The organism is Streptomyces sp. NPDC051976 (genome assembly GCF_040680795.1).
Taxonomy (GTDB): Bacteria; Actinomycetota; Actinomycetes; order Streptomycetales; family Streptomycetaceae; genus Actinacidiphila.
The window spans coordinates 57146-114816 of the sequence record NZ_JBFAXL010000020.1; the positions used below are offsets into that span (position 1 = coordinate 57146).

Below are 57671 nucleotides of genomic sequence, written 5' to 3' on the forward strand. Positions count from 1 at the left end.
GACCAGGGCGGCGGCGTACGCGCCGACGCCGAGGAAGGCGACGTAACCGAGGTCGAGCAGGCCGGTGAGGCCGACGACGATGTTGAGGCCGAGGGCGACGGTGCCGACGATGAGGATGCTGACGCCGAGGTTGGCCCAGTGCTCGTTGTTCTGCGCGAAGGGGTACGCGACGGCGGCGACGATGCCGACGCAGGACGCGAAGCTGCGGTTGTTGTGGGTGAGCTGCTGGAACTGGCGGGTGAGGCCCGCGGCGCCGAGTCCCAGGAAGCTGAAGGAGATGATGATCAGGAAGCCGAGGAAGATGTCGCTGTAGGTGGTGGCCAGGCCGAAGGTGAGGATGCGCAGGCCGATCGCGAAGACCACGACGATGGCGAGCCGCTGGAGCCACACGTTGAGCTTGCGGGCGTCGCCGACGGGCATGTCGCTGTGGTTGAGGCGGGCTTCGCGCAGCCACCGGTAGCAGGCGACGACGGGGGCGACGTTCTCGAACCGGCCGAGCTGGTAGTACTCGGCGTCGGCGGGCTCCTTCAGGTGCCGGTCGATGGGCAGGGACACGGCGCCGACGAAGAGCAGCAGGCTGCCGACGGCGGCGACGAAGCCGCCGGGGTCGAGGTTGGCCAGGCCGCCGAGCTTGGCCGCGATGTCGATGACCGTGTACCAGGTGGTGCCCAGGGTGCCCAGGGCGAGCAGCAGCACGGAGTTGTTGCTGCGGCTGGGGTTGAGCCAGGCCAGGCCCTTGACGCCGAAGGCGCCGAGGGCGATGACGGCGGTGAGGATGCCGCCGATGAGGGTGAGGACCTGGAGGCCGCCGGGGTATCCGTTGACAGTGAGGTCACCGGGGAACGCGGTGGTGTAGGTCCACGACATGAAGGTGGAGGCGATGGTGACGACCGCGCCGGCGAGGGTGGCGATACGGGCGCTGCCGCCGGGCAGGTTCACGAAGGGTGCGGTCCTGCGGTTGCCGCCGGCCGATTCGGCGACGACGGCTTCCGCGGTGGCGAGGGGGATGTCGGTCATCGAGATCACGCCCTGTCCGCGACGCGCTCGCCGAGCAGGCCCTGGGGCCGGACGAGCAGCACGACGATGAGGAGCACGAACGCCCATACGTTGGCCCAGCCGCCACCGCCGAGTTGCTGCATCCCGGGGATGTTGGAGATGTAGGCGGAGGCACAGGATTCGGCGACGCCGAGGACGAGTCCGCCGAGCATGGCGCCGTAGATGTTGCCGATGCCGCCGAGGACGGCCGCGGTGAACGCCTTGAGGCCGGCCTGGAAGCCGATGTCGTACTTGATCTGGCCGTACTTCAGACCGGAGGCGAGGCCGGCGACGGCGGCGAAGAGGCCGCCGATGGCGAACGCGATGATGATGATCCGGTTGGTGTCGACACCCATGAGCTGTGCGGTGTCGGGGTCCTGCGCGGTGGCCTGCATGGCGCGGCCGGTGCGGCTGGTGCGGACGAACGCGGCGAGCGCCACCATGCAGACGACGGCGGAGGTGACGAGGAATATGTCACCGCTCTGGATGTCGACCGAGCCGATGTGGAAGGGGCCGCCAGGGAGCTGGGGGAACTTCTTTCCGCTGGTGGCGTTGGGGTACCAGAGGAAGACCGCCTGCTGCAGAGCGAGGGAGAGGCCGATGGCGGTGATGAGCGGCGCGAGGCGTGGCGCGTTGCGCAGTGGCCGGTAGGCGAGCCGTTCGGCACCCACGGCGATGAGGACGGACACGATGATGCCGCCCGCCAGCATGAGCGGCAGCGCCGCCCAGATGGACATCCCGTCGGGGAGATTGGTGTAGACCGCGAGGGCGCCGAAGGCGCCGGTCATGTAGATCTCGCCGTGGGCGAAGTTGATGAGCTGGACGATGCCGTACACCATCGTGTAGCCGATGGCGATGAGCCCGTACATCGAGCCGAGGAACAGCCCGTTGGCCAGCTGTTGCGGCAGGGTGTGCACCGCATGGCCTCCATGTCGCTGGGGAGCAGGGGGGGTGGGAGGTTACGCCCGGGTAGGCGGGGGGCCGCGCGGTTGGTGGTGGCCAGCCGCGCGGCCCGGGGTACTGCGAGGTGCTGATCAGCCGCTGTAGGTGCCGCTCTTGACGGCCGCCCACGCGCCGCTCTTCACCTGGTAGACGGTGAGCTGCTTGTTGGTGGTGTCGCCGTACTGGTCGAAGGAGACGTGGCCGGCGATGCCGTCGAAGTCGCTCTTCTGGACACCGTCCACGACCTTGCCGCGCAGGTCGGTGCTGGCGGGGAGCTTGCCGCCGTTGGCGGAGACGACGGAGCCGACGGCCTTGATGATGGCGGTGGCGGCGTCGTACGAGTAACCGCCGTAGGTGCCGTAGTCGCCGGGGTAGCCCTTCGCCTTGTAGGCCGCGATGAAGTCCTTGGCCGCCGGGAGGGTGGTGACCGGGACGCCGACCGAGGTGGCCAGGTCGCCTTCGGCGGCCTTGCCCGCGGTCTTGATGTAGGTGTCGGAGAACATGCCGTCGCCGCCCATGAGCGGGATGTTGACGCCGGCCGCCTTGAGCTGCTTGGTGATCAGCTCCGACTCGTCGTACTGGCCGCCGTAGTACACCATGTCGGCGTGCGAGTTCTTGATCTTGGTGACGAGGGTGGAGTAGTCGGTGTCACCGGTGTTGACGTGGTCGGTGCCGGCGTTCTTGCCGCCGAGCGTGCCGAACTTGTCCTTGAAGATGCCCGCGAGGCCGGCACCGTAGGTCTGCTTGTCGTCGACGACGAAGGCGTTCTTCTTCTTCAGCGTGTTGTACGCGTAGTCGGCGGCGAAGCCACCCTGCAGGGCGTCGGTGGTGGCGGTACGGAAGTACGTCTTGAACGGACGGACCTTGTTGCCGGTGTTCCAGTCCTTGCCCTGGGTCAGGGTGGGGTTGGTGTTGGACGGCGAGATCTCGACCATGTTGGCGGAGTTGAAGACCTGCTGCATCGACTGGGCGACGCCGGAGTTCAGCGGGCCCACGACGCCGACGACATCGCTCTCCTGAACAAGAGCGGTGGCGTTCTGCTGGCCGGTGCCCGGCTGGGCCTTGTCGTCGAGCGCCTTGATCTTGAAGGTCACGCCCGGCACGAGGTGCTTCGCGTTGGCGTCGTCCACCGCGATCTGCACGCCGTACTGGATGCCGAGGCCGGTGGCCGAGTTCTGTCCGGTAAGCGGAGCGTCGACGCCGATGACGACCGTGGTGTTGGAGCCGGAGCTGTCTCCACCCTTCTTGCTGTCATCGTTGCTGCGCGAGCCGCAGGCAGTGAGGGAGAGCGCCCCGGTGGTGACCACGGCGGTAAGAATCAGCAAGGAACGGTGTCGCACGATCAGTCCTTTCCCCTGGCGCGGCTGTCTCTGATGAGAAGCCGAGTCGTGCGCTGGAACCCGAACTGACTAATCCGGTGGCGCGGTGACTGGCCGTGACTCTAGGCGTGTCGAGGTGAGTCAGGCAGAGGTGAGAGCAAGAGTGTGACCTGCTTGTTATCCCGGAAGGAAACTCTTGAGGTTCCACTGAGGTTACCCGTGGGGTTTGTGAGGATTTGTCCGATGTCCGCATGGTGAGAACGTGCACTTCCGCCCCGGGGTGGGGTACCTGCGGACCTTCTGCTAGGACGGCTCGGGTCAACCCGAATGGCGGATGGCACGGGTGCCGGGGACCGCTCCGGGGGCCGCTTTGAATGGGCAATCCCCGTGCGTTACATAGGGTTAATTTCTTTGGAATGACCGCGCCCCGCCCGGCGAATGCCGAACGGGGCGCGGTGCGGTTTCCCCGCCCGTACACCTCAGGATTTCGGCGAGTCGTCCTCACCGATGTGGTGCACCCTGACCATGTTGGTGGTGCCGGAGACACCGGGGGGCGAACCGGCCGTGATCACCACGACGTCGCCCTTCTTGCAGCGGCCGATGCGGAGCAGCTCCTCGTCCACCTGCTGGACCATCTCGTCGGTGGTCTGCACCATCGGGCCGAGGAAGGTCTCGACGCCCCAGGTGAGGTTGAGCTGGGAGCGGGTGGCCTGCTCGGGGGTGAAGGCGAGCACCGGGATCGGCGAGCGGTAGCGGGACAGCCGCCGGGCGGTGTCGCCGGACTGGGTGAAGGCGACCAGGAAGCGGGCGCCGAGGAAGTCGCCCATCTCGGCGGCGGCGCGAGCGACCGCGCCGCCCTGGGTACGGGGCTTGTTCCGCTCGGTGAGCGGCGGCAGGCCGGCGGCCAGCACGTCCTCCTCCGCGGCTTCGACGATCCTGGACATCGTCTTGACGGTCTCGATGGGGTACTTGCCGACGCTGGTCTCGCCGGAGAGCATCACCGCGTCGGTGCCGTCCATCACCGCGTTGGCCACGTCGCTGGCCTCGGCGCGGGTCGGGCGGGAGTTGTCGATCATCGAGTCCAGCATCTGGGTGGCGACGATGACCGGCTTGGCGTTGCGCTTGGCCAGCTTGATCGCGCGCTTCTGGACGATCGGCACCGCCTCCAGCGGCATCTCGACGCCGAGGTCCCCGCGGGCGACCATGATGCCGTCGAAGGCGTCGACGATGTCGGCGAGGTTGTCGACCGCCTGCGGCTTCTCGATCTTGGCGATGACCGGGACACGGCGGTCCTCCTCCGCCATCACCCGCAGCACGTCCTCGACGTCGCGGCCGGTACGGACGAAGGACAGGGCGATGACGTCGGCCCCGATCCGCAGGCCCCAGCGCAGGTCGCGCACGTCCTTCTCGGACAGCGCGGGCACGGAGACGGCGACGCCGGGGAGGTTGAGCCCCTTGTTGTCGGAGATCATGCCGCCCTCGATGCACATGGTGTGCACCCGGGGGCCCTCCACGTCGGTGACTTCGAGGGTGACCCGGCCGTCGTCCACGAGGATGCGCTCACCGCGGGCGACGTCGGCGGTCAGCCCCTTGTGGGTGGTGCCGCAGATCTGCTGGTCACCCTCGATCTCGTCGACGGTGATGGTGAACTCGTCCCCGCGTTCAAGGAGTACGGGCCCTTCGGCGAATCGGCCGAGCCTGATCTTCGGACCCTGAAGGTCGACGAGGATGCCCACGCTGCGGCCGAGTTCGTCGGAGGCCTTGCGGACCCGCCGGTAACGGTCCTCGTGCTCTGCGTACGATCCATGGCTCAGGTTGAGGCGCGCCACGTCCATTCCGGCCTCGACCAGTGCTTTGATCTGGTCGTAGGAGTCGGTGGCGGGGCCCAGGGTGCAGACAATTTTTGCTCGGCGCATGTACCGAGCGTATGACTTACTCGTTGGTAGAGAACTCGCTACCGGCAACTGCTCAACGACGGCTGGATTAACGCTTGTTGACAAGTGTCGAAGTGTGCGGGGGCCCGCTCTGATGAGCACTTCGGTAAGTCCCGGCGGCCCATGGCGTGACGTACGGCGACACAAGGCCGTTCATCCGCAGGACATCCACAGGTTACGTTCGGGGGGTGTCGCGGAGCGGTCCCTCTGGTCCAGAATCTACGCGCGTTGTTCCGACACCACAGTGGCTCGGGAACGCCAGGGATCAGGAGACGAGATGCCGCTCAACCGCAGGGACTTCATCAACCGCTCGGCCGCCACCGGCGCCGGCGTGGCGCTGGCAGGCACCGCCGGAGCGGTGGCGGCGGCCGGACCGGCGCAGGCCGCCGAGGCCGACCACGGCCATCGGCACCCGAAGACCTTCTCCTTGCGGGTGCTGGGCACCACCGACCTGCACGGCCACGCACTGAACTGGGACTACTTCACCAACGCCGAGTACGACGACGCCACCCACAACGACGTCGGCCTGGCCAAGGTCGCCACCCTCGTCGCGCAGGCCCGCGCCGAGAAGGGCCACGACCGCACCCTGCTGATCGACGCGGGCGACATCATCCAGGGCACCCAGCTGTCGTACTACTACGCCCGGGTCGAGCCGATCACCGGCGCCCGCTGCGGGCCGCGGCACCCGATGGCACTGGCCATGAACCACATGAAGTACGACGCGGCGGCGCTCGGCAACCACGAGTTCAACTACGGCATCCCGCTGCTGCGCGCCTTCCAGGACCAGTGCGACTTCCCGCTGCTCGCGGCCAACGCGGTGGACGCCAAGACCCTCAAGCCCGCCTTCCCGCCCTACCTGGTGAAGCGGATCTGCGTCGAGGACGGCCCGGACATCAAGGTCGGCATCCTCGGCCTGACCAACCCGGGCATCGCCATCTGGGACAAGGCCAACGTGCAGGGCAAGATGGCCTTCCCCGGTCTGGTGGAGCAGGCGAAGATCTACGTGCCCAAGCTGCGGGCGCTCGGCTGCGACGTGGTGGTCTGCACCGACCACTCCGGTCTCGACGGCAGCACCTCGTACGGCGACGCGCTCCCCTACCCCGAGAACGCCTCGTCGCTGGTGGCCCAGCAGGTGCCCGGCATCGACGCGATCCTGGTCGGCCACACCCACGTCGAGCGGCCGCAGACGCTGGTGACCAACACCGAGACCGGCAAGACGGTGGTGCTGTCCGAGCCGCTGATGTGGGGCATGCGGCTGAGCGTGTTCGACATCGACCTGGAGTTCGCCCACGGCCGCTGGCAGGTCACCTCGGTCACCGCCGAGGTCCGCAACGCCAACACCGTGGACGAGGACCCGGTGGTGGCCAAGCTGGTCAGGGACGAGCACGACAAGGTCGTCACCTATGTGAACCAGGTGATCGGCACCTGCGCGCAGGCGATGTCGGCGAAGGAGTCCACGTACAAGGACGCGCCGATCATCGACTTCATCAACCTGGTGCAGGCCGACACCGTCAAGGCGGCGCTCGCGGGCACCTCGTACGCCTCACTGCCGGTGCTCTCCGAGGCGTCCTGCTTCTCCCGGGCGGCGGCGATCCCGGCCGGCCAGGTGTCGCTGCGGGACGTGGCGGGCCTGTACATCTACGAGAACACCCTGGACGCCAAGATCCTCACCGGCGCCCAGATCAAGGACTACCTGGAGTGGTCCGCGCGGTACTACGTCCAGACCGCGCCCGACGCGCCGGTGGACGTCACCAAGCTGACCAACGCCAACAACACCCCCGACTACAGCTACGACATCCTCAGCGGCGTCAGCTACGAGATCGACATCGCGCAGCCGGCCGGCTCGCGGATCTCCAAGCTGACCTTCGGCGGCGCGCCGATCGACCCGGCCGCGCAGTTCGTGCTGGCGGTCAACAACTACCGCTCCAGCGGCGGCAGCAACTACCCTCATGTCGCCGCCGCCACGTCCGTGTGGTCCAGCTCCGACGAGATCAGGAACACCATCATCGCCTGGGTGAAGGCCCACGGGACGATCGACCCGGCGGCCTTCGGCGGCGACTCGTGGCTGCTCACCCGCGGCGGAGTGCCGCTGTTCGGGTAGGGACGTCGCTCGCGGCGGCGCCGTCGAGCCCGAAGGTGGTGAAGGCCGTCCTGGCCGGCAGCGGGTAGTGCTCGGCGCCGGTCAGGACCGCGGTCAGGTCGTTGAGGATGACGGCCGACCGCCAGGCGGCGAGACCCAGGTCCGGGGCGCCGACGCCGTGCGAGTGGCGTTCGGCGTTCTGGACGTAGACCCGGCCGGTCACCGACCGGTCGAGGACGACGCGGTGCTGCGGGCCGACACGGGGGCGGCCCGCGGCATCGCGCCGGATGTACGGGTCCAGCGGCTCCAGGAGCTGGTCGAGCGGCCGCTCCCGGTAGCCGGTGGCCAGCACCACGGCGTCGGTCATCAGCCGGGTGCGGGTGCCCTGTTCGCCGTGTTCAAGGTGCAACTCGATGCCGTGGGTGCCGATCCGGCCCGCGGTGCGGACGGTGACCCCGGGGGTGAGGGCGGCGTCCGGCCAGCCGCCGTCGAGGGTGCGCCGGTACAGCTCGTCGTGGATGGCCGTCAGGGTGTCGTGGTCGATGCCCTTGTGGAGCTGCCACTGCTGCGGCACCAGCCGGTCGCGTACCGGCTCGGCGAGGCCGTGGAAGTAGCGCGTGTAGTCCGGGGTGAAGTGCTCCAGACCCAGCTTGCTGTACTCCATGGGCGCGAAGGCGGGGGTACGCGCCAGCCAGGTCAGCCGCTCGCGGCCCACCGGACGGGCCCGCAGCAGGTCGAGGAAGACCTCGGCGCCGGACTGTCCCGAGCCGACCACGGTGATGTGGTCGGCGCCCAGCAGCCGGTCGCGCTGCTGCATGTAGTGCGCGGAGTGCACGACGGGGACGGTCGGCGTCTCGGCCAGCAGCCGCAGCGGCTCCGGCACATGGGGCGCGGTGCCGACGCCCAGCACCAGGTTGCGGGCGCAGGTACGGGCCAGCGCCTCGGCCTCGCCGTGCGCGTCGAGCTGGGTGTGGTCGACCTCGAAGTGGCCGCGCTCGGGGTCCCAGCGCACCGCGTCGACCTGCTGGCCGAAGTGGGTGGTGGGCAGCGATTCGGCCACCCACCGGCAGTAGGCGTCGTATTCGGCGCGGTGCACGTGGAAGCGCTCGGCGAAGTAGAAGGGGAACAGCCGCTCGCGGGTCTTCAGCCAGTTCAGGAAGGTCCAGCGGCTGGCGGGGTCGGCCAGCGTCACCAGGTCGGCGAGGAAGGGGACCTGGAGGGTGGCGCCGTCGATGAGCAGTCCCGGATGCCACTCGAACGAGGGACGCTGCTCGTAGAAGGCGGCGGTCAGCCCGGGGACGCCGTCGGCGAGGGCGGCCAGCGACAGGTTGAACGGGCCGACGCCGACACCGAGCAGGTCGACGGGGGCGGTGGGGCCGGTGGCCGGGGGCTGCTCGGGCAGCGGGGTGGTGCGGGCGTTCATCGGGTGGTGCTGCCTTCCGTCGTGAGCTGCACGAGTGCGTCGAGGTCTGCCGGGCGGGCGTGCGGGTTGAGCAGGGTGGCCTTGAGCCAGAGCCGGCCACCGGCGCGGGCCCGGCCCAGGACCGCGCGGCCGTCGCGCAGCAGCGCCCGGCGCACCTCGGCGACCTGCTCGTCGGTGGCGCCGGTGGGGCGGAACAGCACGGTGCTGAGAGTGGGCGGCGCGTACAGGGTGAGGTCCGGGTGCCGCTCGATCCGGGCGGCGAGGGCGCGGGCGTGGTCGCAGACGGCGTCGACGAGCGCGCCGAGGCCGTCGCGGCCCAGTGCCCGCAGGGTGACGGCAATCTTGAGGATGTCGGGGCGGCGGGTGGTGCGCAGCGAGCGGCCGAGCAGGTCGGGCAGGCCGGCCTCGGTGTCGTCGGTGGGGTTGAGGTAGTCGGCCTGGTGGTCCAGGGGGCGCAGCAGGGCGCTGTCGGGGACCGCGAGCAGGCCGGCGGCGACCGGCTGCCAGCCGAGCTTGTGCAGGTCCAGGGTGACGGAGACGGCGGAGCCGAGTCCGGCCAGGGTGGGAGCGGCGCGGTCGCTGAACAGCAGCGGGCCACCGTAGGCGGCGTCCACGTGGAGCGCGGCGCCGTGCCGGGCGGCGCTCGCGGCGAGGTCGGGCAGCGGGTCGACGGCGCCGGTGTCGGTGGTGCCGGCGGTGGCCACCAGCAGGGTGTGGGGGCCGAGTTCGCGCAAGGTCACGTCCACGGCGGCCGGGTCGAGCACTCCGGCGGGGGTGTCGACGACGACCGGGCGGGGCAGGCCGAGCAGCCACGCCGCGCGGTGCAGGCTGTGGTGGGCGTTGGCGCCGACGACCACCCGCAGGGCGCTCCCGGCGCGCTCGCGGGCCAGCAGCAGGGCCAGGTGGTTGGACTCGGTGCCGCCGGTGGTGACCAGGGCGTCGGGGCTGGGCAGGCCGGGGTAGACGACGGCGGCCAGCGCGGCGGTGACCAGTGCCTCGAGCGCGGTGGCGGCCGGTGCCTGGTCCCAGGAGTCCAGTGACGGGTTGAGCGCGGCGGCCGCCAGGTCGGCGGCGGCGGCCACCGCCAGCGGTGGGCAGTGCAGATGGGCGGCGCAGAGCGGGTCCGCGGGGTCGGCGGCGCCCTCGGCGAGGGCCCGTACCAGGGTGTGCAGGGCCTCGCGTTCGCCGGTTCCGGTCGCGGGCAGCACCTCGCCGACGGCGCTCGCCACGCGGGCGGCGGTGCGCTCCGGGCCGCCCGGCGGCAGGGGTCCGCCGCGGTCCGCGGCGCCCTCGGTGAGTGCGTTCAGGACGACGTCGAGCAGGGGCCGCAGCGCCCGCGCGCCGTCCGCGCCGCCGGCAAGTCCGGGCATCGCCATGACGGTTCCTCACCCCACCCGCTCGTCCGACGGTCGGTCCCCTCCCCCAGCACAACGACGATCGTGCCGAAGAGGCACCGCCCGGATGGATTAGTCGTATGCTTTGAGCGCTCGCTCAAATGCTCTGCCCATGCTCGTCGACGACAGGGGAAGGCGGTCGGCGCGGTGCCGAAGCCAGGGGTTCCGAGTAAGACGGGGGAGGCGGCCACGGCCGCTTCGGAGACCACCAGGAAGGCGCTGGTGGACGCGGCGATCGACGTCCTGCGGACGGACGGCTACCACGGGGCGAGCGCCCGGCGGATAGCGACCCGCGCCGGATGCAACCAGGGGCTGGTCTTCTACCACTTCGGCTCGGTCGCCAATCTGCTGCTCGCCGCGCTGGACGCGGTCAGCGCAGACCGGATGGAGCGGTACTCCGCGGCCGTCTCGCACGCCGCCTCGCTGGTGGAACTGACCGATGTGGCGGCGGCCGTCTTCGAGGAGGACCTCGACAGCGGCTACGCGAAGGTGCTGGTGGAGCTGATCGCGGGCGGGTCGGGCGATCCGGCGTTCGGCGCGGGGGTCGCGGCGCGGATGGAGACCTGGACGGCCTTCGCGCAGTCCGCCGTCACCGGCGCGGTGGACCCGATGATGCTCGCCGCGACCGCGCCCGCCTCGGAGGTCGCGTACGCGATCGTCGCGCTGTACCTGGGCCTGGAGATGCTCAGCCACCTCGACGGCGACCGCGACAAGGCGCTCGCCCTGTTCGGACGGGCGCGCACCATGGCCGCACTGGCCGGCGCGCTCGGCATCATCCCCACCACGAGAGGCGATGAGTGACGTATGAGCGGTAGGAAAGCCCCGGACGACACCGGCGTCGACACGGTCACCGGCGCCTTCAGCTACTCCGGCGCCGCCATCGCCCGCGAACTGCTGGCGGCGGGCCGCGGTGTCCGCACCCTCACCGGGCACCCCGGGCGGGCCCCGGCCGGGTCGCCGGTGGACGCCAGGCCGCTGGACTTCACCGACCACGACGGGCTGGTCGAGGCGCTGACGGGGACGACCACGCTCTACAACACCTACTGGGTACGGTTCGCGCACGGCGCCACCGACCACGCCACGGCCGTGGCCAACTCCCAGCGGCTGTTCGCCGCCGCGGCCGACGCAAAGGTGCGGCGCGTGGTGCATGTCAGCATCACCCACCCCAGCGAGGACTCGCCGTTCCCGTACTTCCGCGGAAAGGCCGTGGTGGAGCGGGAGTTGGCGGCCACCGGCATCCCGCACGCGGTGCTGCGGCCCGCGGTGCTGTTCGGCGGCGACGACGTGCTGGTCAACAACATCGCGTGGCTGCTGCGGCGGCTGCCGCTGTTCGCCGTCGGCGGCCGGGGCGACTACCGGGTGCGGGCGATCCATGTCGACGACCTCGCCCGGCTGTGCGTCGCCCGCGGACGCGACACGGCGACCACCACCGAGGACGCGGTCGGCCCGGAGAGACCGACCTTCACCGAACTCGTCACGTCCGTACGGCGGGCGGTCGGCAGCCGGGCGCGGATCGTCCGGGTGCCGGGCCCCGCGGTGCCCGCCATCGCCCAACTGCTCGGCTTCGTGCTGCGCGACGTGCTGCTGACCGCCGACGAGTACGGCGCCATGGCCAGCGGCCTGGCCGACTCCGACGGCCCGGCGACCGGCTCGACCCGGATCTCGGAGTGGCTCACGGAGCACGGCGACACCCTGGGTCGCACCTACGCCAACGAGTTGCGCCGCCACTTCTGAGACGGGCGTCGCTGTGTGCGGGGGCGGGGCGGCGCCCCACCCCCGCGGGGCCGGTCAGCCGCCGTGGACGGTGCGGACCCGCAGGGTGCGGGCCAGGTCGTCGAGGCGGTCGGTGAAGGCGCGGTGCAGCGCCGTGGTGAGGGCCGGGTCGGTGAGGGCCTTGCGGCCGTGCTGGAGCGAGATGTCGCTGACGACCGGCAGCGGGAAGGCGTACCGGCCGATGGCGTCGGCGATGGCCGGGCCGCGGCGGTCGGCCAGCGCGATGGCGGCCGGGTAGAACAGCGGCACGAACTCGTCCAGCAGGCCGAGCTGTTCGGGCTGCCAGAAGCCCTGGGCGGTGGCCGCGAACAGGTAGTTGGACAGGGTGTCGTCCTGGAACATCGACTCCCAGGCGGCGGTCTTCGCCGCCTGGTCCGGCAGTGCGGCGCGGCAGCGGGCGGCGCCCTGGAGGCCGGTGGCGCTGGGGTCGCGGGCCACCTCGGCGTCGATGTCCGCGGCGGTGGCGGCGCCCAGGACGGTCAGCCGCAGCAGGATCTTCCAGCGCAGCTCGGGGTCGACCGGCGCCGCGCCGGGGATCTCGCCGTCCGCGTACCACTGGCGCAGTACGGCCGCGTCGCCCGCGCTGATCGCGGAGTCGATCAGGCCGCGGGTGGCCACCAGGCGGGTGGCGTCGGAGCCGTCGGCGAGCAGCGCGCGGCTGGTGGCGGCCAGTTTGCCCAGCGCGTCGGGCCGCAGCGCCGGGTCGAGGAACCGGTCGGTGACCACGGTGCGGGCGAAGCCGAGGACCGCCTCGACCACGGCCGGGTCGCGCTCGGCGGGCAGATGGCGCTGGACCAGCGCGAGGTAGTCGCGCGGCGGGATCCGCGCGTCGCGCACCAGGTCGCGCGCCGCGTTCCAGACCACCGCCCGGCTGAGCGGGTCGGGCAGACCGCTGAGGGACTCGCCCAGCGACTCCCAGGAGTGCTCGTCGAAGCGGACCTTGGCGAAGGTCAGGTCGCCGTCGTTGAGCAGGATGACGTCCGGGCGCGGCCCCGGCAGGTCGACGCGCTCGACCACGGCGGTGGCGGCGATGTCGAGGGTGAGCCGGTCGCGCAGCACCAGCTGGCCGGGGTCGGCGACGGCCCGGTCGTACAGTCCGACCGCGATCCGGTGCGGGCGCTCGCCGCTGTGGCTGACCTCCAGCCGCCAGCCGGAGGGCGCGGGGGACGCGGCGGGGGTGAGGGTGTCGACGCCGGTCGTGCGCAGCCAGGCGGCGGCCCAGGCGTGCACGTCGCGTTCGGTGGCCCCGGCCAGCGAGTCGATGAAGTCGGCGAGGGTGGCGTTGCCGAAGCGGTGCCGGGCGAAGTGCTCGTTGATCCCGGCGAGGAAGTCCTTGCGGCCCAGCCAGGTGACCAGTTGGCGCAGCGCCGCGGCGCCCTTGGAGTACGAGATGCCGTCGAAGTTGTTGAGCGCGGAGGCGGTGTCGGGCACCGCCTCCGGGTCAGGGGCCACCGCGTGCGTGGACGGGCGCTGGTCGGCGTCCGAGCCGAACGCCTTGCGGGCGGCGGCGAAGTCGGTCCAGGTGGACGTGAAGCCGGTGGCCTCGGCCAGCACCTGGAAGCCCATGTACTCGGCGAAGGACTCGTTCAGCCAGATGTCGTCCCACCAGCGCAGGGTGACGAGGTCGCCGAACCACATGTGCGCCATCTCGTGGGCGATGACGACGGCCCGGAACTGCGCCTCGGTGGGCGTGACGGCCGACCGGTACACGTACTCGTCGCGGAAGGTGATCAGGCCCGGGTTCTCCATCGCCCCGGCGTTGAACTCGGGCACGAACGCCTGGTCGTAGGAGTCGAACGGGTACGGTTCGTCGAACAGCTCGTGGTAGCGGTCGAAGCAGCGCCGGGTGATGTCGAACAGCTCCGCGGCGTCCCGGTCGAGGTGGTCGGCCAGCGAGCGGCGGCAGTGCAGGCCGAACGGCAGCCCGGCGTGCTCGCTGCGTACCGAGTGAAAGGGTCCGGCGGCGACCGCCAGCAGATACGAGGCGATCGGCGGGGTGGCCGCCATCGTCCAGCGGCCGGGCGCGGTACGGGTGGCGATCGCGTTGCCGAGGACGGTCCACTCCTCGGGCGCGGTCACCGCCACCTCGAACACGGCCTTGAGGTCGGGCTGGTCGAAGGCGGCGATCAACCGCTGGACGTCTTCGAGGAAGAGCTGCGCGTAGACGTAGGTCTCGCCGTCGGCGGGGTCGGTGAAGCGGTGCATGCCCTCGCCGGTACGGGAGTAGCGCATGTCGGCGACCACCCGCAGCTCGTGCTCGCCCGCGGTCAGCGCGGTCAGCGGCAGCCGGTTGTCGTCGAGGAGCGCCGGGTCGAGCGGCGCGCCGTCGAGAGTGGCCTCGTGCAGGACGGCGGGCTTGACCTCGGCGAAGGAGTCGCAGTCGCGGGCGGCGGTGAAGCGGATCGTCACCGTCGAGCCGAAGACCTCGTCGCCCCGGGTCAGGTCGAGGTCGATCGCGTAGTGGTGGACGGTCAGATCACGGGCGCGGGTCTCGGCCTCGGCGCGGCTCAGAGCAGGCATGCCGCACATGCTGCCGCACGGGCGCGCCGCGGGGTACCGAAATCCCGCAGAGATGGATCATCGCCCGGCGCCGGGCCCGCCCGTGGCGAACACGCCGGGTGCGGACGTGCCGACTGCGGACGTGCCGGGGCGTCGGCGCGTACGCTCGATGGTCACGGGGAGGTGTTCATGGCCGAGCACGTCGGATCCGGCGCGACGGACGCCACGGGCGGGGCCATCGTGCACGGCTTCCCGCACCTCGGCACGGTGCAGGCGGCGCTGACCGCGCTGTACCGGCGGATCTCCGCGGACGGGGTGGCGCGGTTCGCCGCGAGCGTGCATCCGGAGCTGGTGGAGTTCCCGGCCGACGAGGACCTGTACCTGGGCGCCCAGCGGGTGGCCCGGGTCATGGTGCAGCACTTCCGGCTGCCGGACGCCCGGATGGTCGTCGGCTTCCGCGACATGGTGCACGCGGGGAACGTGGAACTGGCCGCGGGCCCCGAGTACTTCATCGAGCTGCACTCGCGGTTCAGGACCGACCGGCGCGATGTGGGCGCGGCGCTGGCCCATGAGGTCATGCACGTCCATCTGCACCGCCTGGGCCTGGAGTTCCCCGGCACCCGCGACAACGAGATCCTCACCGACACCGCGACGACGTTTCTCGGGGCGGGGTGGCTGCTGCTCGACGCGTACCGCGAGGAGGCCGCGATCCGCGGGGAGCGGCTGATGATGTCCGCGTACAAGCTGGGGTATCTCACCCCGGAGGAGTTCGGCTACGTCCTCGCCAAGCGGGAGCGGGTGTTCGGCGACGACATCGAGCCGTGGTTCCGCAGCGCGCAGGCCCGCGAGGCGTACCGGGCCGGGGCGGCCCGGGCTTCCCAGGACCTTCGCCGTGCCCCGCTCGCCGCCGCCGGGTGGGCCGCGCGGCGGCGCTACGCCAAGGATCGCCGGGCCCTCGCCTCGGGCCCCGACTACGCCTTCGACGGCCCCCCGTCCGCCCCCCGCGTCTCCTTCCCCTGCCCCACCTGCTTTCAGCGGCTCCGCCTCCCCTGCCGAGGGCGCCTCCGCGCCCGGTGCACCCTGTGCAAGTCGGAACTCGACGTCGAGACCTAGCGCCCCGTAGGGGCGCGGGGAACTGCGCGACCAGCCGTCGACGACCTGCACGTCACCACCGGCCCCAATGGGGCAGACGCGTTGTCTTCGGACCACCGGTCGGTGGGGGCTGAGCGCGCAGTTCCCCGCGCCCCTGAAAAGCAGGCCCTCCGCAAGCGCAGCGCGCTTCCCCGCGCCCCTGACGGGGCACCCAGGAATGCCGAGACGCCCGCCTCCTTGGTCGGGGAGTGGCGGGCGCCGCGGGCGTTCCGCACGGCGGTGTGCGGGACGGGGGAGCCGTCAGACGGTCAGCGGACGGTCTGTCGGGCGGATGGGGGCGGGCAGGGCGGAGGGCACGCCGGTGAGGTACGCGTCGACGGCCTTGGCCGCGGAGCGGCCTTCGGCGATGGCCCAGACGATCAGCGACTGGCCGCGCCCCGCGTCACCGGCGACGAAGACGCCGTCGACGTTGGTGGCGTAGGACCCGTCACGGGCGATGTTCCCGCGCGCGTCCAGCTGAAGGCCCAACTGCTCGACGAGCCCGTTCTTCTGGTCGGTGCCGGTGAAGCCCATGGCGAGGGTGACCAGCTCGGCCGGGATGACCCGCTCGGTGCCCTCCTGGGGCACGAACTTCCCGTCCTGGAAGGCGACCTCGACCAGGTGCAGTTCCTTGACGTTGCCCTCGGCGTCGCCGGTGAACTTCACGGTGCTGACGGCGTAGACCCGCTCGCCGCCCTCCTCGTGCGCCGAGGTCACCTTGTACACGGCGGGCATCGTCGGCCACGGCTGGCCCGCGGGCCGGTCGTCGGACGGCCGCGGCATGATCTCCAGCTGGGTGACGGACGCGGCGCCCTGCCGGTGCGCGGTGCCGACGCAGTCCGCGCCGGTGTCGCCGCCGCCGATGACGACGACGTGCTTGCCCTCCGCGGTGATCGGCGGGGCGACGAAGTCGCCCTCCTGCACCTTGTTGGCCAGCGGCAGGTAGTCCATGGCGAAGTGGATGCCGTTCAGCTCCCGGCCCTCGGCGGGCAGGTCGCGCGAGACGGTGGCACCGGCGGCGATGACCACCGCGTCGTACCGCCTGGCGAGCTTGGCCCCGTCGAGGTCGGTGCCGATCTGCACACCGGTACGGAACTTGGTGCCCTCCGCGCGCATCTGCTCGATACGCCGGTTGATGTGCCGCTTCTCCATCTTGAACTCGGGGATGCCGTACCGCAGCAGGCCGCCGATCCGGTCGGCGCGCTCGTAGACCGCGACGGTGTGCCCGGCCCGGGTGAGCTGCTGGGCGGCGGCCAGGCCCGCGGGGCCCGAGCCGATCACGGCGACCGTCTTGCCGGACAGCCGGTCCGGCGGCTGCGGGGTCACGTCACCGGCGTCCCACGCCTTGTCGATGATGGTGACCTCGACGTTCTTGATGGTGACCGCGGGCTGGTTGATGCCCAGCACGCACGCCGACTCGCAGGGAGCCGGGCACAGCCGCCCGGTGAACTCCGGGAAGTTGTTGGTGGCGTGCAGCCGCTCGCTGGCGGCGTTCCAGTCGCCGCGGTAGGCGTAGTCGTTCCACTCGGGGATCAGGTTCCCCAGCGGGCAGCCGTTGTGGCAGAACGGGATGCCGCAGTCCATGCAGCGTCCGGCCTGCTTGCTGATGATCGGCAGCAGGCCGCCGGGGACGTAGACCTCGTTCCAGTCCTGCTTGCGCTCCTCGACCGGGCGGGTCGGCGCGGTCTCCCGCGGGGTGGTGAGGAAGCCCTTGGGGTCAGCCATTTGCCGCCTCCATCATCTTCGCGGTGGTCTCGGACTCGGAGAGTCCGGCCTGCTCGGCGGCGTTCTTGGCGGCGAGCACTGCCTTGTAGTCCCTCGGCATGACCTTGCCGAAGCGGGTGAGGGCGCCGCCCCAGTCGGCGAGCAACCGCTCGGCGACGGTGGAGCCGGTCTCCTCGAAGTGGCGGCGCACCACGTCGTGCAGCCACGTGATGTCGTCGGCGTCGAGCGCCTCGACCTCGACCATGCCGGTGTTGACGTTCTCCGGGGCCAGGTCCAGGACGTAGGCGATACCGCCGGACATGCCGGCCGCGAAGTTGCGCCCGGTGGCGCCGAGGACGACGGCCCGGCCGCCGGTCATGTACTCGCAGCCGTGGTCGCCCACGCCCTCGGAGACGACGGTGGCGCCCGAGTTGCGGACGCAGAACCGCTCACCGGACCTGCCGCGCAGGAACAGCTCGCCGCCGGTGGCACCGTAGGCGATGGTGTTGCCCGCGATGGTCGAGTACTCGGCGAGGTGGTCGGCGCCGCGGTCGGGGCGGACCACGATCCGGCCGCCGGACAGGCCCTTGCCGACGTAGTCGTTGGCGTCGCCCTCCAGCCGCAGCGTGATGCCGCGGGGCAGGAAGGCGCCGAAGGACTGGCCCGCGGAGCCGGTGAGGGTGACGTCGATGGTGTCGGCGGGCAGGCCCGCGCCACCGTACTTCTTGGTCACCTCGTGGCCGAGCATCGTGCCGACCGTGCGGTTCACGTTGCGGATCGGGAGCTGGACGCGGACGGGTTCGCCGCTGTCCAGCGCCTCGGCGGCGAGCCTGACCAGCTCGTTGTCGAGGGCCTTCTCCAGACCGTGGTCCTGGCTCGTGGTGTGGTGCAGCGCCGCGCCCTCGGGCAGTTCCGGCACGTACAGCAGCGGGGCGAGGTCCAGGCCCTGCGCCTTCCAGTGGTCGACCGCGCGGTCGGCGTCGATCAGCTCGGCGTGGCCGACGGCCTCCTCGATGGAGCGGAAGCCCAGCTCGGCGAGGAGCTCGCGGACCTCCTCCGCGATGAACTCGAAGAAGTTCACCACGAACTCGGGCTTGCCGGAGAAGCGGTCGCGCAGCACCGGGTTCTGGGTGGCGACGCCGACCGGGCAGGTGTCCAGGTGGCAGACCCGCATCATCACGCAGCCGGAGACCACCAGCGGCGCGGTGGCGAAGCCGAACTCCTCGGCGCCCAGCAGCGCGGCGATGATCACGTCGCGGCCGGTCTTGAGCTGCCCGTCGGTCTGCACGACGATACGGTCGCGCAGTCCGTTGAGCAGCAGCGTCTGCTGGGTCTCGGCCAGGCCCAGCTCCCAGGGGCCGCCCGCGTGCTTGAGCGAGGTGAGCGGCGAGGCACCGGTGCCGCCGTCGTGCCCGGAGATCAGGACGACGTCGGCGTGCGCCTTGGAGACACCGGCGGCGACGGTGCCGACGCCGACCTCGGAGACCAGCTTGACGTGAATGCGCGCCTTGGGGTTGGCGTTCTTCAGGTCGTGGATGAGCTGGGCGAGGTCCTCGATGGAGTAGATGTCGTGGTGCGGCGGCGGCGAGATCAGGCCGACGCCGGGCGTGGAGTGCCGGGTGCCGGCGACCCACGGGTAGACCTTGTGGCCGGGCAGCTGGCCGCCCTCGCCGGGCTTGGCGCCCTGGGCCATCTTGATCTGGATGTCGTCGGCGTTGACCAGGTACTCGGAGGTGACGCCGAAGCGGCCGGAGGCGACCTGCTTGATGGCGCTGCGCCGGGCCGGGTCGTAGAGCCGCTCCGGGTCCTCGCCGCCCTCGCCGGTGTTGGACTTGCCGCCGAGCTGGTTCATGGCGATGGCCAGCGTCTCGTGCGCCTCGCGCGAGATGGAGCCGTACGACATGGCGCCGGTGGAGAAGCGCTTGACGATCTCGGAGACGGGCTCGACCTCGTCGAGCGGGACCGAGGGGCGGTCGTCGGCGCGCAGGCCGAACAGGCCGCGGAGCGTCATCAGCCGCTCGGACTGCTCGTTCACCCGCTCGGTGTACTGCTTGAAGATGTCGTAGCGCCGGGTGCGGGTGGCGTGCTGGAGCCGGAAGACGGTGTCCGGGTCGAACAGGTGCGGCTCGCCCTCGCGGCGCCACTGGTACTCGCCGCCGATCTCCAGCCTGCGGTGCGCGGCGGCGATCCCGGAGACCGGGTACGCCTTGGCGTGCCGGGCGGCGACCTCCTGGGCGACGACGTCGATCCCGGCGCCGCCGATCTTGGTGTCGGTGCCGTGGAAGTAGGTGTCCACGAAGTCGTCCTCGAGGCCGATCGCCTCGAAGACCTGGGCGCCGCGGTACGAGGCCACGGTGGAGATGCCCATCTTGGACATGACCTTCAGCACGCCCTTGCCGAGCGCCTTGATGAGGTTCCTGATGGCGTCCTCGGGCTCGATGCCCTGCAGGAAGGTGTCGGCGCGGACCAGGTCCTCGACCGACTCCATGGCCAGGTACGGGTTGACGGCCGCGGCGCCGTAGCCGACGAGCAGCGCCACGTGGTGCACCTCGCGCACGTCGCCGGCCTCGACCAGCAGGCCGACCTGGGTGCGCTGCTTGGTGCGGATCAGGTGGTGGTGCACCGCGGAGGTGAGCAGCAGCGACGGGATCGGCGCGTGCTCGGCGTCGGAGTGCCGGTCGGAGAGCACGATCAGCCGGGCGCCGTCCTCTATGGCGGCGTCGGCCTCGGCGCAGATCTCGGCGAGCCGGGCGGCGAGCGCCTGGCCGCCGCCGGTGACCCGGTAGAGGCCGGACAGGGTCGCGCCCTTGAGGCCGGGCAGGTCGCCGTCGGCGTTGACGTGGATGAGCTTGGCCAGCTCGTCGTTGTCGATCACCGGGAACGGCAGGGTGATGTTGCGACAGGACGCCGGGCTGGGCTCCAGCAGGTTGCCGGACGGGCCGATGGTGGAGATCAGCGAGGTGACGAGCTCCTCGCGGATGGCGTCCAGCGGCGGGTTGGTGACCTGCGCGAAGAGCTGGGTGAAGTAGTCGAAGAGCAGCCGGGGGCGTTCGGAGAGCGCCGCGATCGGCGAGTCGGTGCCCATCGAGCCCAGCGGTTCGCCGCCGCTCCTGGCCATCGGCGCGACGATGACCCGCAGCTCCTCCTCGGTGTACCCGAAGGTCTGCTGGCGGCGGGTGACCGAGGCGTGGGTGTGCACGATGTGCTCGCGCTCGGGCAGGTCGGCCAGGTCGATGAGACCGGCTTCGAGCCACTCGGCGTACGGGTTCTCGGCGGCGATGCCCGCCTTGATCTCGTCGTCCTCGACGATCCGGTGCTCGACGGTGTCGACCAGGAACATCCGGCCGGGCTGCAGGCGGCCCTTGCGCAGCACCTTCTCCGGGGCGATGTCGAGCACGCCGGACTCGGAGGCGAGGACGACCAGGCCGTCGTCGGTGACCCAGTAGCGGCCGGGGCGCAGGCCGTTGCGGTCGAGCACGGCGCCGACCACGGAGCCGTCGGTGAAGGTGACGCAGGCCGGGCCGTCCCAGGGCTCCATCAGCGTGGAGTGGTACTGGTAGAACGCGCGGCGGGCGGGGTCCATCGAGCCGTGGTTCTCCCACGCCTCGGGGATCATCATCAGCACGCTGTGCGGCAGCGAGCGGCCGCCGAGGTGCAGCAGTTCCAGCACCTCGTCGAAGGACGCGGTGTCGGAGGCGCCGGGCGTGCAGATCGGGAAGATCCGCTCCAGGTCGCCGTGGAACAGCTCGCTGGCGAGCTGCGACTCGCGGGCCCGCATCCAGTTCCTGTTGCCCTTGACGGTGTTGATCTCACCGTTGTGGGCGACGAAGCGGTACGGGTGGGCGAGCGGCCAGCTCGGGAAGGTGTTGGTCGAGAAGCGGGAGTGGACCAGCGCGATGGCGGTGGCGAACCGCCGGTCGGACAGGTCGGGGAAGAAGGGTTCGAGCTGCCCGGTGGTCAGCATGCCCTTGTAGACGATGGTCCGCGCGGACAGCGACGGGAAGTAGACGTCGGCCTCGCGCTCGGCGCGCTTGCGCAGCACGAAGGCGGGGCGGTCCAGGTCCAGGCCGGAGCGCGCGGTGTCCGCGGCGGCGTCGGCGACGAAGAGCTGGGAGAAGTACGGCATGGTCGAGCGGGAGGTGGCGCCCAGCAGCTCGGGGGCGACGGGGACCTCGCGCCAGCCGAGGACGGTCAGGCCCTCCTCGGCGGCGATCCGCTCGATCGCGTCGACGGCCTTGTCGCGGTCCTCGTGCTCCACGGGCAGGAAGGCGACGCCGACCGCGTACCGGCCGGCCTCGGGCAGGGCGAAGTCGACTGCCTCGCGCAGGAAGGCGTCCGGGACCTGGAGCAGGATGCCCGCGCCGTCACCCGAGTCGGGCTCGGCGCCGGTGGCACCGCGGTGTTCCAGATTGCGCAGGACGGTCAGGGCCTGCTCCACGAGCGCGTGGCTCGCCTCGCCGGTGAGGGTGGCCACGAAGCCGACGCCGCATGCGTCGTGTTCGTTGCGGGGGTCGTACATCCCCTGCGGGGCGGGGCGCCCGTCCATGAACGCGGAACGCGAACGCATGGCTCTCCCGTCGTCGTCATTGGCTTGTATGCATCGCCTGTCATAGGCATGCGCAACAGGGACGACGTTGGCCCTCTGCGATTTCGTGCAGGTTACATGATGGCTGAGTGTTCGAGAAGCGGATACTCAGTTCCAGCATGTGGACGTGCATCCGGTGGGAACAGGGATGTGAGCGATCAGTTCAGGCCAGTGTCCGGTACGGGGTTTCCGGCCGGGGTGCAGCGCGCCGTCCGGGGGTGTGCCGGGCGGGGGCCGTGCTGAGTTCTGGCGGAACTCAGCCAGTGGGTCACCCTGTGATGCCCGGTCCCGCGGGAACTGAAACGGCGGGAAGCCGGGCAAACGTGCGACGGGTGGCCTCCTGGGGGAGGCCACCCGTGATGTCGGTCTCGTATACGGCGGCCCGGTCAGCCGACGGCGGTCCCGATCAGGGCGCCGAGCAGGAAGGTGACCCCGGCGGCGGCGCCGCCCAGGAGGAGCTGGCGGACCCCGCTGAACCACCACGAGCGGGCGGTGACACGCGCCACAGCGGCGCCGCAGCCGAACAGTCCGACGGCGGCCAGCGCCATCGCGGGCCACAGCACGGTGGAGCCCAGCAGATACGGCAGGACGGGCAGCAGCGCGCCCAGGGCGAAGGAGACAAACGACGAGCCCGCCGCGACCAGCGGCGACGGCAGGTCGGAGGGGTCCACGCCGAGCTCCTCGCGGGCGTGGATCTCCAGGGCCTGCTCCGGGTCGGCGGAGAGCTGCCTGGCCACCTCGTGGGCCAGCGCGGGCTCCACGCCGCGGGCCACGTACAGCTCGGCCAGCTCGCGCATCTCGTCCTCGGGGTGGCGGCGCAGCTCGATCCGCTCCACGGCCAGCTCGGCCTCCACCAGCTCGCGCTGGGAGGCCACCGAGGTGTACTCCCCCGCCGCCATCGAGAAGGCACCGGCCGCCAGGCCCGCGAGCCCGGTCACCACGATCGTCCGCGACGACACCTCGCCGCCCGCCACACCGGTCATCAGGGCCAGGTTGGACACCAGCCCGTCCATCGCCCCGAACACCGCCGGCCGCAGCCAGCCGCCGCTCACGTCCCGGTGCGAGTGGTGCGGCACGTGGTACGGAGCGACGGCCTCCGCCGCCTCCGCCTCGACGCCCGCGGTCTCCGTCCCGACCATCGTCGACGACATCTTCCCCCCACTCCTCCGGCCGGCTCCAAGACCGGTCCCACCCACCAAACCCCTCGACCGTACGCGCGAATTCCCACCCCCGCCACCAAGGAAAGCCTCCCCTGACCTGCTGCGATGGCCCTCCGGGCGGGTCCCGGAAAACGTGCCCGCGCCCCCAGGGTGCGCCCCGACGCGCGCCGCGCTCGCGGAGGACCAGGCACCGAAGTGCCCCGAAGGGGCGCGGGGAACCGCGCTGCGCTTGCGGTGGCCCAGGCACCGAAGTGCCCCGAAGGGGCGCGGGGAACTGCGCGGCCCACCCCCACCGGCCGGTGGTCCGAAGACAACGCGTCTGCCCCATTGGGGCCGGTGGTGACCTGCAGCCCGTCGCGGGCTGGTCGCGCAGTTCCCCGCGCCCCTGTCGGGGCACAGGTGTCAGTGGCTGTTGCTGGGCTCTTCGGAGTCCGAGGCGGACTTGTCCTCGGCCGGGTCGGACTCGGGGTCGGAGTCCGGGGCGGGCTCGTCCTTGGCTTCCGGGGTGGCGGCGTCGGCGTCGGCCTCTGCCTCGGCGGCCGGCTGGTCCTCGGCGCCCTCCGCAGGAGTGCCCTCTTCCGGCGGGAGCGGGGGCTCGACCTCGGTTTCGCGGCCGGGGCGGAGGCGGGCGGAGAGGATGAAGTAGAGGACGGCGCCCGCGAAGACGATCATCGCGGTCCAGTCGTTGAGACGCAGTCCCAGGATGTGATGGGCGTCGTCGACCCGCATGTACTCGATCCAGAAGCGGCCCACCGTATACGCCGCCACGTAGAGCGCGAAGGCCCGTCCGTGGCCGAGCTTGAAGCGGCGGTCGGCCCACAGCACCAGCAGCGCGACACCGACGCACCACAGCGACTCGTACAGGAAGGTCGGGTGGTACGTGGCGAGGTCCGGCGTCGCCTCGGGCCGGTGCGCGGCGTCGATCTTCAGGCCCCACGGCAGCGTGGTCGGCTTGCCGTACAGCTCCTGGTTGAACCAGTTGCCCCAGCGTCCGCACGCCTGGGCGAGCGCGATACCGGGGGCCAGCGCGTCGGCCCAGGCCGGCAGCGCGATGCCCCGGCGGCGGCAGCCGATCCAGGCGCCGACGGCACCGAGCGCGATCGCGCCCCAGATCCCGAGGCCGCCCTGCCAGATCTTGAACGCGTCGACCCAGTCCTTGCCCTTGTCGAAATAGAGCTCGTAGTCGGTGATCACGTGGTAGAGCCGACCGCCGACGAGGCCGAAGGGCACCGCCCACACGGCGATGTCCGCGACCGTCCCCGCCCGGCCGCCGCGGGCGATCCAGCGCTTGTTTCCGAGCCAGACGGCTACGAAGACGCCGATGATGATGCAGAACGCGTAGCCGCGCAGCGGAATGGGTCCGAGGTGGACGACACCGTGCGACGGGCTGGGGATGAATGCGAGTTCCATGGCAATCACCGACGCTACCGTGCCGGGCGGGCAGTGCGACAACCCGCCCGGCTACGGCCTGATAACGGCGGGGCCGCTCAGGACGGCGGAGCGGCCGTCGCCGTACCCGGCTTCTTGCCCTTGTTCGCGGCCGCCACGAGGGCCTTGAGCGAGTCCGGGGTGAGCGCCGGGGCCGAGGCGCCGTAGATGTTCTTGCCGTTGAGCAGGATGGTCGGCGTGGAGTTGAAGCCGGAGGCACCGAAGGCGTCGTTGGACTTCTTGACCCATTCGTCATGGGTGCCGCCGTTGACGCACGCGGTGAAGGCCGGGGTCTTCAGGCCCGGGACCTGGCCCGCGAGCTGGAGCAGATAGTTCTTGTCGGCGAACTTGTCGGTGGTCTCGTCCGGCTGGTTCGTGTAGAGCACGTCGTGGTACGCCCGGAACTTGCCCGCGTCCTGCGCGCAGGCGGCGGCGTTGGCGGCGTTCAGCGACCCGGAGCCGCCGCGGTTGCCGTCGATCAGGGTCACCAGGTGGTACTCGGTGCGGATCTGCCCGCTGTCCTCGAGGCTGTGCACGGTCGGGGTGAACGTCTTCTCGAAGGCGTCGCACGCCGGGCAGCGGAAGTCCTCGTAGATCGTCAGGGTGGAGGGCGCGTCGGTGGCGCCGACCGGGATCACGAGGTTGTCCTTGCCGGTGGCGCCGCTGGGGGCCGCCGCCGGGGTGCCGCTGGACGAACTGCTGTTGTTGTTGTTGGCGACCACCACCCCGATCACGGCGGCGATGGCCAGTACGGCGACCACTCCGCTCGCGACCACCAGGGTCCGCTTGCGCCGGGCGCGGGCCTTCTCTTTCTCACGCTGTTCCTGCAGGGCCTCACGGGCGCTGCGCTTACCGTCACGGTTCTTCTCGCTCACATCCCTGGCTAACGGCACGGGACGGCGCTCAGGCCCGTCCCGTGCCGCGATTCGCCCCAACGTGTGACGCGGGCGTCCCCGGTCAGCGCTTGCGCACGCCTTCCGCCAGCTCGCCCGCGAGGGCGCGGACGGCCGCGAGGCCCGCGGGCAGGTCGCCCGCGGTGTCCAGGAGGCGCTGGACGAAGGCCGAGCCGACGATCACGCCGTCGGCGAAGGCGGCCACCTCGGCGGCCTGCGCCGCGTTGGAGACGCCGAGGCCGACGCAGACCGGCAGATCGGTGGTGGCGCGGGTGCGGCGCACCAGGTCGGCCGCCTGCTCGCCGACGCTGGCGCGGGTGCCGGTGACGCCCATCAGCGAGGCGGCGTAGACGAAGCCGCTGCCGGCCGCGGTGATCTTCGCCAGCCGCTCGTCACGGCTGGAGGGGGCGACGACGAAGACGGTGCCGAGGCCGTGCTGCTCGGCGGCCTTGCGCCATCCCTCGGACTCCTGGACGGGCAGGTCGGGCAGGATGCAGCCCGCGCCGCCCGCCTCGGCCAGCTCGGCGGCGAACCGCTCGGCGCCGTAGCGGTCGACCGGGTTCCAGTAGGTCATCACCAGCACCGGCTTGCCGGTGGCGGCGTGCGCCTCGCGGACCGTACGGAGCACGTCGGCGATCCGGACGCCGCCGCGCAGGGCGATGTCGTCGGCGGTCTGGATGACCGGGCCGTCGAGCACCGGGTCGCTGTGCGGCAGCCCGACCTCGACGATGTCGGCGCCGCCCTCGAAGGCGGCCTTGACGGCCTCGATGCCGTCGTCCACGGTCGGGAAGCCGGCCGGGAGGTAGGCGACCAGCGCGGCGCGGTTCTCGGCCTTCGCGTCGGCGAGCGCCCGGTCCAGAAGTTCGATGTTGCCGCTCACTTGACCGCCACCTCGTTCTTCTCGTCGACCTCGGCGGTCGCGTCGTACAGCCCGAAGTAGCGGGCCGCCGTGTCCATGTCCTTGTCGCCGCGGCCGGAGAGGTTGACCAGGACCAGGCCGTCGGGGCCCAGCTCACGGCCGATCTCCAGGGCCCCGGCGAGGGCGTGGGCGCTCTCGATGGCGGGGATGATGCCCTCGGTACGGGACAGCAGGCGCAGTGCCTGCATCGCGGCGTCGTCGGTGACGGCGCGGTACTCGGCGCGGCCGGCGTCCTTGAGGTAGGCGTGCTCGGGGCCGACGCCGGGGTAGTCGAGTCCGGCGGAGATCGAGTACGGCTCGGTGATCTGGCCCTCGTCGTCCTGCAGCACATAGCTGCGGGAGCCGTGCAGGATGCCCGGCTCGCCCGCGGTGAGGGTGGCGGCGTGCTCGCCGGTCTCCACACCGTGGCCCGCGGGCTCGCAGCCGACCAGCCGCACGCCGGTGTCGGGCAGGAAGGCGTGGAACAGGCCCATCGCGTTGGAGCCGCCGCCGACGCAGGCCACCGCGGCGTCGGGCAGCCGCCCGGCGCGCTCCAGGATCTGGCGGCGCGCCTCGACGCCGATCACCCGGTGGAAGTCGCGCACCAGCGCGGGGAAGGGGTGCGGACCCGCGACCGTGCCGAAGAGGTAGTGCGTGCGGTCGACATTGGCCACCCAGTCGCGGAACGCCTCGTTGATGGCGTCCTTGAGGGTGCGGCTGCCGGAGGTCACCGAGACGACCTCGGCGCCGAGGATCCGCATGCGGGCGACGTTCAGCGCCTGCCGCTGGGTGTCGATCTCCCCCATGTAGATGGTGCAGTCCAGGCCGAAGAGCGCGCAGGCGGTGGCGGTGGCCACGCCGTGCTGGCCCGCGCCGGTCTCGGCGATGACGCGGGTCTTGCCCATCCGCTTGGTGAGCAGCGCTTGGCCCAGCACGTTGTTGATCTTGTGCGAGCCGGTGTGGTTGAGGTCCTCGCGCTTGAGGAAGACCCGGGCGCCGCCCGCCTCGGCGGCGAAGCGCGGCACCTCGGTGAGGGCGCTGGGGCGGCCGGTGTAGTTGACCATCAGGTCGTTGAGCTCGGCGGCGAAGGCGGGGTCCGTCTTGGCCTTGTCGTACTCGGCGGCGACCTCGTCCACGGCGGCGACGAGCGCCTCCGGGATGAACTTGCCGCCGAAGGCGCCGAAGTAGCCCTCGACGGAGGGGATGGCGCCTTCCGGGTCGGGAAAGAAGAACTCTGGGCTGGCTGACATGGGTGTCCCCTGGCAGTGGTGAATGACGCGGAATCGGCTGATGGAGGTACGCGGATCAACCGCGCCGCCATCGCCTCCCGTTCACCTGGCCGGGCTCGCACCCGATGACGTACCGCACCCGGCGGCCCAGCACGCGGCGCGCGGGCGCACGGCAGCCGCGGGGGCGGCAGCCGGGGGCGAGGCGCGTGGCGATGGACACGGTGCGGAGTCTACTTCCCTGGGGGGCCTGTGCGGCGCCGGTCAGTTGCGGCCGAAGCGCAGCGCGGGGTGGGCGCCCGCGGCCACCAGGTCGGCGACCGCGGCGCGCGGGTCCTTGCCGGTGACCAGGGACTCGCCGACGAGTACGGCGTCGGCGCCGTCGTTGGCGTACGCGATGAGGTCGTGCGGGCCGCGGACCCCGGACTCGGCGATCTTCACGATGTGGTCGGGGATCTCGGGGGCCACCCGGCCGAAGTTGCCGCGGTCGACCTCCAGCGTCTTGAGGTTGCGCGCGTTGACGCCGATGATCTTCGCGCCCGCGTCGACCGCCCGCGCCACCTCCTCCTCGTCGTGCACCTCGACGATCGGGGTGAGCCCGATGGAGTGCGCCCGCTCGATCAGCGAGACCAGCGCCGGCTGGTCGAGCGCCGAGACGATCAGCAGCGCGAGGTCGGCGCCGTAGGCCCTGGCCTCCCAGAGCTGGTAGGCGGTGACGATGAAGTCCTTGCGCAGGACGGGGATGTCGACCTTGGCGCGGACCGCCTCGAGGTCGGCGAGCGAGCCGCCGAACTTGCGCTCCTCGGTCAGCACGCTGATGACGGCCGCGCCGCCCGCCTCGTAGTCGGCGGCCAGTCCGGCCGGGTCGGCGATCGCGGCGAGCGCGCCCTTGGACGGGCTGGACCGCTTGACCTCGCAGATCACCTTGACGCTGTCGCCGCGCAGCGCCGCGACACCGTCCTTGGCCTCGCGCGCCCGGGCGGCCCGCTCCTTGAGTTCGTCGAGGGTCACGCGGGCCTGTCGCTCGGCCAGGTCTGCGCGGACTCCGTCGATGATCTCGTCGAGCACACTCACGCGAGAGCTCCCCTTCCGGCCGGGTCGTACAGCGAACTGATCGAAATGATCAAGCCAACGGAGGGAACCATCGGCACTCCGATGGTATCGGGCAGTCGGCGGAGTCCCCGCATCCGGTGATCTCCGGTCCCACCACCTGGACAAACTTGTCACCGCGGGGCGGCTCCTCAGGGTGCGAGGGCGCCGCCGAAGGGCAGGTTCCGGACAACGCTGAAGGCCAGTACGAGGGCGCACAGCGCCCAGCGGTGGGCCGGGCGCAGCTCCGGGTCGAACTGGCGGCCGCGCAGCGCCCGGCCGCACCAGACGGCCCAGACGGCGGCGAAGACGGCGAATCCGGCCACCGCGAGCGCGTTGCAGCCGAGGGCGGTGCCCAGATGGCCGTGGGCGAGCGCGTAGGCGCTGCGCAGCCCGCCGCAGCCGGGGCAGTACACGCCCGTGTAGCGCAGCAGCGGGCAGACGGGGTAGTGGCCGGGGGTGTTCGGGTCGACGGCGGCCACATAGCCGAAGGCGGCCGCGGCGCTGCCGAGGACGGCCAGCGGCACGGCGGCACGGCGTACCCCGCTGTGCCCGGGGGCGGCGGCGAGGGCGGCCGCCGGGGCGGACGTGTCGTTGATCACATGCCGATTCTGCCCGCGGACGCACGAAGGCGCAGCGCGCCGGCCCCTGCTCGGGGGTACGGCGGCTGCGCCCGGTGAAGGAGTCGCGGCCCGCGGGGGCGCGGGTCAGGCGTTGGCGTGCGCTTCCTCCTGCACGCGCGCCCGGGCGACCGCCACGTGGGCCTCTTCCTTCTTGCCCATGCCCATCAGGCGCATCGCGCCACCGACGACGGGGGCCAGCAGGATGACGGCCATGCCCGCCCAGAAGCCGACCGGCTGCGCGGCGACCATGAACACGCCCGCGACGCAGAAGCCGACGAAGGCGATGATCGAGCCGGTCCAGGCGGCAGGGGTGTGTCCGTGGTCGACGTGGCCCGCCATGAGTGCTCCCTCGGTGTTCTCGGTAGTTCTACCGGTGGGGGACGTCCGTCGCCGCCCACTTCGTCCTCCATTGTTGCGCGTCCGCGGGAGGGTCCGTGCACGGGGGTGGTCAGCCGCCCTGGGTGGGGTCCTCGCCGCGGTCGAGCGCCTTCCACAGGTCCTCGGCCCGGTCGGGGTCGACCGCGGGCGCCGCGGCGGCGGCCCGTACCCGCGCGGGCCGCTTGCCGCCGGCGCGGTCGTAGCGGCTGGACATCGCGGGCCAGGCGTGGCCGTACCGCAGTGCCAACAGGCCCGCGACCAGCAGCAGCAGGCCGCCGAGCGCGCAGACCAGCGGCCAGGAGGTGGCGGCGGTGTGGGTCGCGGTGGCGTGGGTGAGGCCGGTGGCGGTGGCCGCGGCGTCGTCGACCGCGCCGGTGTCGCCGTGCCGGGCGAGTACGGCGACGATCACACCGAGGCCGCTGAGCGTGAGCAGGGCGGACACCAGGTAGCGGCCCACCCTGCGGACCGCGAAGACGGCGACCAGCGCGGCCAGGCCGACCAGGGCCAGTGCGCCGGGCAGCGCCGTGGTCTGGCCGCCGGTCGCGTGCACCGCGAGGTGCCCCTGCCCGAAGGCGGCGGTCCCGCGCATCCAGGTCTTCCCGGCGGCGAGCAGCACCAGGCTCGCGCCGAGCGCGCCGCACGGCAGCGCGACGGCGAGGGTGCGCAGCGCGGCCCGCCGGGCGTCCGACGACGGCCGGGCGACCACGGAGGGTGCGCCCTGCCCGCCGGTCGCGGACTCGGCAGCCTCTTCGGCTGGGGTCGCGGACGCGGCGGAGGGCTCCGCGCCGGACTCGGGGTCGGGCTCGGACGCTCGGGCGGCGCGGGGCTGCGGGACGGCACTCACCCCTCCACTATCGCCTGCCCGCCGCGCGGACCGTCGGGCAGGGGGTGATTCCGGGCCTTTACCGCCCCCGGCTCCGGCTGTCCGCCACCACTTCACAGGGTGGCAGCCGCGGGTCCCGTTCCAGGTCAGGACAGACCGGGACGAGTCCAAATCATGCCTGCCCGCCGGTCAGCAGTCCGCAATATCTCGGTCAACTCCCCTCCGCCACAGGTAAAGCGGAGGTATTTCTTCCGACCCGCTCCTTGTTGACGTGCGCCGGTCACAAATACGTTCACGGCCAATCCCTCTGTTCACCACTGACATCAGAGGCATCAATCCCCCCGCACGCCCCCCGGTTCACCCACCACAGGAGGCAGCAGTTGCGCTCCACCCTCACCCCCACAGCTCTCCGCGCGGGCCTGGCCCTGACCGCGGTCGCCGGGCTGACCGTCTCCGGTCTCGCCCTGGCGTCCTCGGCCGGAGCCTCGCCCGCGTCGCACGGTGTCACCACGGCGCGCTCCTGCGCCGCGAGCACACACCGCGATGTGATGGCCTGTAAGGCGATCAAGGTCACCGGCGGCATGAACTCGCTGGCGAAGTCCACCGGTTCGGTCAACCCGGCGGCCACCCCGTCCGGCTTCGGCCCGGCCGACCTGAAGAGCGCGTACAACCTGCCCTCCGGCGGTTCCGGCGCCACCGTGGCGATCGTCGACGCCTACGACGACCCCAACGCGGCCTCGGACCTGGCCACTTACCGCTCCACGTACGGGCTGCCCGCCTGCACCGTGGCCAACGGCTGCTTCAAGAAGGTCGGCCAGACCGGCACCTCCACGCTGCCGAGCGCCGACGCGGGCTGGGCCGAGGAGATCTCGCTCGACCTGGACATGGTCAGCGCGGCCTGCCCGAGCTGCCACATCCTGCTGGTCGAGGCGAAGTCCGCCTCGATGGCCAACCTCGGCAAGTCGGTCAACACCGCGGTGTCGCTCGGCGCGAAGTACGTCTCGAACAGCTACGGCGGCGGCGAGTCCTCCTCCGACAGCTCGTACGACAGCTCGTACTTCAACCACCCCGGCATAGCGATCACCGTCAGCGCCGGTGACAGCGGCTACGGCGCCGAGTACCCGGCGGCCTCGAAGTACGTCACCGCGGTCGGCGGCACCTCGCTGAAGAAGTCCTCGACCACCCGCGGCTGGACCGACACCGTCTGGAACGGCACCGGCTCGGGCTGCTCGGCGTACGACGCCAAGCCGACCTGGCAGAAGGACACCGGCTGCGCCAAGCGCACCATCGCCGATGTCTCGGCGGTCGCCGACCCGGCCACCGGTGTCGCGGTCTACGACACCTACGGCGGTGACAGCGGCTGGGAGGTCTTCGGTGGCACCAGCGCCTCGTCGCCCCTGATCGCCGCGGTCTACGCGCTGGCGGGCACCCCGTCCTCCGGCTCGTACCCGGCGTCGTTCCCGTACGCCCACACCGGCTCGCTCAACGACGTGGTGAGCGGCTCCAACGGGTCCTGCTCCGGCTCGTACCTGTGCACCGGCAAGGCCGGCTACGACGGTCCGACCGGTCTCGGCACCCCGAACGGCACGACGGCGTTCAAGGGCTGACACCTCGCGGCGCACCACCCGCCTGAGAGGGGCGGGGCGGCCGGTCCCCACCGGCCGCCCCGCCCTTCGCCGTGTCCGGCGGTTCCGCGTCAGCCGTGCAGCCGGTTGGCGGTCGCCACCGCGCGCAGCACCGCGGCCGCCTTGTTGCGGCACTCGGTGTCCTCGGCGACCGGGTCGGAGTCGGCGACGATCCCCGCGCCCGCCTGGACGTACGCGGTGCCGTCGCGCAGCAGCGCGGTGCGGATCGCGATCGCGGTGTCGGCGTCGCCCGCGAAGTCCAGATAGCCGACGCAGCCGCCGTACAGCCCGCGCCTGACCGGCTCCAGCTCGTCGATGATCTGCATGGCGCGCGGCTTGGGCGCGCCGGACAGGGTGCCCGCGGGGAAGCAGGCGGTGAGCACGTCGAAGGCGGTGAGGCCCTCGGCGACCCTGCCGGTGACGGTCGAGACGATGTGCATCACGTGCGAGTAGCGCTCGACGGACATGAAGTCGACGACCTCGACGGTGCCGGGCTCGCAGACCCGGCCCAGGTCGTTGCGGCCGAGGTCGACCAGCATCAGGTGCTCGGCCCGCTCCTTGGGGTCGGCGAGCAGCTCCTCGGCGAGCGCGGTGTCGGCCTGCGGGGTGGCGCCGCGCGGCCGGGTGCCCGCGATCGGGTGCACCATCGCGTGCCCGTCCTCGACCTTCACCAGTGCCTCGGGGCTGGAGCCGACCACGTCGAAGGACGCGCCGTCCGCGCCGGGGAAGCGGAAGAGGTACATGTACGGGGACGGGTTGGTGGCCCGCAGCACCCGGTAGACGTCCAGCGCGCTCGCGGTGCACGGCGCCTCGAACCGCTGCGAGGGCACGACCTGGAACGCCTCGCCCGCGCGGATCCGCTCCTTGATGTCCTCCACCGCCGCCCGGAACCGCTCACCGCCCCACACGTCGGAGTAGACCGGCGGCTGGGACGGCGGCAGCGCCACCGGCGTGCTGTGCAGCGGCCTGCCGAGGTCGGCCTCCATCGCGTCCAGCCGGGCGACGGCGTCGGCGTACGCCTCGTCCACGCCGGTGGCGCGGTCGTTGTGGTTGATCGCGTTGGCGATCAGCAGCACGCTGCCGTCCCAGTGGTCGAGGACGGCGAGGTCGGAGGTGAGCAGCATGGTCAGTTCGGGCAGCCGCAGGTCGTCGCGGCCGTGCTCGCCGATCCGCTCCAGCCTGCGCACGATGTCGTAGCCGAGGTAGCCCACCATGCCGCCGGTGAACGGCGGCATCGCGGCGGCCAGGTCGTGCGGGGTGTGCAGGGTCTCGACGGTGGCCTTCAGCGCCACCAGCGGGTCGCCGTCGGTGGGGACGCCGACCGGCGGCGTGCCCAGCCAGCGCGCCTGCCCGTCCTGCGCGGTGAGGGTGGCGGCGGACCGCACGCCGACGAAGGAGTACCTGGACCAGGAGCGGCCGTTCTCGGCCGACTCCAGCAGGAAGGTGCCCACCCGCTCGCCCGCGAGCTTGCGGTAGAGGCCGACCGGGGTGTCGCCGTCCGCGAGCAGCCGGCGGCTGACCGGGATGACTCGGCGGTCGACCGCCAGCTTGCGGAAGGTTTCGAGGTCCATGGCCGCAGAGACTACTGGCCCGGCGCGGGCAGCAGGACGTCGGAATCGAAGCAGGTGCGGTCGCCGGTGTGGCAGGCCGCACCGACCTGGTCGACCTTGACCAGCAGGGTGTCCGCGTCGCAGTCCAGCGCCACCGACTTCACGTGCTGGACGTGCCCCGAGGTGTCGCCCTTGACCCAGTACTCGCCGCGGCTGCGGCTCCAGTACGTGCAGCGGCCGGTGGTGAGCGTGCGGTGCAGCGCCTCGTCGTCCATCCAGCCGAGCATGAGCACCTCACCGGTGTCGTACTGCTGGGCGATGGCGGGAATCAGTCCGTCCGCGCTGCGTTTGAGGCGGGCGGCGACGGCGGGATCGAGCGAGGTGGCAGCCATGGTGACCATTCTGCCGCCGATCTCGCCGAATTCGAAAAGCCTTGATAACCCGCAAACGGGGCAAGTGTGTTGACCGTCATCCGGTACTCGCTCGCTGATGTCACCCGTATGGGGCATCCTGCCTCCATGGGTTTTCCTCCGCCGCCGCCAGATGGACCGCCTCCGCCCTCCGGGCAAGGGGGCGGTTTCGGCCCGCCTCAGGGCTTCGGCCCGCCTCCTCCTCCCCCGCCGTCGGGCAACGACGGCTACGGCTACCCCCAGCAGGGCGGCGGTGAGGGCTACGGCTATCCGCAGCAGCAGGGCGGCGGTTACGGCCCGCCCGGACCTCCCGGACCGCCGATGCCGCCCGGCGGCTACGGCTACCCGCAGCCGGGCCCCGGTGGATATCCGCCGCCCCCGCCGAACAACAACAAGCGCAACGCGTGGATCGCGGTCGGCGTGGTGGCGGTGATCGGCGCGGTCGTCGCCGGTGTCGTGCTCGCCGGTGGCGGCGACAGCAAGAAGAAGGACGACGCCAAGCAGAGCGGCAGTCCGACCATCTCACTGCCGTCCGGCCTGCCCTCGGGCCTGCCGACCGACATCCCCACGCCCACCTTCACGCTGCCGTCGGACGATCCGAGCCTGGACCTGCCGACCGACTTCCCCAGCTTCACCCTGGACCCGACGCCGACCGAGAAGGTCGTGCCGTACGTGGTGCTCTCGCCGGGCAAGTGCTTCGACGCGCCCACGCTGTCGCCCAGCGTGGACACGGTGACCACCAAGTCCTGCAACTCCGCGCACGACGGCCAGGTCGTGGCCAACGAGACGCTGTCCGGCAGCTTCTCCACCGACACGGAGATCCAGAACAAGGCGCTGGAGCTGTGCACGGCGGACGCCAGGAAGCACCTGCCCGCGGACGGCCGGATGTACTACCCGTACGCGCTCTTCCCGAAGCTGACGACGTACGAGATCCAGGGCCGCAAGACGGTGACCTGCTCGCTGACGCTCAACAACGGCAGCAGCGCCACCAAGGGCAAGAAGCTGTACCACCCGCTGGGCTGACGGCACGGCGAGGAGCGGACGACGACGGCCCGGGGGTCGTTAGTGTGGCGGCATGTCGACACATGCCCAGCGTGAACGTCTGCTCCTCGCCGATCTGCTGGAACAGTCGGGGCCCGAGGCCCCGACGCTGTGCGAAGGATGGCGGACGCGGGATCTGGCGGCCCATGTGGTGCTCCGCGAGCGCCGCAGCGACGCGGCGGCCGGACGGCTGATCCCGCAGCTCGCGGCGCGCCTGGAGCGGGTCCGCGAGGAGTACACGGCCAAGCCGTACGAGGAGCTGATCCAGCTCATCAGGACCGGTCCGCCGCGGTCCTCGCCGTTCAGCATCAAGCAGCTCGACGAGGTGTCCAACACCGTCGAGTTCTACGTCCACGCCGAGGACGTCCGCCGCGCGGCGCCCGACTGGACACCGCGCGCGGTCGACCCGGTCTTCGCCGACGCCCTGTGGTCGCGGCTGGAGAAGGCCGCCCGGCTGCTGTGCCGCAGGTCCCCGGTCGGCCTGGTGCTGCGGCGTCCCGACGGCCAGACCGCCGTCGCCCGCAAGGGCTCCCCCGTGGTCACCGTGACCGGCGAGCCCACCGAGCTGACCCTCTTCGCCTTCGGCCGCCAGCGGGCGGCGACGGTGGACGTGGCGGGCGACGAGGACGCGGTGGCCAAGGTGTACGCGGCGAAGCTCGGGTTCTAGCAAGGCGTCTTCGGGGCCGGGGCCGGCTACGGGCGTGCCGTGCGCGGGAGTTCGGCGGTGCGTACGGCCGGGGCGAGCAGGCCGACGACGCCGCCGAGCATGCCGAAGGCGGCGCTTGCCAGGAAGACCGGGGCCAGCCCCCAGGTCGCGGCGGCCACGCCGAACAGCGGGTAGGCCAGCGGGGCGAGACCGAATCCCGACAGGCTCATCACCGCGCTGACCCGGCCCAGATAGCGCGGGTCGGTAGCGGTCTGGACGAGGGCGAAGGCGAGCGAGCCGCAGAGCCCGCAGACCAGCCCGCCGAGCAGCGCCACCGTCACCGCGACCGCCAGTGACGGGGTGGTGCCGATCAGGCCGAGCGCCGCGGAGCCCGCGAAGAGGGTGCCGATCTGCACCTGCCCGGCGCGCGGCACCCGCCCCCGTACGGTCAGCAGCAGCGCGCTCAACGCCGCGCCCGCGCCGAAGGCGCCGATGATCCAGCCGTAGCCCGCGCTGCCCCAGCCGCGGTCGGTGGTGAGCAGGATCATGCCGATGTTGAGCGGGCCGACCAGGCCGAGTTCGCAGAGCGCGCCGGAGAGGACCAGCGGGCCGACCAGCCGGTGCCCGCGGACATAGCGCAGCCCGTCGAGCAGTTCCCGCCAGGGGGTGTCGGCGCCGGCGGGCGCGTCGGTGTCGTCGGCCGCGGCCGGTTCGCGGAACCGGGTGGCCACCAGCAGCGGTACGGAGAGCGCGAAGAGCCCGCCGGCCACGGTGAAGGCCGCGACCGCCCCGCCGGTCCCCATCGCCAGACCGCCGAGAGGCGGCCCGACGATGGTGCCGCACCGGATGACCAGGGCGCGCATGCCCTGCAGCCGCACCAGTTGGTCGGCGGCCACGATCCGCGGCGGCAGCGCGCCGACCGCGGGCATGAACAGCGCGTCCACGACACCGAAGACCAGCGCGACCGCGACCAGCAGCCACAGCCCGGGGGCGCTGAGCGCGAGGGTGGCGGCCACCGCGAGGATCAGCACGCAGCGCACCGCGTCGCTGCCGATCACCACCCGCCGCGGCCCGAAGCGGTCGGCGACCACTCCCCCGCCGAGCATCAGCGCCGCCCGCGGCACCGCGCCCACCGCCAGCACCATGCCGACCTCGCCGGGCGAGGCCGCCTTCGCGGCGGCGAAGCCCAGGGCGAGGAAGTAGACGCTGTCGCCCAGCATCGAGGCGGCGTAGGCGGTCAGCCAGCGCAGCACGTTCGCGTCGCGGTGCGCGGGCCTGCCGGGCGGTGCTGCGGTTATCGCGGTCGCCGTCGTCATCGGGCGGCCCTCCTTCACGTCGGGGCGGGCTCAGGGGCGGAGCAACGGGCGCGGGCTCAGGGGCGCGAGCCGGTTCAGGGGCGGAACGGGAAGCCGTACATCTGCACCGCGACGTGCTCGCGGTCCGCGGTGTCGCCCGCGTCCTCCGCCGCCCGCCCGCGGTCGGTCCAGCGGGCCATCAGGTCGCCGATCTCCTCGGCCATCTCCTGGAGTTCGGCGGCCGTCAGCCGCGGCATGTACTCGGAGCTGAAGGCGGCCTGGGTCCACTCCGCGGGCCAGGCGGCCTGTTCGCCGAGGAAGCGCTCGTACCGTTCCGAGCGGGTCGCCAGCAGCTGCCGGGTGACCTCGTTCATTACGGCGACGCCTTCCGGCCTGTCGGCGAAGTCCGCGGTGCGGAAGGAGAATCCGCGCTCGGACGACACCTTCCACCAGCGCTCCCGCCCGTCGCCGCTCTTCTCCGGCGCCTCGACGATGAAGCCGTGTGCGGCCATCTTCCGCAGGTGGTAGCTGACCAGCGAGACCGCCTCGTCCACCTGGTCGGCCAGGTGCGAGGCGGTGGCGGTGCGCGCGGTGTAGAGGGCGCGGTAGAGCCGGATGCGCAGGGGGTGGGTGAAGACCTTGAGCGCGGCGAGGTCGGTGATGCGCTCGGGGGTCCCGTCAGGAGCGGTCATGGCTCCCACGGTAGATACGCAAGAAAATTTTCGCAATCTTATTTGCGCAACTTTATTTTCCTATCGGGCCGAAAACCGCCCGCCCGTGCGGCACGGGCGGGCGGATGGTGCGGGTGTGCCGGCGCGGCGGGGTGTCAGCGCACCGGGTGGCCGGCGTCCCGCAGGGCCGACTTGACGTCGCCGATGCGCAGGTCGCCGAAGTGGAAGACGGAGGCGGCCAGCACGGCGTCCGCGCCCGCGGCGACCGCGGGGGCGAAGTCATCGAGCCGCCCGGCGCCGCCGGAGGCGATGACGGGGACGGTGACGTGCTTGCGGACGGCCGCGATCATCTCCACGTCGTAGCCGTCCTTGGTGCCGTCCGCGTCCATCGAGTTGAGCAGGATCTCGCCCGCGCCCAGCTCCGCGGCCCGGTGCGCCCACTCCACCGCGTCGATGCCGGTGCCGCGCCGCCCGCCGTGGGTGGTCACCTCGAAGGCGCCCTCGGGGGTGCGGCGGGCGTCCACCGAGAGCACCAGCACCTGCCGCCCGAACCGCTCGGCGATCTCCCGGATCAGCTCGGGCCTGGCGATGGCCGCGGTGTTGACGCCCACCTTGTCGGCGCCCGCGCGCAGCAGCTTGTCCACGTCGTCGGCGCTGCGCACCCCGCCGCCCACGGTCAGCGGGATGAAGACCTGCTCGGCGGTACGGCGTACGACGTCATAGGTCGTCTCCCGGTCACCGGAGGACGCGGTGATGTCCAGGAAGGTCAACTCGTCGGCGCCCTCGGCGTCGTAGAGCTTGGCCATCTCGACCGGGTCGCCCGCGTCGCGCAGGTTCTGGAAGTTGACGCCCTTCACGACGCGGCCGTTGTCCACGTCGAGGCAGGGGATGACTCGGACCGCGAGGGTCATGTACCCGCTCCTCGGAAAGCTTCGATCTCCACCTCGACCAGCACCCGGGAGTCCACGAACCCGGCCACCACGACCATGGTCGCGGCGGGCCTGACGGCCCCGAACAGCTCCTTGTGGGCACGGCCGACGTCGTCGGCGTCCCGGGCGTGGCTCAGGTACATACGGGTGCGGATCACGCTGTCCGGGCCGAGGCCGAACGGCTCCAGCGCGGCCAGCGCGTTGCGGAACGCCAGCAGCGTCTGCTCGTACGGGCTGCCCTCACCGCGCACCGCGCCGCCGACCAGCGGCATCGTGCCGGACACCAGCACCCTGTCCCCCGCCGCCACCGCGCGGGCGAAGCCGATCGTCTCCTCCAGGGGGCTGTCGGACTGGTCGCGCCGTACTGCGGGGGTCTCCGTCATCGTGACACTGCCTCCAGGGCCTCTTCGAGGGTGAACGCCTTGGCGTAGAGCGCCTTCCCGACGATCGCGCCTTCCACCCCTTGGGGAACAAGAGACGCGATGGCCCGCAGATCGTCAAGGGAGGACACACCGCCGGACGCCACCACGGGCCGGTCGGTGGCCGCGCAGACCCCGGCGAGCAGCTCCAGATTGGGGCCCTGCAGCGTGCCGTCCTTGGCGATGTCGGTGACCACGTAGCGCGCGCAGCCCTCGGCGTCGAGCCTGGCCAGCGTCTCGTACAGGTCGCCGCCGTCACGGGTCCAGCCGCGGCCGCGCAGCGTGGTGCCGCGGACGTCCAGGCCGACGGCGATCCGGTCGCCGTGCTCGGCGATGACCTTGGCGACCCACTCCGGGGTCTCCAGCGCCGCGGTGCCCAGGTTGACCCGGGTGCAGCCGGTGGCCAGCGCCGCGGCCAGCGTGTCGTCGTCGCGGATGCCGCCGGACAGCTCGACCTTGATGTCCATCGAACGGGCGACCTCGGCGATCTGCGCCCGGTTGTCGCCGGTGCCGAACGCCGCGTCGAGGTCCACCAGATGCAGCCACTCGGCGCCCGCGGCCTGCCAGGCGAGCGCGGCGGCGTGCGGGTCGCCGTAGGAGGTCTCGGAGCCGGACTCGCCGTGCACCAGGCGGACGGCCTGGCCGTCCCGGACGTCGACGGCGGGGAGGAGTTCGAGCCTGTTCATCGGGATGCGTCCTAGGGCCTAGAGAGTGTCGAGCCAGTTGGTCAGCAGTTGCGCTCCGGCGTCGCCGGACTTCTCGGGGTGGAACTGGGTGGCCCACAGCGCGCCGTTCTCCACCGCGGCCACGAACGGCTCGCCGTGCGTGGCCCAGGCGACCTGCGGGGGGCGCAGATGCGGGTTGTGCGTTTCGAGGTCCCACTGCCGCACCGCGTAGGAGTGCACGAAGTAGAACCGGGCGTCGGGGTCGAGTCCGGCGAACTGCCGCGAGTCCTCGGGGGCCTTGACGGTGTTCCAGCCCATGTGCGGCACGACGGGCGCGCGCAGCGGCTCCACGGTGCCGGGCCACTCGTCGAGCCCGTCGGTCTCCACCCCGTGCTCGATGCCGCGGGCGAACAGGATCTGCATCCCGACGCAGATGCCCATCACCGGCCGCCCGCCGGACAGCCTGCGCCCGACGATCCAGTCGCCGCGTACGCCCTTGAGCCCGGCCATGCAGGCGGCGAACGCGCCGACGCCCGGCACCAGCAGCCCGTCGGCGTTCATCGCCCGGTCGAAGTCGGCGGTGATCTCCACCTGCGCCCCGGCGCGGGCCAGCGCCCGTTCCGCGGAGCGCACATTGCCGAAGCCGTAGTCGAGGACGACCACGTTCCTGCTCATCAGGTCCCTTCCCCTAGAGCTGGAGCAGCCCGGCCACCAGCGCCATCACGGAGCCGATGGCGAGCAGCGTGATGAGGCTCCTGGACTGCTTCTGCTGCCAGAAGGAGTAGACGCCTCCGGCGAGGAAGAGCCCGAGCAGGATGAAGAGGGTCGAGTACGTGTTCACAGTGCGCCCTTGGTCGACGGCAGGATTCCCGCGGCGCGCGGGTCGCGCTCGCTCGCGTAGCGCAGGGCCCTGGCGAGGGCCTTGAACTGGCATTCCACGATGTGGTGGGCGTTGCGCCCGTACGGCACGTGGACGTGCAGGGCGATCTGCGCCTGGGCGACGAAGGACTCCAGGATGTGCCGGGTCATCGTGGTGTCGTAAGCGCCGATCATCGGCGCCATGTTCTCGGGCTCGGTGTGCACCAGGTAGGGGCGGCCCGAGAGGTCGACGGTCACCTGGGCGAGGGATTCGTCCAGCGGGACCGTGCAGTTGCCGAAGCGGTAGATGCCGACCTTGTCGCCGAGCGCCTGCTTGAACGCGGCGCCGAGCGCGAGCGCGGTGTCCTCGATCGTGTGGTGCGTGTCGATGTGCAGGTCGCCCTCGGTCTTCACCGAGAGGTCGAACAGGCCGTGCCTGCCGAGCTGGTCGAGCATGTGGTCGTAGAAGCCGACGCCGGTCGACACCGACACCTGCCCGGACCCGTCCAGGTCGATCTCGACGACGACGGACGTCTCCTTGGTGGTGCGCTCCACGCGGCCCACGCGGGTCATGCGGACTCCTTCTCACGGTGCTCTTTGAAGACGGTGCGGACGGCGTCCAGGAAGGCGTCGTTCTCCGGCGGAGTGCCCGCGGAGACCCGCAGGCGGCCGGGGACGCCGTTGTCGCGGACGAGGACGCCGCGGTCGAGGATCGCCTGCCAGGCGGCGTGGCTGTCGGCGAACCGGCCGAACTGCACGAAGTTGGCGTCCGAGTCGGTCACCTCGCAGCCGATCGCCCGCAGTTCGGTGACCAGCCGGTCGCGTTCCGCCTTGAGCTGCTCGACGTACTTCAGCAGGGTGTCGGTGTGCTCCAGCGCGGCCAGCGCGGTCGCCTGGGTGACCGACGACAGGTGGTACGGCAGCCGGACCAGCTGCAGGGCGTCGACCACCGCGGGGTCGGCCGCCAGGTAGCCGAGCCGCAGCCCGGCCGCGCCGAACGCCTTGGACATGGTGCGGGTCACCACCAGGTGCGGGCGGCCCTCCAGCAGCGGCAGCAGCGACGGGGTGTGCGAGAACTCGCCGTACGCCTCGTCCACCACGACCATCGACGGCTTCGCGGCCTGCGCGGCGTCGTACAGCGCCAGCACGGTCTCGGCGGCGACCGCCGTACCGGTGGGGTTGTTGGGCGAGCAGATGAAGACCACGTCGGGCCGGCGCGCGTGGATCTCGCGCACCGCCGCGTCCACCTCCACCCGGAACTCCTCGTCCCGGGGCCCGGAGATCCAGCCGGTGCCGGTGCCCCGCGAGATCAGCGCGTGCATCGAGTACGACGGCTCGAAGCCGATCGCGGTACGGCCGGGACCGCCGAAGGTCTGCAGCAGCTGCTGGATGACCTCGTTGGAGCCGTTGGCCGCCCAGACATTGGCCAGGCCGACCTGGTGGCCCGCGGTACGGGTCAGATACGCGGCCAGCCCGGTGCGCAGCTCGACCGCGTCCCGGTCCGGGTAGCGGTTCAGGTGCCGGGCGGCCTCGGTGACGCGCTCGGCGATCCTGGCGACCAGCGGCTCGGGCAGCGGGTACGGGTTCTCGTTGGTGTTCAGCCGCACCGGCACGTCGAGCTGCGGTGCGCCGTACGGTGTCTGGCCGCGCAGTTCGTCGCGGATGGGCAGGTCGTCGATGCGGGTCACGCCTGTGGCACCTCGTTGTCGAAGCGCGCCTTGACCGCCGCGCCGTGCGCGGGCAGGTCCTCGGCCTCGGCCAGCGTCACCACGTGGTGGGCGACCTCCGCGAGCGCGTCGCGCGAGTAGTCGACGACGTGGATGCCGCGCAGGAAGGACTGCACGGACAGGCCGGAGGAGTGGCAGGCGCAGCCGCCGGTGGGCAGCACGTGGTTGGAGCCCGCGCAGTAGTCGCCGAGCGAGACCGGCGCGTGCGGGCCGACGAAGATCGCGCCCGCGTTGCGCACCCGGGCGGCGACCGCGGCCGCGTCCTCGGTCTGGATCTCCAGGTGCTCGGCGGCGTAGGCGTCGACCACGGCGAGCCCCTGCTCGACGGTGTCGACGAGCACGGTGGCGGACTGGCGGCCGGACAGGGCGGTGGTGATCCGCTCGCTGTGCTTGGTGGCGGCGACCTGGACGGCGAGTTCCTTGTCGACGGCGTCGGCCAGCTCGGGCGAGGTGGTGACCAGGACCGCGGCGGCGAGCGTGTCGTGCTCGGCCTGGCTGATCAGGTCGGAGGCGACGTAGCCGGGGTCGGCGGAGGCGTCGGCGAGGATGGCGATCTCGGTCGGCCCGGCTTCCGCGTCGATGCCGATCCGGCCCTTGAGCAGGCGCTTGGCGGCGGCCACGTAGATGTTGCCGGGGCCGGTGACCAGGTTGACCGGGCGGCACTCGTCGGTGCCGTAGGCGAACATCGCGATCGCCTGGGCGCCACCGGCCGCGTAGACCTCCTCGACGCCGAGCAGCGCGCAGGCGGCGAGGATCGTGGGGTGCGGCAGACCGTCGAAGGCGGCCTGCGGCGGGGAGGCGACGGCGACACCCTCGACGCCCGCTTCCTGGGCGGGCACCACGTTCATCACCACGGACGACGGGTAGACGGCCAGGCCGCCGGGCACGTACAGCCCGACCCGCTCGACCGGCACCCACTTCTCGGTGACGGTGCCGCCGGGCACGACCTGGGTGGTGACGTCGGTACGCCGCTGCTCGCGGTGGACCAGCCGGGCGCGGCGGATGGACTCCTCCAGGGCCGCGCGGACCGCCGGGTCGAGCTCTTCGAGCGCCCGGTCGAGCGCCTTGGCGGGCACCCGCAGCCGCTCCGGGCGCACTCCGTCGAACCGCTCCCCGTACTCGATCACCGCCGCCGTGCCACGATGCCGTACGTCCTCGCAGATCGGTCGCACTGTGTCCAGCGCGGCCTCCACGTCGAACTCGGCACGGGGCAGCAGGTCGCGGTCGATCCCGCCCTCGGGGAAGGCGGCGCCGCGCAGATCGATTCGGGAGATCACGCTCCAAGTGTAGAGACCCCGCCATGTCGGGCGTTCCGTGGTTCCAGTCCGTGATACGCGAGGCGGGCACCCCCGTGGCCCCGGCGGCCGGTCCCGCGGTGATCCACTGTCCGGCCGCGCCCGGCCGCCCGGGACCGCTAGCGTGGCGCCCGGGGCGGGCCCTGCCCGGCCCGGCGAGCCCGCGACGACAGGGGGAGGGCGCGGTGACCGAGCCGCCGCAGGACTGGACGGACGCCGAGCGGGGGATGTGGCGCGCGTTCCGGCAGGGCACCACATACGACCTGCGGACCGGCGTGGCGGAGGAGGACGACCCGTCCGGCGCGGCGGCCGCCGACTGGGGCCAGGAGCGCACGGTACGCGCCACCACCGTCGCCCAGCTGCTGCTGGACGGGCCGCCGCCGCTGCCGGGCCGGGTCACCGGGCTGAAGCTGGCGGGGCTGCGGATCAGCGGGCGGCTGTCGCTGGCGGGCGGCGCCGTGACGCCCTACGTCCAGCTCGACGGCTGCCGTTTCGACGAGCAGCTGCTGATCGCCGAGTGCCAGGTCGGCAGTGTGCGGCTGGCGGGCTGCCTGATACCGCGGATCGAGGCGGCCAGGCTCCAGGTCTCCGGTGATCTGCACCTTCCGCAGTGCGTGGTGCCCGGCGGCATCCGGCTCACCGACGCGCAGATCGGCACCGACCTGCTGCTCAACCAGCTCACGGTGCGGCGCGGCCGCGGCCCCCGGGCCTTCGCCGCCGACGGCCTCACCGTCGGCCAGGACCTGGACGCCGAACTCATCGACGTGCGCGGTGAGTTCAGTCTGCGCAGCGCCCGGATCGGCGGGCGGCTGAGCCTGCGCGGCGCGACCCTGCGCAATCCCGACGGCGCCATAGCGCTGAACGCGGCCAGGATCACTGTCGAGCACACCCTCTACCTCAGCTCGGGCTGGAACACCGCGAGCCCGGAGGGGACCCGGCAGTCCCGGGACTTCGTCTGCGAGGGCGGGGTGCGGCTGGACGACGGCCGGTTCGGCAACGCGGCGGTGATCACCCGGGCACAGTTCCGGCTCGGCGACGAGCAGCAGCTCTCGCTGCGCCGGATCCAGACACCCGAGCTGCGGTTCGCGCTGCGCAGGCCGCCCGAGGGCCTGGTGACGCTGGCCGGGGCGAAGGTCGGCAACCTCACCGACTCCCCCAGCAGCTGGCCCGCCGCCGGACGGCTGAACCTCACCGGTTTCAGTTACGAGGCGCTGACCCCGCGCGACCCGTTCCCGCTGCGCGACCGGATCGCCTGGCTGCACGACGCCACGCCCGAGTACAGCCCCGGCCCGTACGAGCGCCTCGCCGCCGCGCTGCGGGCGGGCGGCGAGGACGCGCACGCCCGCGAGGTGCTGCTGGCCAAGCAGCGCCGCCGCCGCGAGTCGCTGCCGCCGGCCGGCCGGGTGTGGGGCTGGCTGCAGGACATCACCGTCGGGTACGGCTACCGGCCGGGCAGGGCCGCGGTGTGGATGGCGGTGCTGTGGGCGCTGGGCGCGCTGTACTTCGCGGTGCACCGCGCGCCGCTGCCCGCCGCGAACGACTACCGGCCGCACTGGAGTCCCGCGCTGTACGCCCTCGACCTGCTGCTGCCGGTGATCGATCTGGGCCAGGACAACGCCTGGCGGGAGGCCGGGATCAGCCAGTGGGTGGCCTCGCTGATGGTGCTGCTCGGCTGGATGCTGGCGACCACCGCGGCGGCGGGCGCGTCCCGGCTGCTGAGCCGCGGCTGACCCCACCAGCACACCTTGGGTACAGCCGCTGCCGAAGGCGGGCGTACTGCCCGTACCCTTGCTCACTGTGACCGATCGCCTTCCGCTCTTCCCGCTCAGTTCGGCGCTGTTCCCCGGGCTGGTGCTGCCGCTGAACGTCTTCGAGGAGCGGTACCGCGCCCTCGTCGGCGATCTGCTGGCGCTGCCCGAGAGCGCGCCACGGCGCTTCGGGGTGGTCGCCATAAGGAACGGCCAGGAGGTCGCCCCCACCGGTCAGGACGGCCGGGACACCGGCCCGCTGGCCGGACTGGGCAAGGACCCGATGGCCGCGCTGTACGGGTACGGCTGCGTCGCGGACGCGGCCGGTATCTCCGAGCGGGAGGACGGCGGGTACGAGCTGGTCGCCACCGGCATCGTCCGCTTCAAGCTGCTGTCGGTGGACGCGAGCGGGCCGTATCTCACGGGTGAGTTCGAAGAGCTGCCGGACGTGGCGGGCTCCGGCGCGGGCGCGCTGGCCTCGGAGGTGGGCCGGGTGTTCGGCACCTACCAGAAGCGGCTGGCCGGGGCGCGCGAGCGCACCCTGTCGGCGGCCCAGGAGTTCCCCGACGACCCGACCGTGCTCTCGTACCTGGTGGCGACCGCCGTGGTGGCCGAGACGTCGGTGAAGCAGAAGCTGCTGGAGGAGCCGGACACCGCGGCCCGGCTGACGGCGGAGCTGCGGCTGCTGCGGCACGAGAGCGCGGTCATCGAGAAGCTGCCGTCGCTGCCCGCCGTGGACCTGACCCAGCAGGCGGTCAGCGCCAACTGACACGGCGGTCGGCCTGATCGGCACGGGACGGCTCGGCACGACACGGCTCGGCTCGGCAGGGGGAGGAACCATGGGCAAGAAGACGAAGGCGGGCGGCACCCCGGCCACGGTGGTGCTGGAGAAGGCGGGCCTGCCCTTCACCGTGCACGCCTACACCCACGACCCGGCCTCGGAGCTGAGCTACGGCGACGAGGCCGCGGCGGCGCTGGGGACCGCGCGCGAGCAGGTGTTCAAGACGCTGGTCGCCGAGGTGGACGGGGCGCTGACGGTGGCGGTGGTGCCGGTCGCCGGCTCGCTGGACCTGAAGGCGCTGGCCGCGGCCGCGGGCGGCAAGCGCGCGGTGATGGCCGACCCGGCCGACGCCGAGCGCACCACCGGATACGTGCGCGGCGGCATCTCGCCGCTGGGCCAGCGCAAGCGGCTGCCGACGGTGGTGGACGCCTCGGCGCTCGGTTTCGCCACCGTCTTCGTCTCGGCGGGCAAGCGCGGCCTGGAGCTGGAGCTGTCGCCGCACGACCTGGTGGCGCTGACGGCGGCGACGACGGCCGAGGTGGCGCGGGGCTGAGCCTCGGCCCGGACAGGCCCTAGTCCTTGTCGGGGCCGGGCGGCGGGGTGTCCTCGGGGCCGGGGTGCGGGTGCTGCGGGTGGGGCTGCGGCTGGGCGTTCGGGTACGGGTGGGGCTGGGGGTACGGCTGCTGGCCCGGTGCCACGGGCGGCGGCGCGCCCCACTTGGGGTAGGGCCCGTACACCGGCTGCGGGTCGCGCGGGCCGAAGGCGGAGGTCAGGCCGAGGTGGACCAGCATCGCCGCAGCCGACCAGGCGACCAGCGCGCTCTTGGCCCGGAGCTCCAGCGGGCCGTCGAAGACGACCTTCGGGCCGACGGCCTTGGCGTGCGCCACGATGTCCGAGGTCGGGCCGAGCGCCACACCGATCCGCCAGCCCACCACGGAGGCGAGCAGGCCGCCGACGGCGAGGCCGAGGACGACGGCGACGCCGCCGCGGCGGTAGCGCAGGAAGACGCCGGTGGCGGTCAGGGCGCCGAGCACCATGGCGATGATCGCGAAGGTGCCGTCGCCGCCGATCGCCTCCTCGCCCTCGGTGTCCTTGAGGTAGACGGCCTTGCCGTCGGAGATCATCGGGATGCGGGGCGAGAGCCACAGCCAGAGCAGGCCGAGCAGCACACCGCAGACGGTGACCAGGAGCGCCACCAGCGCGCCGCGCGCCAGCTCGGCGGTGAGCGAGGGCTGCTCGTCCTTGCCCCCGCCGGGGCCGCCCGTCCCCGGATAGGGCGGGAACGGCGGCTGCTGGTCATGCGGCGTCAGGGGTGCGGTCACCCGCCCATCGTGCCAGGTCTTCCTGGCAGACGCGTCACCGGCAGGCGGCCCTGCGGTACGCCCGGGTGGCGACGGCCAGTGAGGCGACGCCGACCGCGGCGCACACCGACAGGTCACCGAAGACCGCGGCCCAGTCCGGGTGCGCGTCGAAGGTGCGGGCGAACGCCTCCACGCCGTACGTGGACGGCAGCAGGTCCCGTGTCCAGGAGATGGGCGCGGGCATGTGGGAGGCGGGCAGCACGCCGAGCAGCAGCGCCGCCGACATGCCGAGCTGGCCGAAGAGGGTGGCGATCTCCTGCCGTGGCGCCAGCAGCCCGAGCGCGGCGCCGAGGCCCGACAGCGCGGCCCCGGCGAGCGGGATCACCACCGCCAGCACCCACAGGTTGGCGGGCGGCAGATGGAAGAGGACGCAGCCGGTGACCGCCGTGACGAGCGTGCCGGGCACGGTGAAGGAGGCGTACGCGCCCGCCGCGCCCAGGACGACGGCCGCGGGCGGCACCGGCAGGGTCGCGTAGTGGTCGAGGCCGCCGGAGGCCCGGAGCTGCCCGAAGTACTGCGCCAGCAGGTTGAGCGCCACGAAGGCCACCACCAGCACGCTGGACCCGGCGACCACCGCCCGGGCGGCCTCGCCGTCACCGGCGTGCACCACCCCGCGCATCATCACCATGATCCCCACGGACTGGAACGTGGCCACGAACAGCAGCGGAATCCGCGCCACCCGCGCCCGCGACAACTGCGCCCGGTACACCGCGGCGAACCCGGCCCCCAGCCCCACCCGCGGCCCGAGCACCCCGATCTCCCCCGCCCGCGGGCCCGGCACCACCTGCGCGACAACGCTCATCGGCGTACTCCCCGGAACACGGGCGCCGCCGCAATAGGCGCCGGAATGGTCCGGGAACCCGCCCGGAGGGTGGTCTTCACGACTTCACCAGGCCCTCTCCCCGGCCGCCCAGGGCGAGGTAGACGTCTTCGAGGCTGGGCATGGCCAGGGTGAAGTCGTCCAGGGCGGCGAACGCGGGGCCGCCGGTGACCTCGGCCACGGCGGCGCGGGCGCGGTCCTGGGGGAGGCGGAGGGTCCAGCGGCGGCCGGAGATGTCGGCCAGCGGGCGCAGCGCGGCGATCGCGGGCAGCGCGACCGGCGCCTCGTCGCGCCAGACCAGGTCGAGCCTGACCTCGTCGGCGACCAGGGCGCGCAGGCCCGCGGGGGTGTCGGAGGCGATGACCCGGCCGCGGTCGAGCACGGCGACCCGGTCGAGCACGGTCTCGGCCTCGATGACGTTGTGGGTGACCAGCAGCACCGTGGCGCCCTGCTCGGCCCGGCGGCGGCCGACCGCCGCCCACACCGCGCGGCGGGCGACCGGGTCCATCCCGGTGGTGGGCTCGTCGAGGACCAGCACCGGCCGCTCCCCCACCAGCACGGCGGCGAAGCAGGCCAGCCGGCGCTGGCCGCCGGACAGCCGCTTGATGGGGCGCCCCGCGATCGCGCCGAGTTCGAGTTCGTCGAGCACCGCGTCCCGCGCGGCGCGGGCCGCCCGCGCGTCGAGGCCGCGCAGCCGCCCGGTGGTCTCGGCGGCGAGCGCCACCGTCAGCTCGTCGAGCGCGGTGGACTCCTGGCCGAGATAGCCGACCAGCCGGGAGGCCCGGTCGGGGTGGCGCACGAGGTCGTGGCCGAGCAGGTCGATCGACCCGGCGTCGGGCCGCAGCAGTCCGGTGAGCTGGCGTACCAGGGTGGTCTTGCCCGCGCCGTTGGGGCCGAGGATGCCGAACAGCTCGCCGCGCCTGACGTCGAGGTCGATGCCGTCGTTGGCGCGCACCGCGGCCGGCGCCGCAGCGGTTCCACGGCGCCGCAGGAGCCTGCCACGGCCGCCGGAACCGGCCGGGTACGTCCTGACCAGACCGCGCACGGTGCACACCGTGTCGCGGGCTGTGGCGACCGCCGGGGGCGCCGTCTCCTCCGTGCCCGTACTCACGAGGATCGAGCGTACGCGTCGCGCGCGGCAGAGGCCGCAACGGGGTTGTGTTTGCCGCCCGTCGGCGGGCCCACGGTCAGGCGTCAGTCGGCGGCCGGGGCGTGCTCCGCGACCGTACGGGCGTCGACCTCACGCCAGAAACCCGCCCGGATCGCGTACCGGTCGTGCTCGTCGATCTGGTCGTCCTTGTGGGCGAGCAGGCCGAAGCGGGCGGCGTATCTGAGCAGCTCGCCGTCGATCCGGTGCGGCACCCGCGGGTAGTGGGTGGAGAGCTGCTGGAGCTGGGCGGGCTCGGTGAGCCGGGCGATCCAGCGGCGGGCGAAGACCTGGCCGACCTCGTACGGGTCGCCGCTGACCGCGGTGATGTCGGCCTCGCGGTCGGCCCAGCGCTGCTCGGCGGTGGTGAGCTGGGCGAGGGTCGGCAGGCCGCTGGTGTCGGGCAGGTCGGCGCCGGTGGCGCGCTCGGTCCAGCCCTTCTCCGACGACCAGCGCAGGGTGGCGCTCGGGGCGGGCTGCGGGTGCTGGCTCGGCGCGGCGTGGGCGCGGCCCAGGTCGGCCAGGTCCTTGGGGGTGGGCACGCCCTTGCCCGGTGCGGCGGTCCCGGTTCCTTCCGCCGCGGGCGCGGAGCCGTTCTTGCCCGGGCGCTGCGCCTCGGGGTGGGGATGGGCCTCCTGGCGGGGCTCCGATGGGCCCGCGGCCGACTCCGGCAGCGGGGCGGCCAGGATCGCGGCGAACTCCGAGTGCGGCCCCGGCGGCGGGCAGACCACGCCGTCGCGGGCCCGGATCGCGGCGGTGATCCAGGCGCGGTCCAGCACCCGCCGCTCGTCGGCCTCGGCGACCAGGTCCTCCGACTGGTTGTAGTCGCCGTCGGCGGCCTGTACGGCCCACAGGTGGACGGCCACGCCGTGCTCCTTGGCGGACATCATGCCGGGCAGCAGGTCCCCGTCCCCGGTGACCAGCACGATGTCGGAGCAGGCGCGGTTACGGGCCAGCTCGGACAGCTCGGCGTGCATCGCCGCGTCGACGCCCTTCTGCGCCCACCGCCCGTCCGTCCGGGTGAGGGCGCCCAGCCGTACCGTCACCCGGGGCATGACACGCAGTCTGCGGTGCTCGGGTTGCGGGACGCGGTCGGGTGCGCCGTCGAACCAGTAGATCCGCAGCAGCGGCTGACCGGTCTCCAGTTCGGCGCGTTCGCGCAGGCCGGAGACGACGGCGGCGTGATCGACCGCGATCCGGGACCGGGAGGGCTCACCCGCCAGCAGACTCGCCGCCGCGCCCAGTAGGTACCCGGCGTCCACCAGGACGACGCAGCGGTCCATGTTGCACCTCTTCCGGTCGCCCCCACAGCCCTGATGTGCCCCCAGGTTCCCCCGAGTCTGCCCGAATGCTCGGGGGTTATGACCTCGAACCCGATCATCGGCGTGGCGGTCGTCACTTTTCTGCCTGCTTACCAAGGCAAGTGCCCGAAATGCGCCCTTCGTACTCCCGTGCAAGTCTGATGGCGGCCCATCGTCCACGTACCCCCACTAGGAGGAACGATCGTGGCTAAGCACAAGAACCAGAACCGTCAGCGTGAGCACCAGCAGGAGCGGGCGCGCACCGGCGCCATGGAGGCTCAGGAACAGGCGAAGAGCTCCGCGGCCGAGGAGCAGATAATGCCCTCCTCGCAGCAGGTCTCGCGTAAACAGCAGCGGAGGTTCGGCCACAACTGATCCGCGCCGCGAAAGACGCGGGGGCGCTCCGGAAGGAGCGCCCCCGCGGTCGTGCCCGGTGCCGGGTCCGGGTCAGCCCGCCTGCTGCTGGGCGGCGCCCAGGCAGGCCGGGCCGAGCAGCGCCTTGAGGTCGCCGAAGAGCGAGGGGTCCGCGGTCACCCGGTGCCGGTCGAGCCGCAGCACCGTCGTACTGCGCACGCCCTGCAGCTTCACCCGCACCTCGGTGTTGCCCTTGTGGCTGGCCAGCACCTCGCCGAGCCTGGCCACCAGCGGCGGGGTGACCTTGACCGTCGGGATGGAGATCATCACCGGCGCGTTGGTGCCGACGTCGGTGAGGTCGGGCACCATCAGCTCCATCGCGACCAGCCGCGGGATGTCCTCGCGCTTGTCGAGCCGCCCCTTGACGAAGACCACCGCGTCCTCGACCAGCTGGGTCGAGACGAGCTGGTAGGTGGCGGGGAAGAACATGCAGTCCACCGAGCCCGCCAGGTCCTCCACGGTGGCGATCGCCCAGGCATTGCCCTGCTTGGTCATCTTCCGCTGCAGCCCGGAGATGATGCCGCCGATGGTGACGATCGCGCCGTCCGAGTAGTCCCCGGCGAGCGCGGCGATGGCCGCGTCGGTCTTGTCGTTGAGGATGTGCTCGATACCGAACAGCGGGTGGTCGGAGACGTAGAGCCCGAGCATCTCGCGCTCCTGCGCGAGCAGGTACGTCTTGTCCCACTCGATGTCGGAGAAGACCACGTCCATCCCGAAGGCCGGGGTGTCGTCGCCGTCGCCCATCCCGCCGAAGAGGTCGAACTGGCCCTCGGCCTCCTTGCGCTTGACCTGCACCACGTTGTCGATCATCGACTCGAAGTGCTCGGTGAGGCCGCGCCGGGTGTGCTTCATCTCGTCGAAGGCGCCGGCCTTGATCAGCGACTCGACGGTGCGCTTGTTGCAGACCACGACCTCGACCTTGTCGAGGAAGTCGGGGAAGGAGGCGTACCGGCCCTTGGCCTTGCGGCACTTGACCACGGACTCCACCACGTTCTGCCCCACGTTGCGGACGGCGGTGAGGCCGAAGACGATCGTGTCGTCGCCGCGCGGCGTGAAGTTAGCGTTGGACTCGTTGACGTCCGGCGGCAGCACCTTGATGCCCATCCGGCGGCACTCGTTGAGATAGAGCGCCATCTTGTCCTTGTCGTCCTTGACCGAGGTCAGCAGGCCCGCCATGTACTCGGCCGGGTAGTTGGCCTTCAGATACGCGGTCCAGTAGGAGACCAGGCCGTACGCGGCGGAGTGCGCCTTGTTGAAGGCGTATCCGGCGAAGGGGACCAGTACGTCCCACACGGCCTGGATGGCCTCGTCGGAGTAGTTCCGCTCCCGCATGCCCGCCTGGAAGGGGATGAACTCCTTGTCGAGGACCTCCTTCTTCTTCTTGCCCATCGCGCGGCGCAGCAGGTCGGCCTGGCCCAGGGAGTACCCGGCGAGCACCTGGGCGGCCTTCTGCACCTGCTCCTGGTACACGATGAGGCCGTAGGTGATGTCCAGGACCTCGCGGAGCGGCTCTTCCAGCTCCTTGTGGATCGGGGTGATCTCCTGCTGCTTGTTCTTGCGCAGCGCGTAGTTGATGTGCGAGTTCATGCCCATCGGACCCGGCCGGTACAGCGCGGAGACGGCGGAGATGTCCTCGAAGTTGTCGGGCTTCATCATGCGCAGCAGCGAGCGCATCGGGCCGCCGTCGAACTGGAAGACGCCGAGGGTGTCGCCGCGGCCGAGCAGGGCGTAGGTGTTCGGGTCGTCCAGCGGCAGCGCCAGCAGGTCGATGTCGATGCCCTTGTTGGCCTTGATGGACTTGACGGCGTCGTCCATGATCGTCAGGTTGCGCAGGCCGAGGAAGTCCATCTTGAGCAGGCCGAGCGACTCGCAGCTCGGGTAGTCCCACTGCGTGACGACCGCGCCGTCGTTCTTCGGCGAGAAGATCGGCACATGGTCGATCAGCGGCTCGGCGGACATGATGACGCCGGCCGCGTGCACGCCCATCTGCCGGACCAGGCCCTCGATGCCCTTGGCCGAGTTGATCACCTTGGTGACGTCCGGCTCGTTCTCGTACATCGCCCGGACCTCGCCCGCCTCGCTGTAGCGGGGGTGCTCCTTGTCGGTGATGCCGGACAGCGGGATGCCCTTGCCGAGGACGTCGGCGGGCATCGCCTTGGTGATCCGGTCGCCCATGGAGAACGGGTAGCCCAGCACGCGGGCCGAGTCCTTGATCGCGGCCTTGGCCTTGATGGTGCCGTAGGTGGCGATCTGCGCGACCTTGTCGGAGCCGTACTTCTCCGTCACGTAGCGGATGACCTCGCCGCGCCTGCGCTCGTCGAAGTCGATGTCGACATCGGGCATGGACACGCGCTCGGGGTTGAGGAACCGCTCGAAGATCAGCCCGTGCGGGACCGGGTCGAGGTCGGTGATGCCCATCGCGTAGGCGACGATCGAACCGGCCGCGGAGCCTCGGCCGGGGCCGACCGCGATGCCGTTGTTCTTCGCCCACATGATGAAGTCCGCGACCACCAGGAAGTAACCGGGGAACCCCATCTGCACGATGGTGTCCATCTCGTAGTCGGCGAGCTTCTGCCGGTCCTCGGGGATGCCGCCGGGGAAGCGCCGGGCCATGCCGCGGGCGACCTCCTCGCGGAACCAGGTCACCTCGGTGTAGCCCTCGGGCACGTCGAACCGCGGCATCAGGTTCTTGGTCTCGAACATGCCGGTGGTGTCGACCCGGTCGGCGATCAGGAGCTGGCTGTTGCGGCAGCCCTCCTGCCACGCGTCCGAGGTGTCGATCGCGTACATCTCGGCGGCCGACTTCAGGTAGTAGCCGCTGCCGTCGAACTTGAAGCGGTCCGGGTCCGACATGTTCGACCCGGTCTGGATGCACAGCAGCGTGTCGTGCGCCGAGGACTCCGTGGCGTACGTGTAGTGCGAGTCGTTGGTGACCACGAAGGGCGCGCCGAGCTTCTTCGAGATCTCCATCAGGCCGTCCCGTGCCCGGCGGTCGATGTCGATGTCGTGGTCCATGATCTCGACGAAGAAGTTCTCCTTGCCGAAGATGTCCTGGTACTCGGAGGCGGCCTTGATCGCCTCGTCCATCTGCCCGAGCCTGATCCGGGTGGAGACCTCGCCCGACGGGCAGCCGGTGGTGCCCATCATGCCCTCGGCGTACTCGCTGAGCAGCTCGCGGTCCATGCGCGGCTTGCGGAAGTAGCCCTCGAAGGCGGCCCGGGACTGGGCACGGAACAGATTGTGCAGCCCGGTGGCGTTCCGCGCCCAGATCGTCATGTGCGTGTACGCGCCCGCGCCCGAGATGTCGTCGCGCTTCTGGTGCGGGGCGCCCCACTTGACCGGCTTGTTGTACCGCCGCGACTCGGGCGCCAGATACGCCTCGATCCCCATCACCGGCGTGACCCCGGCCGCCTTGGCCTGGTGGAAGAAGTCGTACGCCCCGTGCAGGTTGCCGTGGTCCGTGATGGCCACATGACTCATCTGCATCTCGTTGCACGCCTTGAACATGTCCTTCAATCTCGCCGCTCCGTCCAGCAGCGAGTACTGGGTGTGGACATGGAGATGAGCGAAGGGCTGTTCGGTCACGGGTGGGAATACCTCCGGCGAGCGCGGGTCTTCTGGCGGCGTTGGCGAGTCTACGACTCCGCTCGGACACCGTCCCGCACGGCGGGCGGATCGCCCCGCGCGGGCGCCGTATCGGGGCCCGGAAGCCGCCGTCCCGGACCCTGACCGATTCTCATGCGGCTCATAGACAACTGTGCGAGCGCCCGTGGCACACTGAGCCCCTATGGAGCGGGCCGGGACGGGACTGAGAGTGGTGCGGGCGGGGTTGTTCGCCGCGCTGTGCGTCACCATGTCCACCACCTCCCACATCCTGCTGTCCCGGTCGCCGCTGCCGCTGCCCGTGGTCGCGGGCGCGGTCGCCGCCATCTTCACGCTGGCCTATCTGCTGGGCGGCCGCCGGGAGCGCGGCTTCTGGCCGATCGCCGCCCTGATGGTGCCGCTTGAGCTGGCCACCGACACCGTCTTCACCGCGGGCCAGCAGGCGTGTTACGGGCCGTCCGGCGGCCCGGTGACCGGCTCGTGGTGGTCGTTCCACGAGGCGTTCCTGTGCAGCGGAGGACAGGTCGGCCCCAAGCTCGGCGCGATGCCCGGCGGCGCCGCGGCGCCCGCGCTGCCGTCCACCGCCCTGCCGTGGCTGCTGCTGGCCGTGCACGTCACGGTCGGCCTGGCCGCGTCCTGGTGGCTGCGCCGCGGTGAGGCCGCGCTGCACCGGGTGCTGCGTGTGGTGGCGGCCGCCGCCTTCCGCCCGCTGCGCCTGGCGACCGCCGCCGCCCGTACCGCCGCGCACCTCCCGCCGCGCCGCCCGGTCGGCCCGGCCCACACCGCGGTCGCCGCCGTCTCCACCCTCCCGCTGCTGCACGCGGTCGTACGCCGTGGTCCCCCCGTCCTGGCCGCCGCCTGACCCTGGCGGACCGGCACGGAATTTCACCCACACCACCTTTGCGTACCCACGGAGATCCCCCATGAGCAGCAGGAACAGCAAGGCCGCCAAGGACGCCGCCCGCGAGCGGCTGCGTATCCAGCGCGAGAAGGAGGCGAAGCGCGCCAAGGTGCGCCGCCAGTTGATGGTCGGCGGCGGCGTGGTCGCCCTGCTGGCGATAGCCGGCGGTGTCGCGGTCGCCGTCAACCAGATGAACAAGGACAGCTACTGGCAGGCGGCGGCGAAGAAGACGCTGGTCAAGCCCGCCAACAGCTCGGGCACCAACGGCACCCAGGTCGTCGTCGGCGACGCGGCCAACAAGAACACCGTCGCGGAGTACGAGGATCTGCGCTGCCCGGTCTGCGCCGCCTACGAGCAGGCCGCCGGTGACGCGGTGCTCAAGGGCGCGCAGGACGGCAAGTACAAGATCGTCTACACCTTCGGCACCTTCCTCGACAACGGCCAGTCCCCCGGCTCCGGTTCGAAGAAGGCCCTCAGCGCGCTGGGCGCGGCCCTGAACGTGTCCACCGACGCGTTCACCGCGTACCACAAGGTGCTCTACAGCAAGGCCGACCACCCCGAGGAGACGAACGACGCCTTCAACGACGCCGACCACCTGATCGCGCTGGCGCAGGAGGTCCCGGCGCTCAAGGGCAACGCCAAGTTCTCCGACGCGGTGAAGAAGGGCACCTTCGACAAGTGGGCGCTGACGATGAGCTCAGCCTTCGACAAGAGCGGCGTCACCGCGACGCCGACCGTCAAGGTGAACGACGCGGACGTCAAGGTTCCCGGGCTCTCCTCCACGGACGTGATGTCCGCGATCGAGGCCAAGCTCAAGAAGTAGCCGCCGCGAGGCACCGGCCGCCGCGGCTTCCCCGGGGGAGCGGGTCTCAGAGCTCCCCGAGGAAGTCCGCGGCGATCGCCCAGGTCCGCTCCGCCGCCTCCGCGTCGTAGTCCGGCAGCTCGGGGTCGGTGTAGAGGTGGCCCGCGCCGCGGTAGCGGTGGATCTCCACATCGGCCCCGGCCTTGCGCATCCCCAGGTACCAGGTGTTCAGCCAGTCCTCGGTCTCGAAGGGGTCGGGGTCGGCCACGTGGAGCTGTACGGGGATGTCGGTGGCGGCGCCTTCGGCGATGTCCGAGGTGCCGTGCAGCAGGAGCAGGCCGCGGGCGTTCTCGTCGCCCAGGGCCAGGTTCTGGGCGAGGGAGCCGCCCAGGGACAGGCCCGCGTAGACCAGGCCCCGCGCCGAGAAGGGCGCGGCGGCGACGATGGCCCGGCGCAGCAGCTCGTCGTTGCCGATCTCGTCCCTGATCGCCATGCCCTCCTCCACGGTCGGCGCGGTGCGGCCGTCGTAGAGGTCGGGTACGTGCACCTCGTGCCCGGTGGCACGGAGCCGGTCGGCGGCGGTGTGCACCGCGGGGCGCAGCCCGCACGCGGAGTGGAACAGGACGATCGTCACAACACTGCCTTCGTTCGGGGTGTTCGGGTACGCGACCATGGTGCCAGGCGGCGCCGCGGCGCCGCATTTCGCGAATGAGCCGAGGTGAACGCACATGGGCGGCGCGCTGCGACCGCTGATCGTCGTCGGGGCGGCGGTCCTGCTGTCGCTGGCCGCGGGGTGGGCCGTGGACCGGTCGCTGCGCCGGATGGACGCCAAGCACCCGGAGACCCCGCTGTGGGGGCTGCTGCGGCGCTGCGGCGTCCCGCTGCAGGTGGTGATCCTCACGGCGATACTGCGCGGCGGCTACCACGCCGGGCACCTGGCCGACGATCACGCGGCCGGGGTCGGGCAGCTGCTGGTCCTGGTGCTGATCGCCGCGTCGGGCTGGCTGGTGGTCCGGGTCGCCGCCGCGGTGACCGACTCCTCCTACGCCCGGTACGCGGCCACCTCCCGCGATGTCGCCAAGATCCGGCGGCTGCGCACCCAGCTCACCCTGATACAGCGGGTGCTCACCGCGATCGTGGCGGTGATCGCGGTCGCGTCGATGCTGTTCACGTTCCCCGCCATGCGCACCGTCGGGGCGTCGATGCTGGCGTCCGCGGGCATCATCGGCATCGTCGCCGGTGTCGCGGCGCAGTCCACGCTGGGCAACCTCTTCGCCGGGCTGCAGATCGCCTTCGGCGACATGGTGCGGATCGGCGACACCGTG

The 57671-nt window shown here is 72.0% G+C and carries 51 protein-coding genes (2 of these 51 running past the window's edge); 14 read left to right on the forward strand and 37 right to left on the reverse strand.

Features of this window, described 5'->3' with window-relative positions; translation table 11 throughout:
• From AB0M29_RS20845 to pyk, 4 genes are all read right to left on the reverse strand, one after another.
• Positions 1–1017: the 5' portion of a branched-chain amino acid ABC transporter permease gene (locus AB0M29_RS20845; protein ID WP_365384540.1), read on the reverse strand. It extends 870 nt beyond the left edge of the window; the window shows 1017 of its 1887 coding nt (coding positions 1–1017); its start codon is at positions 1015–1017; the stop codon falls past the left edge of the window.
• 5 nt (positions 1018–1022) lie between these two features.
• A complete protein-coding gene (locus tag AB0M29_RS20850) occupies positions 1023–1952 on the reverse strand; it encodes a branched-chain amino acid ABC transporter permease (protein WP_365384541.1) in 930 nt (309 codons plus the stop codon).
• 117 nt (positions 1953–2069) lie between these two features.
• Positions 2070–3317, reverse strand: coding sequence for a branched-chain amino acid ABC transporter substrate-binding protein (locus tag AB0M29_RS20855; RefSeq protein WP_365384543.1), 1248 nt, complete (start codon positions 3315–3317; stop codon positions 2070–2072).
• Between the two features lie 458 nt (positions 3318–3775).
• Entirely contained in the window at positions 3776–5212 is a 1437-nt protein-coding gene (pyk, locus tag AB0M29_RS20860) for a pyruvate kinase (protein WP_365384545.1), read from the reverse strand.
• Positions 5213–5507: 295 nt separating this feature from the next.
• Here pyk and AB0M29_RS20865 point away from each other — a divergent pair, with 295 nt between their 5' ends.
• The gene (locus AB0M29_RS20865; RefSeq protein WP_365384547.1) at positions 5508–7331 is read left to right on the forward strand and encodes a 5'-nucleotidase C-terminal domain-containing protein; all 1824 of its coding nucleotides are present in this window, start codon (positions 5508–5510) and stop codon (positions 7329–7331) included.
• On the opposite strand, the gene AB0M29_RS20870 is transcribed toward AB0M29_RS20865, so the two are convergent.
• On the reverse strand, positions 7300–8733 hold the full coding sequence (locus tag AB0M29_RS20870; protein ID WP_365384549.1) for a SidA/IucD/PvdA family monooxygenase: 1434 nt from the start codon (positions 8731–8733) through the stop codon (positions 7300–7302). The genes AB0M29_RS20865 and AB0M29_RS20870 overlap by 32 nt on opposite strands.
• Entirely contained in the window at positions 8730–10109 is a 1380-nt protein-coding gene (locus AB0M29_RS20875) for an aminotransferase class V-fold PLP-dependent enzyme (protein WP_365384551.1), read from the reverse strand. The genes AB0M29_RS20870 and AB0M29_RS20875 overlap by 4 nt, the downstream gene beginning before the upstream one ends.
• 240 nt (positions 10110–10349) lie before the next feature.
• On the opposite strand from AB0M29_RS20875, the gene AB0M29_RS20880 reads away from it, so the two are divergent.
• Together AB0M29_RS20880 and AB0M29_RS20885 are read left to right on the forward strand one after the other, a co-directional pair.
• On the forward strand, positions 10350–10928 hold the full coding sequence (locus tag AB0M29_RS20880; protein WP_365384553.1) for a TetR family transcriptional regulator: 579 nt from the start codon (positions 10350–10352) through the stop codon (positions 10926–10928).
• 3 nt (positions 10929–10931) lie between these two features.
• A complete protein-coding gene (locus tag AB0M29_RS20885) occupies positions 10932–11861 on the forward strand; it encodes an NAD(P)H-binding protein (RefSeq protein ID WP_365384554.1) in 930 nt (309 codons plus the stop codon).
• 54 nt (positions 11862–11915) lie between these two features.
• On the opposite strand, the gene pepN is transcribed toward AB0M29_RS20885, so the two are convergent.
• Positions 11916–14420 carry an aminopeptidase N gene (gene pepN, locus AB0M29_RS20890; RefSeq protein WP_365384555.1) on the reverse strand — a complete coding sequence of 835 codons (2505 nt, stop codon included), beginning with the start codon at positions 14418–14420 and terminating at the stop codon, positions 11916–11918.
• Positions 14421–14588: 168 nt separating this feature from the next.
• Here pepN and AB0M29_RS20895 point away from each other — a divergent pair, with 168 nt between their 5' ends.
• Positions 14589–15512 carry a hypothetical protein gene (locus AB0M29_RS20895; protein WP_365384557.1) on the forward strand — a complete coding sequence of 308 codons (924 nt, stop codon included), beginning with the start codon at positions 14589–14591 and terminating at the stop codon, positions 15510–15512.
• Positions 15513–15791: 279 nt separating this feature from the next.
• Here the strand turns inward: AB0M29_RS20895 and AB0M29_RS20900 are convergent, their stop codons facing one another.
• The 12 genes from AB0M29_RS20900 to AB0M29_RS20955 all read right to left on the reverse strand — a co-directional run bounded on the left by AB0M29_RS20900 (position 15792) and on the right by AB0M29_RS20955 (position 30220).
• Positions 15792–17255, reverse strand: coding sequence for a glutamate synthase subunit beta (locus tag AB0M29_RS20900; protein ID WP_365384559.1), 1464 nt, complete (start codon positions 17253–17255; stop codon positions 15792–15794).
• Positions 17248–21801 carry a glutamate synthase large subunit gene (gltB, locus tag AB0M29_RS20905; RefSeq protein ID WP_365384560.1) on the reverse strand — a complete coding sequence of 1518 codons (4554 nt, stop codon included), beginning with the start codon at positions 21799–21801 and terminating at the stop codon, positions 17248–17250. The genes AB0M29_RS20900 and gltB overlap by 8 nt, the downstream gene beginning before the upstream one ends.
• A gap of 404 nt (positions 21802–22205) precedes the next feature.
• Positions 22206–22970, reverse strand: a complete 765-nt coding sequence (locus AB0M29_RS20910) for a VIT1/CCC1 transporter family protein (RefSeq protein WP_365384561.1) — start codon at positions 22968–22970, stop codon at positions 22206–22208.
• A 411-nt stretch (positions 22971–23381) separates the two neighbouring features.
• Complete coding sequence (gene lgt / locus AB0M29_RS20915) at positions 23382–24389, reverse strand: prolipoprotein diacylglyceryl transferase (protein ID WP_365384564.1); 1008 nt, start codon at positions 24387–24389, stop codon at positions 23382–23384.
• Positions 24390–24466: 77 nt separating this feature from the next.
• Positions 24467–25282: a thioredoxin domain-containing protein gene (locus AB0M29_RS20920; protein ID WP_365384566.1), complete on the reverse strand. Its 816-nt coding sequence runs from the start codon at positions 25280–25282 to the stop codon at positions 24467–24469.
• An 82-nt stretch (positions 25283–25364) separates the two neighbouring features.
• Positions 25365–26180, reverse strand: a complete 816-nt coding sequence (gene trpA / locus AB0M29_RS20925) for a tryptophan synthase subunit alpha (protein WP_365384568.1) — start codon at positions 26178–26180, stop codon at positions 25365–25367.
• Positions 26177–27448 carry a tryptophan synthase subunit beta gene (gene trpB / locus AB0M29_RS20930; RefSeq protein WP_365384570.1) on the reverse strand — a complete coding sequence of 424 codons (1272 nt, stop codon included), beginning with the start codon at positions 27446–27448 and terminating at the stop codon, positions 26177–26179. Before trpB ends, trpA begins: the two co-directional genes overlap by 4 nt.
• A 55-nt stretch (positions 27449–27503) precedes the next feature.
• Complete coding sequence (locus AB0M29_RS20935; protein ID WP_365384571.1) at positions 27504–27647, reverse strand: hypothetical protein; 144 nt, start codon at positions 27645–27647, stop codon at positions 27504–27506.
• 41 nt (positions 27648–27688) lie between these two features.
• The gene (trpC, locus tag AB0M29_RS20940) at positions 27689–28498 is read right to left on the reverse strand and encodes an indole-3-glycerol phosphate synthase TrpC (protein WP_365384573.1); all 810 of its coding nucleotides are present in this window, start codon (positions 28496–28498) and stop codon (positions 27689–27691) included.
• Between the two features lie 167 nt (positions 28499–28665).
• Positions 28666–29112, reverse strand: coding sequence for a DUF2752 domain-containing protein (locus AB0M29_RS20945; RefSeq protein ID WP_365384670.1), 447 nt, complete (start codon positions 29110–29112; stop codon positions 28666–28668).
• Between the two features lie 108 nt (positions 29113–29220).
• Positions 29221–29475 carry an HGxxPAAW family protein gene (locus AB0M29_RS20950; RefSeq protein WP_365384575.1) on the reverse strand — a complete coding sequence of 85 codons (255 nt, stop codon included), beginning with the start codon at positions 29473–29475 and terminating at the stop codon, positions 29221–29223.
• Positions 29476–29584: 109 nt separating this feature from the next.
• Positions 29585–30220, reverse strand: a complete 636-nt coding sequence (locus AB0M29_RS20955) for a TIGR02234 family membrane protein (RefSeq protein WP_365384672.1) — start codon at positions 30218–30220, stop codon at positions 29585–29587.
• 497 nt (positions 30221–30717) lie between these two features.
• On the opposite strand from AB0M29_RS20955, the gene AB0M29_RS20960 reads away from it, so the two are divergent.
• Positions 30718–31944, forward strand: coding sequence for a peptidase S8 (locus tag AB0M29_RS20960; protein WP_365384577.1), 1227 nt, complete (start codon positions 30718–30720; stop codon positions 31942–31944).
• 89 nt (positions 31945–32033) lie between these two features.
• Here the strand turns inward: AB0M29_RS20960 and AB0M29_RS20965 are convergent, their stop codons facing one another.
• Both AB0M29_RS20965 and hisI read right to left on the reverse strand, forming a co-directional pair.
• Complete coding sequence (locus AB0M29_RS20965) at positions 32034–33533, reverse strand: anthranilate synthase component I (RefSeq protein WP_365384579.1); 1500 nt, start codon at positions 33531–33533, stop codon at positions 32034–32036.
• 11 nt (positions 33534–33544) lie between these two features.
• Positions 33545–33904: a phosphoribosyl-AMP cyclohydrolase gene (gene hisI, locus AB0M29_RS20970; RefSeq protein WP_365384581.1), complete on the reverse strand. Its 360-nt coding sequence runs from the start codon at positions 33902–33904 to the stop codon at positions 33545–33547.
• Between the two features lie 126 nt (positions 33905–34030).
• Here hisI and AB0M29_RS20975 point away from each other — a divergent pair, with 126 nt between their 5' ends.
• Entirely contained in the window at positions 34031–34945 is a 915-nt protein-coding gene (locus AB0M29_RS20975; RefSeq protein ID WP_365384583.1) for a hypothetical protein, read from the forward strand.
• Between the two features lie 52 nt (positions 34946–34997).
• Positions 34998–35630: a TIGR03085 family metal-binding protein gene (locus AB0M29_RS20980; protein ID WP_365384585.1), complete on the forward strand. Its 633-nt coding sequence runs from the start codon at positions 34998–35000 to the stop codon at positions 35628–35630.
• A gap of 26 nt (positions 35631–35656) precedes the next feature.
• Here AB0M29_RS20980 and AB0M29_RS20985 read toward each other — a convergent pair whose 3' ends face one another.
• The 10 genes from AB0M29_RS20985 to hisD form a co-directional block, all read right to left on the reverse strand.
• A complete protein-coding gene (locus tag AB0M29_RS20985) occupies positions 35657–36925 on the reverse strand; it encodes an MFS transporter (RefSeq protein WP_365384587.1) in 1269 nt (422 codons plus the stop codon).
• 74 nt (positions 36926–36999) lie between these two features.
• Positions 37000–37596 carry a helix-turn-helix domain-containing protein gene (locus AB0M29_RS20990; RefSeq protein WP_365384589.1) on the reverse strand — a complete coding sequence of 199 codons (597 nt, stop codon included), beginning with the start codon at positions 37594–37596 and terminating at the stop codon, positions 37000–37002.
• Positions 37597–37730: 134 nt separating this feature from the next.
• Positions 37731–38486, reverse strand: coding sequence for an imidazole glycerol phosphate synthase subunit HisF (gene hisF, locus AB0M29_RS20995; protein ID WP_365384590.1), 756 nt, complete (start codon positions 38484–38486; stop codon positions 37731–37733).
• Complete coding sequence (locus tag AB0M29_RS21000) at positions 38483–38887, reverse strand: RidA family protein (protein ID WP_365384592.1); 405 nt, start codon at positions 38885–38887, stop codon at positions 38483–38485. Before AB0M29_RS21000 ends, hisF begins: the two co-directional genes overlap by 4 nt.
• Entirely contained in the window at positions 38884–39609 is a 726-nt protein-coding gene (priA, locus tag AB0M29_RS21005; protein WP_365384594.1) for a bifunctional 1-(5-phosphoribosyl)-5-((5-phosphoribosylamino)methylideneamino)imidazole-4-carboxamide isomerase/phosphoribosylanthranilate isomerase PriA, read from the reverse strand. The genes AB0M29_RS21000 and priA overlap by 4 nt, the downstream gene beginning before the upstream one ends.
• An 18-nt stretch (positions 39610–39627) precedes the next feature.
• Complete coding sequence (hisH, locus tag AB0M29_RS21010; RefSeq protein ID WP_365384596.1) at positions 39628–40263, reverse strand: imidazole glycerol phosphate synthase subunit HisH; 636 nt, start codon at positions 40261–40263, stop codon at positions 39628–39630.
• A gap of 13 nt (positions 40264–40276) precedes the next feature.
• Positions 40277–40429, reverse strand: coding sequence for a hypothetical protein (locus AB0M29_RS21015; protein ID WP_365384598.1), 153 nt, complete (start codon positions 40427–40429; stop codon positions 40277–40279).
• Positions 40426–41019, reverse strand: a complete 594-nt coding sequence (gene hisB, locus AB0M29_RS21020; protein ID WP_365384600.1) for an imidazoleglycerol-phosphate dehydratase HisB — start codon at positions 41017–41019, stop codon at positions 40426–40428. Before hisB ends, AB0M29_RS21015 begins: the two co-directional genes overlap by 4 nt.
• Positions 41016–42134 (reverse strand): histidinol-phosphate transaminase, encoded by a 1119-nt coding sequence (locus AB0M29_RS21025; RefSeq protein WP_365384602.1) that lies wholly within the window; start codon positions 42132–42134, stop codon positions 41016–41018. Before AB0M29_RS21025 ends, hisB begins: the two co-directional genes overlap by 4 nt.
• Positions 42131–43450: a histidinol dehydrogenase gene (hisD, locus tag AB0M29_RS21030; protein WP_365384604.1), complete on the reverse strand. Its 1320-nt coding sequence runs from the start codon at positions 43448–43450 to the stop codon at positions 42131–42133. Before hisD ends, AB0M29_RS21025 begins: the two co-directional genes overlap by 4 nt.
• A gap of 245 nt (positions 43451–43695) precedes the next feature.
• Between hisD and AB0M29_RS21035 the strand changes: the two genes are divergently transcribed.
• From AB0M29_RS21035 to ybaK, 3 genes are all read left to right on the forward strand, one after another.
• The gene (locus AB0M29_RS21035; protein WP_365384674.1) at positions 43696–45198 is read left to right on the forward strand and encodes an oxidoreductase; all 1503 of its coding nucleotides are present in this window, start codon (positions 43696–43698) and stop codon (positions 45196–45198) included.
• Between the two features lie 67 nt (positions 45199–45265).
• Positions 45266–45985 carry an LON peptidase substrate-binding domain-containing protein gene (locus tag AB0M29_RS21040; RefSeq protein WP_365384606.1) on the forward strand — a complete coding sequence of 240 codons (720 nt, stop codon included), beginning with the start codon at positions 45266–45268 and terminating at the stop codon, positions 45983–45985.
• Positions 45986–46055: 70 nt separating this feature from the next.
• Positions 46056–46550 (forward strand): Cys-tRNA(Pro) deacylase, encoded by a 495-nt coding sequence (gene ybaK / locus AB0M29_RS21045; RefSeq protein WP_365384608.1) that lies wholly within the window; start codon positions 46056–46058, stop codon positions 46548–46550.
• 19 nt (positions 46551–46569) lie between these two features.
• Here ybaK and AB0M29_RS21050 read toward each other — a convergent pair whose 3' ends face one another.
• The 4 genes from AB0M29_RS21050 to AB0M29_RS21065 all read right to left on the reverse strand — a co-directional run bounded on the left by AB0M29_RS21050 (position 46570) and on the right by AB0M29_RS21065 (position 50608).
• Positions 46570–47319: a hypothetical protein gene (locus AB0M29_RS21050; RefSeq protein WP_365384610.1), complete on the reverse strand. Its 750-nt coding sequence runs from the start codon at positions 47317–47319 to the stop codon at positions 46570–46572.
• A 34-nt stretch (positions 47320–47353) separates the two neighbouring features.
• Positions 47354–48160 (reverse strand): ABC transporter permease, encoded by an 807-nt coding sequence (locus AB0M29_RS21055; protein ID WP_365384612.1) that lies wholly within the window; start codon positions 48158–48160, stop codon positions 47354–47356.
• 76 nt (positions 48161–48236) lie between these two features.
• On the reverse strand, positions 48237–49289 hold the full coding sequence (locus AB0M29_RS21060; RefSeq protein WP_365384614.1) for an ABC transporter ATP-binding protein: 1053 nt from the start codon (positions 49287–49289) through the stop codon (positions 48237–48239).
• An 83-nt stretch (positions 49290–49372) separates the two neighbouring features.
• Entirely contained in the window at positions 49373–50608 is a 1236-nt protein-coding gene (locus AB0M29_RS21065) for an NYN domain-containing protein (RefSeq protein WP_365384616.1), read from the reverse strand.
• A gap of 222 nt (positions 50609–50830) precedes the next feature.
• Between AB0M29_RS21065 and AB0M29_RS21070 the strand changes: the two genes are divergently transcribed.
• Positions 50831–51001: a hypothetical protein gene (locus AB0M29_RS21070; protein ID WP_365384617.1), complete on the forward strand. Its 171-nt coding sequence runs from the start codon at positions 50831–50833 to the stop codon at positions 50999–51001.
• Between the two features lie 72 nt (positions 51002–51073).
• Here the strand turns inward: AB0M29_RS21070 and dnaE are convergent, their stop codons facing one another.
• Positions 51074–54625 (reverse strand): DNA polymerase III subunit alpha, encoded by a 3552-nt coding sequence (gene dnaE, locus AB0M29_RS21075; RefSeq protein WP_365384619.1) that lies wholly within the window; start codon positions 54623–54625, stop codon positions 51074–51076.
• 202 nt (positions 54626–54827) lie between these two features.
• Between dnaE and AB0M29_RS21080 the strand changes: the two genes are divergently transcribed.
• Positions 54828–55505 carry a hypothetical protein gene (locus tag AB0M29_RS21080; protein WP_365384621.1) on the forward strand — a complete coding sequence of 226 codons (678 nt, stop codon included), beginning with the start codon at positions 54828–54830 and terminating at the stop codon, positions 55503–55505.
• 61 nt (positions 55506–55566) lie between these two features.
• Positions 55567–56367: a thioredoxin domain-containing protein gene (locus AB0M29_RS21085; protein WP_365384623.1), complete on the forward strand. Its 801-nt coding sequence runs from the start codon at positions 55567–55569 to the stop codon at positions 56365–56367.
• Between the two features lie 46 nt (positions 56368–56413).
• On the opposite strand, the gene AB0M29_RS21090 is transcribed toward AB0M29_RS21085, so the two are convergent.
• Positions 56414–57019, reverse strand: a complete 606-nt coding sequence (locus tag AB0M29_RS21090; protein WP_365384625.1) for a dienelactone hydrolase family protein — start codon at positions 57017–57019, stop codon at positions 56414–56416.
• Between the two features lie 55 nt (positions 57020–57074).
• On the opposite strand from AB0M29_RS21090, the gene AB0M29_RS21095 reads away from it, so the two are divergent.
• On the forward strand, positions 57075–57671 hold the 5' portion of the coding sequence (locus AB0M29_RS21095) for a mechanosensitive ion channel domain-containing protein (protein ID WP_365384627.1). It continues 510 nt past the right edge of the window; the window shows 597 of its 1107 coding nt (coding positions 1–597); it begins with the start codon at positions 57075–57077; its stop codon lies beyond the right edge, outside the window.

Coding starts and splice junctions, on each gene's coding strand:
- pyk (WP_365384545.1), bottom strand. CDS start 5,212: ATGCGCCGAGCAAAAATTGTCTGCACCCTGGGCCCCGCCACCGACTCC.
- AB0M29_RS20865 (WP_365384547.1), top strand. CDS start 5,508: ATGCCGCTCAACCGCAGGGACTTCATCAACCGCTCGGCCGCCACCGGC.
- AB0M29_RS20870 (WP_365384549.1), bottom strand. CDS start 8,733: ATGAACGCCCGCACCACCCCGCTGCCCGAGCAGCCCCCGGCCACCGGC.
- AB0M29_RS20875 (WP_365384551.1), bottom strand. CDS start 10,109: ATGGCGATGCCCGGACTTGCCGGCGGCGCGGACGGCGCGCGGGCGCTG.
- AB0M29_RS20885 (WP_365384554.1), top strand. CDS start 10,932: ATGAGCGGTAGGAAAGCCCCGGACGACACCGGCGTCGACACGGTCACC.
- pepN (WP_365384555.1), bottom strand. CDS start 14,420: ATGCCTGCTCTGAGCCGCGCCGAGGCCGAGACCCGCGCCCGTGATCTG.
- AB0M29_RS20895 (WP_365384557.1), top strand. CDS start 14,589: ATGGCCGAGCACGTCGGATCCGGCGCGACGGACGCCACGGGCGGGGCC.
- AB0M29_RS20900 (WP_365384559.1), bottom strand. CDS start 17,255: ATGGCTGACCCCAAGGGCTTCCTCACCACCCCGCGGGAGACCGCGCCG.
- gltB (WP_365384560.1), bottom strand. CDS start 21,801: ATGCGTTCGCGTTCCGCGTTCATGGACGGGCGCCCCGCCCCGCAGGGG.
- AB0M29_RS20910 (WP_365384561.1), bottom strand. CDS start 22,970: ATGTCGTCGACGATGGTCGGGACGGAGACCGCGGGCGTCGAGGCGGAG.
- lgt (WP_365384564.1), bottom strand. CDS start 24,389: ATGGAACTCGCATTCATCCCCAGCCCGTCGCACGGTGTCGTCCACCTC.
- trpB (WP_365384570.1), bottom strand. CDS start 27,448: ATGTCAGCCAGCCCAGAGTTCTTCTTTCCCGACCCGGAAGGCGCCATC.
- AB0M29_RS20950 (WP_365384575.1), bottom strand. CDS start 29,475: ATGGCGGGCCACGTCGACCACGGACACACCCCTGCCGCCTGGACCGGC.
- AB0M29_RS20965 (WP_365384579.1), bottom strand. CDS start 33,533: ATGGACCTCGAAACCTTCCGCAAGCTGGCGGTCGACCGCCGAGTCATC.
- hisI (WP_365384581.1), bottom strand. CDS start 33,904: ATGGCTGCCACCTCGCTCGATCCCGCCGTCGCCGCCCGCCTCAAACGC.
- AB0M29_RS20975 (WP_365384583.1), top strand. CDS start 34,031: ATGGGTTTTCCTCCGCCGCCGCCAGATGGACCGCCTCCGCCCTCCGGG.
- AB0M29_RS20980 (WP_365384585.1), top strand. CDS start 34,998: ATGTCGACACATGCCCAGCGTGAACGTCTGCTCCTCGCCGATCTGCTG.
- AB0M29_RS20985 (WP_365384587.1), bottom strand. CDS start 36,925: ATGACGACGGCGACCGCGATAACCGCAGCACCGCCCGGCAGGCCCGCG.
- AB0M29_RS20990 (WP_365384589.1), bottom strand. CDS start 37,596: ATGACCGCTCCTGACGGGACCCCCGAGCGCATCACCGACCTCGCCGCG.
- hisF (WP_365384590.1), bottom strand. CDS start 38,486: ATGACCCTCGCGGTCCGAGTCATCCCCTGCCTCGACGTGGACAACGGC.
- AB0M29_RS21000 (WP_365384592.1), bottom strand. CDS start 38,887: ATGACGGAGACCCCCGCAGTACGGCGCGACCAGTCCGACAGCCCCCTG.
- priA (WP_365384594.1), bottom strand. CDS start 39,609: ATGAACAGGCTCGAACTCCTCCCCGCCGTCGACGTCCGGGACGGCCAG.
- hisH (WP_365384596.1), bottom strand. CDS start 40,263: ATGAGCAGGAACGTGGTCGTCCTCGACTACGGCTTCGGCAATGTGCGC.
- hisB (WP_365384600.1), bottom strand. CDS start 41,019: ATGACCCGCGTGGGCCGCGTGGAGCGCACCACCAAGGAGACGTCCGTC.
- AB0M29_RS21035 (WP_365384674.1), top strand. CDS start 43,696: ATGTGGCGCGCGTTCCGGCAGGGCACCACATACGACCTGCGGACCGGC.
- ybaK (WP_365384608.1), top strand. CDS start 46,056: ATGGGCAAGAAGACGAAGGCGGGCGGCACCCCGGCCACGGTGGTGCTG.
- AB0M29_RS21055 (WP_365384612.1), bottom strand. CDS start 48,160: ATGAGCGTTGTCGCGCAGGTGGTGCCGGGCCCGCGGGCGGGGGAGATC.
- AB0M29_RS21065 (WP_365384616.1), bottom strand. CDS start 50,608: ATGGACCGCTGCGTCGTCCTGGTGGACGCCGGGTACCTACTGGGCGCG.
- AB0M29_RS21080 (WP_365384621.1), top strand. CDS start 54,828: ATGGAGCGGGCCGGGACGGGACTGAGAGTGGTGCGGGCGGGGTTGTTC.
- AB0M29_RS21085 (WP_365384623.1), top strand. CDS start 55,567: ATGAGCAGCAGGAACAGCAAGGCCGCCAAGGACGCCGCCCGCGAGCGG.
- AB0M29_RS21090 (WP_365384625.1), bottom strand. CDS start 57,019: ATGGTCGCGTACCCGAACACCCCGAACGAAGGCAGTGTTGTGACGATC.